47 protein-coding genes and 2 pseudogenes are annotated in these 56,464 nt (G+C 72.6%); 10 read left to right on the forward strand and 39 right to left on the reverse strand.

The window, feature by feature from the left end; all coding sequences use genetic code 11:
• Window positions 1–361: 361 nt before the first annotated feature.
• A complete protein-coding gene (locus tag ACZ66Z_RS33850; protein ID WP_469939565.1) occupies window positions 362–973 on the forward strand; it encodes a YceI family protein in 612 nt (203 codons plus the stop codon).
• Between the two features lie 130 nt (window positions 974–1,103).
• Here the strand turns inward: ACZ66Z_RS33850 and ACZ66Z_RS33855 are convergent, their stop codons facing one another.
• Entirely contained in the window at window positions 1,104–1,565 is a 462-nt protein-coding gene (locus ACZ66Z_RS33855) for a DUF4267 domain-containing protein (protein WP_469939566.1), read from the reverse strand.
• Between the two features lie 199 nt (window positions 1,566–1,764).
• Between ACZ66Z_RS33855 and dnaN the strand changes: the two genes are divergently transcribed.
• Window positions 1,765–2,868, forward strand: coding sequence for a DNA polymerase III subunit beta (dnaN, locus tag ACZ66Z_RS33860; RefSeq protein ID WP_469939567.1), 1,104 nt, complete (start codon window positions 1,765–1,767; stop codon window positions 2,866–2,868).
• A gap of 19 nt (window positions 2,869–2,887) precedes the next feature.
• Here dnaN and ACZ66Z_RS33865 read toward each other — a convergent pair whose 3' ends face one another.
• The 7 genes and pseudogenes from ACZ66Z_RS33865 to ureA form a co-directional block, all read right to left on the reverse strand.
• Window positions 2,888–4,255: a hypothetical protein gene (locus tag ACZ66Z_RS33865; RefSeq protein ID WP_469939568.1), complete on the reverse strand. Its 1,368-nt coding sequence runs from the start codon at window positions 4,253–4,255 to the stop codon at window positions 2,888–2,890.
• 43 nt (window positions 4,256–4,298) lie between these two features.
• Window positions 4,299–5,915 (reverse strand): citramalate synthase, encoded by a 1,617-nt coding sequence (gene cimA, locus ACZ66Z_RS33870; RefSeq protein ID WP_469939569.1) that lies wholly within the window; start codon window positions 5,913–5,915, stop codon window positions 4,299–4,301.
• Window positions 5,916–6,197: 282 nt separating this feature from the next.
• Window positions 6,198–7,511 (reverse strand): MFS transporter, encoded by a 1,314-nt coding sequence (locus ACZ66Z_RS33875; RefSeq protein ID WP_469939571.1) that lies wholly within the window; start codon window positions 7,509–7,511, stop codon window positions 6,198–6,200.
• 66 nt (window positions 7,512–7,577) lie between these two features.
• A complete protein-coding gene (locus ACZ66Z_RS33880; RefSeq protein ID WP_469939629.1) occupies window positions 7,578–8,132 on the reverse strand; it encodes a TetR/AcrR family transcriptional regulator in 555 nt (184 codons plus the stop codon).
• Window positions 8,133–8,231: 99 nt separating this feature from the next.
• Complete coding sequence (locus ACZ66Z_RS33885) at window positions 8,232–8,669, reverse strand: hypothetical protein (protein ID WP_469939572.1); 438 nt, start codon at window positions 8,667–8,669, stop codon at window positions 8,232–8,234.
• Window positions 8,670–8,711: 42 nt separating this feature from the next.
• Window positions 8,712–10,049 carry an agmatine deiminase family protein gene (locus ACZ66Z_RS33890; protein ID WP_469939630.1) on the reverse strand — a complete coding sequence of 446 codons (1,338 nt, stop codon included), beginning with the start codon at window positions 10,047–10,049 and terminating at the stop codon, window positions 8,712–8,714.
• A gap of 40 nt (window positions 10,050–10,089) precedes the next feature.
• A pseudogene (gene ureA / locus ACZ66Z_RS33895) lies at window positions 10,090–10,395 on the reverse strand (urease subunit gamma); the annotation flags it as partial.
• Between the two features lie 149 nt (window positions 10,396–10,544).
• Between ureA and ACZ66Z_RS33900 the strand changes: the two are divergent.
• On the forward strand, window positions 10,545–11,966 hold the full coding sequence (locus ACZ66Z_RS33900) for a cytosine permease (RefSeq protein WP_469939574.1): 1,422 nt from the start codon (window positions 10,545–10,547) through the stop codon (window positions 11,964–11,966).
• 17 nt (window positions 11,967–11,983) lie between these two features.
• Here ACZ66Z_RS33900 and ACZ66Z_RS33905 read toward each other — a convergent pair whose 3' ends face one another.
• From ACZ66Z_RS33905 to ACZ66Z_RS33920, 4 genes and pseudogenes are all read right to left on the reverse strand, one after another.
• The gene (locus ACZ66Z_RS33905) at window positions 11,984–13,093 is read right to left on the reverse strand and encodes a branched-chain amino acid aminotransferase (RefSeq protein WP_469939576.1); all 1,110 of its coding nucleotides are present in this window, start codon (window positions 13,091–13,093) and stop codon (window positions 11,984–11,986) included.
• A 254-nt stretch (window positions 13,094–13,347) separates the two neighbouring features.
• A complete protein-coding gene (locus tag ACZ66Z_RS33910) occupies window positions 13,348–14,388 on the reverse strand; it encodes a 3-isopropylmalate dehydrogenase (protein ID WP_469939577.1) in 1,041 nt (346 codons plus the stop codon).
• Window positions 14,389–14,467: 79 nt separating this feature from the next.
• On the reverse strand, window positions 14,468–14,599 hold the full coding sequence (locus ACZ66Z_RS33915) for a hypothetical protein (RefSeq protein ID WP_256341282.1): 132 nt from the start codon (window positions 14,597–14,599) through the stop codon (window positions 14,468–14,470).
• Between the two features lie 230 nt (window positions 14,600–14,829).
• A pseudogene (locus ACZ66Z_RS33920) lies at window positions 14,830–15,368 on the reverse strand (type 2 periplasmic-binding domain-containing protein); the annotation flags it as partial.
• A gap of 104 nt (window positions 15,369–15,472) precedes the next feature.
• Here ACZ66Z_RS33920 and ACZ66Z_RS33925 point away from each other — a divergent pair.
• Complete coding sequence (locus ACZ66Z_RS33925; RefSeq protein WP_469939578.1) at window positions 15,473–15,814, forward strand: PadR family transcriptional regulator; 342 nt, start codon at window positions 15,473–15,475, stop codon at window positions 15,812–15,814.
• Window positions 15,811–16,560, forward strand: coding sequence for a hypothetical protein (locus tag ACZ66Z_RS33930; RefSeq protein WP_469939579.1), 750 nt, complete (start codon window positions 15,811–15,813; stop codon window positions 16,558–16,560). The genes ACZ66Z_RS33925 and ACZ66Z_RS33930 overlap by 4 nt, the downstream gene beginning before the upstream one ends.
• A 7-nt stretch (window positions 16,561–16,567) precedes the next feature.
• Here the strand turns inward: ACZ66Z_RS33930 and ACZ66Z_RS33935 are convergent, their stop codons facing one another.
• The gene (locus ACZ66Z_RS33935; protein WP_469939581.1) at window positions 16,568–17,104 is read right to left on the reverse strand and encodes a GNAT family N-acetyltransferase; all 537 of its coding nucleotides are present in this window, start codon (window positions 17,102–17,104) and stop codon (window positions 16,568–16,570) included.
• Window positions 17,105–17,213: 109 nt separating this feature from the next.
• Here ACZ66Z_RS33935 and ACZ66Z_RS33940 point away from each other — a divergent pair, with 109 nt between their 5' ends.
• Entirely contained in the window at window positions 17,214–18,101 is an 888-nt protein-coding gene (locus ACZ66Z_RS33940) for an alpha/beta fold hydrolase (protein WP_469939582.1), read from the forward strand.
• On the opposite strand, the gene ACZ66Z_RS33945 is transcribed toward ACZ66Z_RS33940, so the two are convergent.
• The 3 genes from ACZ66Z_RS33945 to ACZ66Z_RS33955 form a co-directional block, all read right to left on the reverse strand.
• Window positions 18,091–18,327, reverse strand: a complete 237-nt coding sequence (locus ACZ66Z_RS33945; protein ID WP_469939584.1) for a hypothetical protein — start codon at window positions 18,325–18,327, stop codon at window positions 18,091–18,093. The two genes, ACZ66Z_RS33940 and ACZ66Z_RS33945, sit on opposite strands and share 11 nt — an antisense overlap.
• A 123-nt stretch (window positions 18,328–18,450) precedes the next feature.
• Window positions 18,451–20,091, reverse strand: a complete 1,641-nt coding sequence (gene pruA / locus ACZ66Z_RS33950) for an L-glutamate gamma-semialdehyde dehydrogenase (protein ID WP_469939585.1) — start codon at window positions 20,089–20,091, stop codon at window positions 18,451–18,453.
• A 30-nt stretch (window positions 20,092–20,121) separates the two neighbouring features.
• Window positions 20,122–21,048, reverse strand: a complete 927-nt coding sequence (locus ACZ66Z_RS33955; protein WP_469939587.1) for a proline dehydrogenase family protein — start codon at window positions 21,046–21,048, stop codon at window positions 20,122–20,124.
• A 183-nt stretch (window positions 21,049–21,231) separates the two neighbouring features.
• On the opposite strand from ACZ66Z_RS33955, the gene ACZ66Z_RS33960 reads away from it, so the two are divergent.
• The gene (locus ACZ66Z_RS33960; protein WP_469939588.1) at window positions 21,232–22,344 is read left to right on the forward strand and encodes a PucR family transcriptional regulator; all 1,113 of its coding nucleotides are present in this window, start codon (window positions 21,232–21,234) and stop codon (window positions 22,342–22,344) included.
• Between the two features lie 39 nt (window positions 22,345–22,383).
• Here ACZ66Z_RS33960 and ACZ66Z_RS33965 read toward each other — a convergent pair whose 3' ends face one another.
• From ACZ66Z_RS33965 to ACZ66Z_RS33995, 7 genes are all read right to left on the reverse strand, one after another.
• The gene (locus ACZ66Z_RS33965; RefSeq protein WP_469939589.1) at window positions 22,384–22,962 is read right to left on the reverse strand and encodes a TetR/AcrR family transcriptional regulator; all 579 of its coding nucleotides are present in this window, start codon (window positions 22,960–22,962) and stop codon (window positions 22,384–22,386) included.
• 94 nt (window positions 22,963–23,056) lie between these two features.
• Window positions 23,057–24,646 carry a phosphoglycerate dehydrogenase gene (gene serA / locus ACZ66Z_RS33970; RefSeq protein ID WP_469939591.1) on the reverse strand — a complete coding sequence of 530 codons (1,590 nt, stop codon included), beginning with the start codon at window positions 24,644–24,646 and terminating at the stop codon, window positions 23,057–23,059.
• A gap of 237 nt (window positions 24,647–24,883) precedes the next feature.
• Entirely contained in the window at window positions 24,884–25,885 is a 1,002-nt protein-coding gene (gene ilvC, locus ACZ66Z_RS33975) for a ketol-acid reductoisomerase (protein WP_383797005.1), read from the reverse strand.
• Window positions 25,886–26,001: 116 nt separating this feature from the next.
• Window positions 26,002–26,529, reverse strand: coding sequence for an acetolactate synthase small subunit (ilvN, locus tag ACZ66Z_RS33980; protein WP_030222540.1), 528 nt, complete (start codon window positions 26,527–26,529; stop codon window positions 26,002–26,004).
• A gap of 31 nt (window positions 26,530–26,560) precedes the next feature.
• Window positions 26,561–28,411 carry an acetolactate synthase large subunit gene (locus ACZ66Z_RS33985; RefSeq protein WP_469939593.1) on the reverse strand — a complete coding sequence of 617 codons (1,851 nt, stop codon included), beginning with the start codon at window positions 28,409–28,411 and terminating at the stop codon, window positions 26,561–26,563.
• A 228-nt stretch (window positions 28,412–28,639) separates the two neighbouring features.
• The gene (locus ACZ66Z_RS33990; protein WP_469939595.1) at window positions 28,640–31,468 is read right to left on the reverse strand and encodes a putative bifunctional diguanylate cyclase/phosphodiesterase; all 2,829 of its coding nucleotides are present in this window, start codon (window positions 31,466–31,468) and stop codon (window positions 28,640–28,642) included.
• 458 nt (window positions 31,469–31,926) lie between these two features.
• Complete coding sequence (locus tag ACZ66Z_RS33995; RefSeq protein WP_469939597.1) at window positions 31,927–32,922, reverse strand: 2-hydroxyacid dehydrogenase; 996 nt, start codon at window positions 32,920–32,922, stop codon at window positions 31,927–31,929.
• A gap of 75 nt (window positions 32,923–32,997) precedes the next feature.
• Between ACZ66Z_RS33995 and ACZ66Z_RS34000 the strand changes: the two genes are divergently transcribed.
• The 3 genes from ACZ66Z_RS34000 to ACZ66Z_RS34010 all read left to right on the forward strand — a co-directional run bounded on the left by ACZ66Z_RS34000 (window position 32,998) and on the right by ACZ66Z_RS34010 (window position 35,613).
• Window positions 32,998–33,993: an aldo/keto reductase gene (locus ACZ66Z_RS34000; protein WP_469939598.1), complete on the forward strand. Its 996-nt coding sequence runs from the start codon at window positions 32,998–33,000 to the stop codon at window positions 33,991–33,993.
• A gap of 158 nt (window positions 33,994–34,151) precedes the next feature.
• Window positions 34,152–35,276 carry a PQQ-dependent sugar dehydrogenase gene (locus ACZ66Z_RS34005; RefSeq protein ID WP_469939600.1) on the forward strand — a complete coding sequence of 375 codons (1,125 nt, stop codon included), beginning with the start codon at window positions 34,152–34,154 and terminating at the stop codon, window positions 35,274–35,276.
• A 13-nt stretch (window positions 35,277–35,289) separates the two neighbouring features.
• Window positions 35,290–35,613: a DUF6191 domain-containing protein gene (locus tag ACZ66Z_RS34010; RefSeq protein WP_469939632.1), complete on the forward strand. Its 324-nt coding sequence runs from the start codon at window positions 35,290–35,292 to the stop codon at window positions 35,611–35,613.
• Here ACZ66Z_RS34010 and ACZ66Z_RS34015 read toward each other — a convergent pair.
• The 16 genes from ACZ66Z_RS34015 to ACZ66Z_RS34090 form a co-directional block, all read right to left on the reverse strand.
• On the reverse strand, window positions 35,497–38,553 hold the full coding sequence (locus tag ACZ66Z_RS34015; RefSeq protein ID WP_469939602.1) for a helix-turn-helix transcriptional regulator: 3,057 nt from the start codon (window positions 38,551–38,553) through the stop codon (window positions 35,497–35,499). The genes ACZ66Z_RS34010 and ACZ66Z_RS34015 overlap by 117 nt on opposite strands.
• Before the next feature lie 7 nt (window positions 38,554–38,560).
• Complete coding sequence (locus tag ACZ66Z_RS34020) at window positions 38,561–38,758, reverse strand: hypothetical protein (RefSeq protein ID WP_469939603.1); 198 nt, start codon at window positions 38,756–38,758, stop codon at window positions 38,561–38,563.
• A 181-nt stretch (window positions 38,759–38,939) separates the two neighbouring features.
• On the reverse strand, window positions 38,940–39,524 hold the full coding sequence (locus ACZ66Z_RS34025) for a hypothetical protein (protein ID WP_469939605.1): 585 nt from the start codon (window positions 39,522–39,524) through the stop codon (window positions 38,940–38,942).
• 35 nt (window positions 39,525–39,559) lie between these two features.
• Entirely contained in the window at window positions 39,560–40,117 is a 558-nt protein-coding gene (locus ACZ66Z_RS34030; RefSeq protein ID WP_469939607.1) for a GNAT family N-acetyltransferase, read from the reverse strand.
• Window positions 40,095–42,335 (reverse strand): MMPL family transporter, encoded by a 2,241-nt coding sequence (locus ACZ66Z_RS34035; protein ID WP_469939608.1) that lies wholly within the window; start codon window positions 42,333–42,335, stop codon window positions 40,095–40,097. Before ACZ66Z_RS34035 ends, ACZ66Z_RS34030 begins: the two co-directional genes overlap by 23 nt.
• Window positions 42,336–42,469: 134 nt before the next feature.
• The gene (locus tag ACZ66Z_RS34040; RefSeq protein ID WP_469939609.1) at window positions 42,470–44,557 is read right to left on the reverse strand and encodes a phosphocholine-specific phospholipase C; all 2,088 of its coding nucleotides are present in this window, start codon (window positions 44,555–44,557) and stop codon (window positions 42,470–42,472) included.
• Between the two features lie 212 nt (window positions 44,558–44,769).
• Window positions 44,770–45,708 (reverse strand): hypothetical protein, encoded by a 939-nt coding sequence (locus ACZ66Z_RS34045; protein ID WP_469939611.1) that lies wholly within the window; start codon window positions 45,706–45,708, stop codon window positions 44,770–44,772.
• A 203-nt stretch (window positions 45,709–45,911) separates the two neighbouring features.
• A complete protein-coding gene (gene gatB / locus ACZ66Z_RS34050; RefSeq protein WP_469939613.1) occupies window positions 45,912–47,423 on the reverse strand; it encodes an Asp-tRNA(Asn)/Glu-tRNA(Gln) amidotransferase subunit GatB in 1,512 nt (503 codons plus the stop codon).
• Window positions 47,424–47,439: 16 nt separating this feature from the next.
• Window positions 47,440–47,673: a hypothetical protein gene (locus ACZ66Z_RS34055; protein WP_086827418.1), complete on the reverse strand. Its 234-nt coding sequence runs from the start codon at window positions 47,671–47,673 to the stop codon at window positions 47,440–47,442.
• Window positions 47,674–47,678: 5 nt separating this feature from the next.
• Entirely contained in the window at window positions 47,679–49,178 is a 1,500-nt protein-coding gene (gene gatA / locus ACZ66Z_RS34060) for an Asp-tRNA(Asn)/Glu-tRNA(Gln) amidotransferase subunit GatA (RefSeq protein ID WP_469939615.1), read from the reverse strand.
• Between the two features lie 6 nt (window positions 49,179–49,184).
• The gene (gene gatC, locus ACZ66Z_RS34065) at window positions 49,185–49,481 is read right to left on the reverse strand and encodes an Asp-tRNA(Asn)/Glu-tRNA(Gln) amidotransferase subunit GatC (RefSeq protein WP_015036350.1); all 297 of its coding nucleotides are present in this window, start codon (window positions 49,479–49,481) and stop codon (window positions 49,185–49,187) included.
• A gap of 95 nt (window positions 49,482–49,576) precedes the next feature.
• Window positions 49,577–51,691 carry a putative bifunctional diguanylate cyclase/phosphodiesterase gene (locus ACZ66Z_RS34070; RefSeq protein ID WP_469939617.1) on the reverse strand — a complete coding sequence of 705 codons (2,115 nt, stop codon included), beginning with the start codon at window positions 51,689–51,691 and terminating at the stop codon, window positions 49,577–49,579.
• 315 nt (window positions 51,692–52,006) lie between these two features.
• On the reverse strand, window positions 52,007–54,184 hold the full coding sequence (ligA, locus tag ACZ66Z_RS34075) for an NAD-dependent DNA ligase LigA (RefSeq protein WP_469939619.1): 2,178 nt from the start codon (window positions 54,182–54,184) through the stop codon (window positions 52,007–52,009).
• 15 nt (window positions 54,185–54,199) lie between these two features.
• Complete coding sequence (locus tag ACZ66Z_RS34080) at window positions 54,200–55,198, reverse strand: methionine synthase (RefSeq protein WP_469939621.1); 999 nt, start codon at window positions 55,196–55,198, stop codon at window positions 54,200–54,202.
• 2 nt (window positions 55,199–55,200) lie between these two features.
• Window positions 55,201–55,899, reverse strand: a complete 699-nt coding sequence (locus ACZ66Z_RS34085) for an SDR family oxidoreductase (RefSeq protein WP_469939623.1) — start codon at window positions 55,897–55,899, stop codon at window positions 55,201–55,203.
• A gap of 7 nt (window positions 55,900–55,906) precedes the next feature.
• On the reverse strand, window positions 55,907–56,446 hold the full coding sequence (locus ACZ66Z_RS34090) for an LOG family protein (protein ID WP_469939625.1): 540 nt from the start codon (window positions 56,444–56,446) through the stop codon (window positions 55,907–55,909).
• Window positions 56,447–56,464: the final 18 nt, after the last annotated feature.

Consider the following 56,464-nt stretch of genomic DNA (forward strand, 5'->3'; position numbering starts at 1 on the left):
AACATCGAGGTCGCGGTGGCGTGGCTGATCTTGGTGACGGCGTGGGCCTCGCCGGCGGCGGTGAGGACGCCGACGCCGGGGGCGAAGAGGGCGCCCAGGACGAGGGCGACTGCGGTGAGGACGGAGCGGATCTTCACGGGGGTTCCTCCTGCGGGTGACCGTGACGACGGGGGACGGCTGTGCAGGTGGTGCTCGTCGCGCAGGGAGATGGTGCCGCAGTTCTACGCGCGTCCGCCAGAGGGCGTCGGCGTCGGTCCGACGCCGTCCGGATGAACGGCCCCCCTAGATGTTGAATGTTGAACGGAATAGGGCTACAGTCATTCTCGTTGAAGGTTCAACAAACACCGACAAGGAGCACGCCATGGGTCTCTTCGGCCGCAGGAACAACGAGTCCACCACCGCCACCGCCACCCTCCCCGTGGACCCCGCCCTCGCCGCCCTGACCGGCGACTACACCATCGACCCGGCGCACAGCAGCATCGGCTTCACCGTCCGTCACGCGATGGTCACCAACGTCCGCGGCACCTTCGCCGAACACGAGGGCGCGCTGAAGCTCGACGGCTCGAACCCGGCCGCCTCCACCGCCTCGATCGACGTCAGGATCGCCTCGATCGACACCGGCATCGGCGACCGTGACGGCCACCTGCGCAGCGGTGACTTCTTCGACGCCGAGCAGTTCCCGCTGATGTCCTTCCGCTCCACGGAGGCGGCGCAGCTGGGCGGCGACAAGTACCGGGTCACCGGCGACCTGACCATCAAGGACGTCACCAAGCCGCTCTCCATCGACCTGGAGTTCAACGGCACCGCGACGGACGTCTACGGCAACGAGCGCGTCGGCTTCGAGGGCTCCGCCGAGATCCTGCGCTCCGAGTGGGGCCTGACCTGGAACGCGGCCCTGGAGACCGGCGGCGTCATGGTCAGCGACAAGGTCAAGCTGAACTTCGACATCTCCGCGATCAAGAACGCCGCCTGATCCTTCCGCCGGCCTGCGGAATTCCCTCCGAGGGCCCCGGTGGTCCTTCCGCCACCCCTCGGCGACACGAGCGCGCCCGCCCTCCGCAGCAGCGGAAGGCGGGCGCTCGGCGTTTCCGGGGCCCCGCCCGTCAGACGGAAGAGCGGTCCAGCGGGCGATTCCCTTCCCGCGCGGCCGCGTTCGGCACGATCCCGCCCCTGGCCCCGCCCTCGGTCGAGGTCGCGAAGAGGAGTCCGCCGGTGAGGAGGACGACGGCGCCGGTGGCGGCGTGGATGCCGAGCGCCGCCGCGTACGAACCCCCGTGGGCGAGGACGGCGAGGGCGTCCCCGAAGGGGACGATCGCGAGGAGCAGCATGACCCAGGCCAGCGGGCGGCGCCTGCCGAGCACGAGGAGGGTGAGCACGATCGCGCCGTTGGCGAGGTCGCGGACGCCCTTGACCGCGAAGTATCCGGCGGCGTCGCCCTCGGGCCAGGAGGGGATGCCGAAGCCGGCGGCCGCGGTCTCGGGGGCGAACAGGAAGTTGACGCCGAACCAGAGGCAGGCGAGACCGCCCAGGACGGACAGGACGGTGGCGACGCGGTGCGCGTTCATGGTTCCCCCACGAGGATCTAGCGCTGCTAGGACTGATGACAAAGCTAGCCCTAGCGTAGCCCTTTTGTCTAGCGCCGCTAGAATCCATGGGCTTCCCGGGCGTCGGCACCCGGGTTCCGGCCCGAGTCGGAGCCGGCCGAAGGGCATCCGAACCCGCTGGTCGACACCGCTGTCAGTGGCGGCCGCTAGCGTCGTCGGCATGGAACTCCGCATCGACAGCGCCGTGTTGACCGACGCCGTGGCCCGGGCCGCGCGCGTCCTGCCGACCCGCTCCCCCCTGCCCGTCCTCGGCGGTCTGCTCCTGGAGGCGGCGGACGGCCGGTTGCGCGTCTCGGGCCTGGACCACGAGGCCTCGGCCCGCGTCGAGGTCGAGGCCGACACGGTCGTCGAGGGCCGGGCCCTGGTCCTCGGCCGGCGCCTGCTCGACATCTGCAAGGTGCTCCCCCGGGGCGGCACCGGGCTCGCCGTGGAGGGCGCCCGCCTCTCGGTGACCACGGGCGACGCCCGCTTCGGCCTCTCCCTGCTGCCGCTCGACGACCACCCCGCCGCGCCCCCGCTGCCCGAGGTGCGCGGCCTGGTGGACGGGGACGCCTTCGCGGCGGCGGTCGGCCAGGTCGCCGTGGCCGCGGGCCGGGACGACTCGCTGCCCGTCCTGACCGGGATACGGCTGGCCCTGGACGGCTCCACGATGACGCTGGCCGCCACCGACCGCTACCGGTACGCGGTCCGCACCCTGGAGTGGAAGCCGGAGGCCGGTGCCGACGCGGAGGACGCGGACGTGGTCGTCCCGGCCCGCCGCCTCACCGAGACCGCCCGCTCCCTCGTGGGCGCGGGCCCCGTCCGCCTCGCCCTCGACTCCGGCTCCCTCGGCTTCGAGAGCGCCGGCACCCGCACCACCACCCGTCTGCTCGACGGCCGGCTCCCCCGCCACGACAAGCTCTTCGCCCTCGGCGAGCACGCCCTCGCGGTCACCGAGCGGGCCCCGCTGGCCGAGGCCGTCAAGCGGGTCGCGGTCGTCGCGGAGGGCGACAGCCCGGTCCAACTGGCCTTCTCCCCCACCGCCCTCCACCTCCAGGCGGGCTACGAGGACGACGTGGCCTCCCAGCGGCTCCCCGCCACCCTCACGGGCTCGGACTCCCTGACGGTCGCCTTCAACCCGAACTACCTCCTGGACGCGCTGAACTCCCTGGACGCCCCGGAGGTCCGCTTCCACCTCCTGGGCCCGGGGCAGCGCGCCCTGCTCACCGACGGCCCGGAGGAGACCCACCGCCACCTCCTGATGTCGGTGAAGCCACTGGTCTAGAGGCCGTCCGGAGGAGCCGCTAGAACCCGCCGCCCCCGTCGAAGCCGCCGCCTCCGCCGTCGAAGCCGCCACCCCCGCCGAAGTCGCCGCCGCCGCCGAAGTCGCCCGATCCGAAGTCGCCGGGGTCGAAGTCGGCACCGGAGAAGTCGCCGCCCTGGAAGTCCTGGAAGTCGGCGCCGCCGTACTCGGCGGCGTAGGCGGGGGTGGCGAGCACGGAGCCGAGCAGGGTGCCCACGAGGAGGCCGGGGAGCATGCCGCCGCCGAAGTAGCCGCCGGCCCAGGGGCCGTAGGCGGGGCCCGCCTCCCAGTAGGGGCGACGGCCGGTGTCGGTGTCGACGGTGCGGGCCACGGGGTCGAGGCCGTCGTCGAGGCGGGCCGCGTCGGCCGCGCAGACCGGGACCTGGCGCGGGGCGCCGCCGGGCGGGGTCCAGGTCCGGTCCCCGGCGGCGGGGCCGTGGCGGGGGTCGAAGAAGCACGGGGGCCGGCGCTCGGGGAGCGGGCGGGACTCGCGGCGGGCGGCCAGGACGGCGAGGGAGAAGCGGCCCTCCTCCAGCGCCTGGGTGACGCCGCGGACGTCGTGCGGGCGGGCGGCCGAGGCCATGAGGGACTTGGCCCGGTCGTACGAGTCGAGGGCGCGCTCGTAGTCGCCGCGCATGGCGTCGTCGGCGCCGCGCTCGGCGGGGTGGAAGTCGAGGCGTTCGAGTTCCTCTCCGAAGGCGGTGATGTCCTCGTCGACGACGACCCGGAGCCGGTCGAGGGCGGCACGCTCCTCGGCCTCCTTGCGGAGCCGGTTGCGGCGCACGACGGCGTAGGCGCCCGCGCCGCCCGCGACGACGACCGCGCCGAGGACGGCGAGCCCGGCGACGGGGACGCCGGATTCCTTGCCCACGGCGCCCCAGGAGGCGGGGGCGGAGCCGCGCAGGGTGGGCAGGGCCTGGTCGACGAAGTCGTTGAGCTCGGTGGCCGCGTCCACGCCCGGCTGGCGCACGGAGGTGACGAGGTTCCGCACGGCCTGCCGGGACATCACCGACCGGTCGGCGCCCGCGTCGAAGCCGGTGCCGAGGCGCACGGCGTAGAGGCCGGTGATCCCGGTCTGGGTCCGCAGGTTCCGCAGCAGCTGCTCCGGCGGGAACTGTGCGTTCGCGGGGAGGACCGCCACGAACAGCGGTTTGTCCGCGTCCTTGATCTTCTGCGCCAGGGCCTTCGCGTCGGCCGTGGAGAGCTGGCCCGCGGCGCCGGGGTCGACGTACACCGGGCCCTGCTTCAGGGCGGCGGCCGCGTCGGGGACGCCCGTGGCCCTGGCGCCCGCGGTGGGCGCCAGGACCAGAAGCAGGAGCAGCATCAGCCCGCCGACGGCCGACCATGTGGATATCGCCCTGGTCCTCATGGTTCGACGCTACCCGAACCAGACCGAACCAGACATAGCGGGATTACTCGGCGGGGTCGATCCCGGCCCGCAGCAGCCCGTACGTGAAGGCGTCCTCCAGGGCCTGCCAGGACGCGGCGATGACGTTCTCGCCGACGCCGACCGTGGACCACTCGTTGTTGCCGTCGCTGGTGGTGACGAGGACCCGGGTCGTGGACTCGGTGCCGTGGCGGCCCTCCAGGATGCGGACCTTGTAGTCGACCAGCTCGAACTTGGCGAGCGGCGGGTAGATCCGGTCCAGGGCCACCCGGATCGCCCGGTCGAGGGCGTTGACCGGACCGTTGCCCTCGGCCGTGGCGACGATCCGCTCGCCCTTGGCCCAGAGCTTCACGGTCGCCTCGTTGGCGTGCGTGCCGTCGGGGCGGTCCTCGACGATCGCGCGCCAGGACTCCGTACGGAAGTAGCGGCGGGCCCGACCCTCGGCCTCCTCCCGGAGCAGCAGCTCGAAGGAGGCGTCGGCGGCCTCGTACGTGTAGCCCTTGAGCTCGCGCTCCTTGACGCGCTCGACGACGCGGGCGACGAGCGCGCGGTCGCCGCCCAGGTCGACGCCGAGCTCCTTGCCCTTGAGCTCGATGGAGGCGCGGCCGGCCATGTCGGAGACGAGCATCCGCATGGTGTTGCCGACCAGTTCGGGGTCGATGTGCTGGTAGAGGTCGGGGTCCACCTTGATCGCGGAGGCGTGCAGTCCTGCCTTGTGGGCGAAGGCGGAGACGCCGACGTACGGCTGGTGGGTGGAGGGCGTGAGGTTGACGACCTCGGCGATGGCGTGCGAGATCCGGGTCATCTCGGCGAGCGCGCCCTCGGGGAGGACCTTCTTGCCGTACTTGAGCTCCAGGGCCGCGACGACGGGGAAGAGGTTGGCGTTGCCGACCCGCTCGCCGTAGCCGTTGGCGGTGCACTGGACGTGGGTGGCGCCCGCGTCGACGGCGGCGAGGGTGTTGGCGACGGCGCAGCCGGTGTCGTCCTGGGCGTGGATGCCGAGGCGGGCTCCGGTGTCGGCGAGGACGGTGGCGACGACGGCCTGGATCTGGGCGGGGAGCATGCCTCCGTTGGTGTCGCAGAGGATGACGACGTCGGCGCCGGCCTCGTGCGCGGCGCGGACGACGGCCTTGGCGTAGTCCGGGTTGGCCTTGTAGCCGTCGAAGAAGTGCTCGCAGTCGACGAAGACCCGGCGGCCCTGGGCGGTCAGGTGGGAGACGGTGTCGCGGACCATCTCCAGGTTCTCGTCGAGGGTGGTGCGCAGGGCGAGCTCGACGTGCCGGTCGTGCGACTTGGCGACCAGGGTGACCACCGGAGCGCCGGAGTCGAGGAGCGCCTTGACCTGCGGGTCCTCGGCCGCGTCGCCCCCCGCCCTGCGGGTGGCGCCGAAGGCGACGAGCTGGGCGTTCTTGAACGCGATCTCCTGCCGGGCGCGGGCGAAGAACTCCGTGTCCCGCGGGTTGGCGCCGGGCCAGCCGCCCTCGATGAAGCCCACGCCGAACTCGTCGAGGTGCCGGGCGATGGTCAGCTTGTCCGCGACGGTGAGGTTGATGCCTTCACGCTGCGCCCCGTCGCGCAGTGTCGTGTCGAAGACATGGAAACTGTCGTCGAGGCGCGATCCCTCGGCGTTCTCCGTGGTCATGGCTGTGATGGCTCCTGTCGGATGTGGCTCCGGAAGGTATGGATCCACTTGCCCCCATTCTCACGCGTCGTCCGCTTCCGGCATGGGTGGGGCCGGAAAACGAAAAAACCCCTCGCGGGTGCGAGAGGTCTGCGCGCGGGTCTGGGGCACGGTGTCCACTGCCGCGGGGGTCGTGCCGCGGTTCAGTGGCCACTGCGGACCGGCGCGCCGCTGCCGATAATCATCGTGGTAGCAAGCACGCCGGAAGTCTGGCACAGGTCCGGTGTCAGCGGGACGGGGGTCTCACGATACGGGCAGTTGATCCCGTGACCGCCCGGGCGGGGCGGCGCCCACCCGGCCGAGGTCGATGTCCCGGGTCTCCCGCATCGTGAGGTAGACGACCAGGGAGACGGCCGCGCAGCCCGCGACGTACCAGGAGAAGCCCGACTCGACGCCGGCGTCCTTGAACCAGAGCGCGACGTACTCGGCGGTGCCGCCGAAGAGGGCGTTGGCGACGGCGTACGGCAGGGCGACGCCGAGGGCGCGGATGCCGGTCGGGAAGAGCTCGGCCTTCACGCAGGCGTTGATGGAGGTGTAGCCGGTGACGACGACGAGCGCGAGGAGGGAGAGCCCGAGGGCCGGCCAGAAGGAGCCGGCGTGCTTGAGCATCGTCAGGATCGGGACGGTGAGGAGGGTGGAGCCGAGCGCGAAGGTGACGAGGAGCGGGCGGCGTCCGATCCGGTCGGAGAGCCGGCCGGCGAGCGGCTGGAGGCCGGCGAAGACGATCAGGGCGCAGAAGGAGACCAGGGTGGCGGTCTGCTTGGGCAGCCCGGCGGAGTTGGACAGGTACTTGGTGAGGTAGGTGGTGTACGTGTAGTAGGCCACGGTCCCGCCCATGGTGAGCGCGATGACGAGGAAGGCCTCGCGCTTGTGCGCCCAGAGGGCCTTGAGGGTGCCGCGATCGGCCTGCTGGGCGGTGCCGGCCTCCTCGTACACCTCGGTCTCCAGCATGGTCCGCCGCAGGTAGAAGACGACGGCCGCGCCGAGGGCGCCGACGACGAACGGGATGCGCCAGCCCCAGCCGGACAGGGCGTCGGCGGACAGGGTGTGCTGGAGGACGAGCAGCAGGCCGAGGCCGAGGATCTGACCGGCGGTCATCGACACGTACTGGAAGCTGGAGGCGAAGCCGCGGTGCCGCGGATCGGAGGCCTCGGTGAGGTAGGTGGCGCTGGCCGCGTACTCGCCGCCGACGGAGAGGCCCTGGAGGAGGCGGGCGACGAGGAGGACGGCGGCGCCGCCGTACCCGGCGACCGAGTACGTCGGCGCGATCGCGATCAGTACGGCGGAGGCGGACATCAGCGTCACGGTGAGGGTGAGCGCCGCCTTGCGGCCCTTGCGGTCACCGACCCGGCCGAGGAGCCAGCCGCCGACGGGGCGCATGAAGAAGCCGACGGCGAAGATGCCGGCGGTGTTCATGAGCTTGGCGGTGTCGTTGCCGTCGGGGAAGAAGGCCCCCGCGAAGTAGGTGGCGAAGCTCGCGTACACGAACCAGTCGAACCACTCGACCATGTTGCCGGCGGAGCCGACCCAGATCTTCTTCCAGTGCTCTCGTCCCATGGGCAGGAACCGTGCCGGAGATCGCGCCGGGTCAACAAGGCTGTAGCGCACAACGATCGGGTGTACTTACGTGCGTTGTGGTCGCACGATCAGGTCCTGCTCGATGAACTCCCTTACGTGAGCGAGGACCTGTTCCCGACCCGTGCCGGGGATGCCGACGGCGACGTGCACGCTGAAGCCGTCGAGCAGGGCCCGCATCCGGGTGGCGAAGCGGTCCGGGTCGACCGCCCGGAACTCGCCCCGCGAGACGCCCTCGGCGAGGATCGCGACCAGGTCCCGGTGCCAGGCCCCCTCGATGGCGGCCTGCCGGGCGCGGGCGTCGTCGTCGGCGTTCTGCGACCGGTTCCAGACCTCCAGCCAGAGGGTCCAGTGCGGGTCGCGGGGCCCGTCGGGCACGTACACGTCGACGTACCCGTCGAGCCGGTCGCGCGCCTTCCCCGGCCGGGACAGCAGCGCACTGCGCTCGGCCCCGAGCCGCCCCTCGCTCCACTCCAGGGTCCGCAGGAGCAGCTCGTCCTTGGTGCGGAAGTAGTAGAGGAGGTGCCCGCTGCTCATCCCCACCTGCCGCCCGAGCCCGGCCATGGTGAGCCCGTCGAGTCCGCGCTCGGCGATGGTGTCCATGGCCGCGGCGAGCACGTCCTCGCGGGGCGGCGCGGCCTGGTTGCGCCGGCGGGGGTGGGGGGAGGGGGTGGGGTCGCTGCTCTGACTCACTCGTACGTTCTACAGGATGCGGCCGTCGGGCCCGCGCCCGAAGGCGTGCAGCATGACGTCGGCGAGGTCGGCACCGGGCACGGTGGCGCGCAGTTCGGCGAGGACGGGCGGGAGGTGCTCGTCGGCGATCACGCCGAGGTGCTCCTGCCGCAGGCCGCGGATCACCTCGACGATCTCCGGCCGCAGGGTCGTCCAGCCGCGGGAGGTGCGGATCTCGGCCTCGACCCGGTCCATGAACCAGCGCATGACGGTGTACGGGACGTCGTGGTCGCCCTCGCCGGCGGCGAAGCACACCGTCGGCTCCCGCCCGGGGTCCTCGTCGGGGACGATCGCCAGGACGAGCGCGCGCCGCCCGCCGACGCGGTCCAGCTCCAGGTACCAGGCGTCGTCGGGGACGGAGTACAGGGTCGTGAGGGCGTAGTCGCCGTCGGGGTGGGGTATCGGCATGGCCGCACGCTCTCATCGGGCATGCGGCCACCACCAGCGGTTTTATCGGACGGCGGGCTGCTGCTGCGTGATGCAGTGGATGCCGCCGCCGCCCGCGAAGATCGTGCGGGCGTCGACCAGGACGACCTCGCGCTCCGGGAAGAGGCGGCGGAAGATCTCGGCCGCGAGTTCGTCGTGGGGGTCGTCGAAGGCGCAGAGGACGACGCCGCCGTTGCACAGGTAGTGGTTGATGTACGAGTAGTCGACCCAGTCGCCCTCCTCGTCCTTGAGGACGGTCGGGGCCGGGACCTCGATGACCTCCAGGGGGCGGCCCTGGGCGTCGGTCCGGCCGCGCAGGATGTTCACGTACATCCGGGAGCGCTCGTAGTCGGGGTGGGCCGGGTCCTGCTGGCTGTGGACGAGGACCGTGCCGGGGCGGGCGAAGGCCGCGACGATGTCGACGTGGCCCTGGGTGCCGTAGAGGCCGTAGTCGCCGGTGAGGCCGTGGGGGAGCCAGATCGCCTTCGTCGTGCCGAGCTTGGCGTGGATCTCCTGCTCGACCTGCTCGCGCGTCCACTCGGGGTTGCGGCCGGAGCCGAGCTGCACGGTGTCGGTGAGCAGGACGGTGCCCTCGCCGTCGACGTGGATCGCGCCGCCCTCGTTCACCAGCGGAGACGACAGTACGGGGACTCCCGCCACGTCGGCGACATGGCGGGCGATCTTGGAGTCGTGCTCCCAGCGGGCCCAGTCCTGGGCGCCCCAGCCGTTGAACACCCAGTCCACGGCCGCGAGTTCGGTGCCGTTCGTGACGAAGGTCGGGCCGATGTCCCGCATCCAGGCGTCGTCGAGCTCGCGCTCGACCAGGTCGATCTCCGGGCCGAGGAGGGCCGCGGCCGACTCCGCGTCCCCGGGCGCGACGACCACCGTCACCGGCTCGAAGCGGCGGACGGCGCGGGCCACCGACGCCCAGGCGGTGCGGGCCTCGGCGAGCTCGTCCTCGTTGGTGAAGGTGGGGTTGGGGCTGGGCCAGGCCATCCAGGTCCGCTCGTGGGGGGTCCATTCGGCGGGCATGCGGTACGAGTTCATGAATCGGGTCCTAGAGGAAGTGGAGGCGGTTGGGGGAGACGGATGCGGCCGCCACAGCACGATGTCGGCCGTCTTCCCGACCTCGATCGAGCCGATCTCGCGGGCGGGGCCGTGGGCGATCGCCGGGTTGACGGTGAGCTCGGTCGTGGAGCGCAGCACGCGCGCGTTGTCGTCGTGCGCGCCGTCGCCCTCCGTGGGTCCGGGCTCGGCCTTCGTCTTCCCGGCCATGGCGAAGGTCCGGCGTACGGTCTCGCCGGCCCTTCCCGTCCCCTGCGCGTCGGAGGAGGTGATCCCGATCGCGCCGAGGTCGTGCAGGACGTCCTCCGCGCCCGCCGCCGAAGGCGAGGCGCGGGTCGCCCCCGCCCATCGGGTCGGTGACGACCGCGAGCCGGGAGCCGTCGTCGAAGACGGCTTCGACGTGGACCTCGGTGACCACGTCGGCGACGCCGGGCGGGACGTCTTCGGGGCCGAGGACGGAGCGGGCCGCCCCGATCGCCCCGGCGGGTCGCTTGCCGTCGCGGACCGCCTCGCAGACGGCGTCCACGACGAGCGCGGTCGCCTCGGGCACGTTGAGCCGCGGGCCCCGGGCCCGGCGCGCGCGGGCGGGCTCGGCGGCACCGAAGAGGAGCAGCCGGTCGCGCTCCGTGGGAGACCGTCTCACGCCCCACACACCTCCTGCAATCGCGACGCGTTTGAGCGACACTCTAAATGCTGAGACGCGCGCTTCCAAGCATTGACGCCATCGACAGCTGTAGGTCACATTGAGCGCCGCTCTAAAACTTCCCCCGCCCGCCCCCGCAGGGAGTGCTCATGCCGATAGAACAGCGCGGAGTCGACACCATCCCCGAGGCCGAACGCACCAGCGGCCCCCGCGACCTCGTCTCGATCCTGCTCGGATCCAACCTCTGTCTGGGGGTGATCGTCTTCGGCTGGCTGCCGGTCTCCTTCGGGCTCGGCTTCTGGGCCTCGGTGACCTCCGTCGTCACCGGCACCCTCGTCGGCGTGGCGGTCACCGCTCCCCTCGCGCTCGTGTCCCTCCGCACCGCGACCAACCTCTCCACCTCCTCCGGCGCCTTCTTCGGCGTCCGCGGCCGGCTGGTCGGCTCCGTGGTCGGACTGCTGCTCTCGCTGGGCTACACCGCGCTGACCCTCTGGATCGGCGGCGACGTGATGGTGGGCACGCTCGCCCGCCTCGTCGGCCTGCCGACCGGCGGCGCCGTCCACGCCCTCGTCTACGCGTTCCTCGCCGCCTGCACGGTGGTCGGCGCGGTGTACGGCTACCGGCTGCTGCTCCGGCTGAGCAAGGCGCTCGCCGTCGGCATGACGGTGCTCCTCGCCATCGGCCTGGCCGCCTACGCCGGGGACTTCACCACGGCCGCGGTCCCGGACACCCCGTACCTGCTCGGCTCCTTCTGGCCGACCTGGCTGCTCTCGGCCGTGGCCGCGGGACTCAGCGGCCCGGTCGCCTTCATCACCCTGCTCGGCGACTACACCCGGTACGTCTCCCCCGAGCGGTACGGCGCGAAGACCGTGTGGCGGGCCACCTTCCTGGGCCTGACCGTGGGCCTGCTGGTCCCCCAGCTCTTCGGCACGTTCACCGCCCTGGCGGCGCGCGGCGGCCTGGACTACGCGGGACCGCTCGTCGACGCGTCCCCCGTCTGGTACCTCGTACCGCTGCTCGTCGCCGCCACCGCCGGCTCCGTCGGCAACGCCGGCCTGATGCTGTACTCGATGGGCCTCGACCTCGACGCGATCCTGCCGAAGGCCACGCGCGCGCGTGCCACCCTCGTGGTCGCGGCGGTGGCGACGGCCTTCGTCTTCGCCGGGCACTTCGCCTCGGACGCCCAGACGGCGATGACCTCGTTCGTGCTGCTGCTCACCGCGATCGGGACCCCGTGGGCGGTGATCACCCTGATCGGGCACGCGCGCTGCGGCGGGACGTACGACCCGGAGGCGCTCCAGGTCTTCAACCAGCGCTCGCGCGGCGGGATCTACTGGTTCTCGGCGGGCTGGCACCCGCGCGCCACCGTCTCCTGGGCGGTCGGCGCGGCGGTCGGCCTGGCCGCGGTGTCGACGCCGCTCTACGAGGGGCCGCTGCTCGCCCTCACGGGCGGGGTCGACTGCAGCTTCGTCTTCTCGGGGATCGTGGGCGGCGCGCTGTACGCCGTCCTGACGCCGAACAGGGCTTCCGGGACCGTGACGGCCCCGGAAGCCCTGGCGACGACGGAGTAGCGGCTAACCCCACCGGCTCACTTGCCGAGCTCGTGCATCCAGCCGTGCACGTCCTCGGCCTTGCCGGTCTGGATGGCGAGCAGCGCCTCGCGCAGCCTCATCGTGACCTCGCCGGGCTCGCCGCCCGACTGCTGCCACTCGCCCCGGGCGGACTTGACCAGGCCGACCGGGGTGATGACGGCGGCGGTGCCGCAGGCGAAGACCTCGGTGAGGGTGCCGTTCTCGGTGTCGGCCTGCCACTGGTCGATGGAGACGCGGGCCTCCTCGGACTCGTAGCCGAGGTCCTCGGCGACCTTGAGGAGCGAGTCGCGGGTGATGCCCGCGAGCAGCGAACCGGTGAGGGTCGGGGTGACGATCTTCGGCTTCCCGTCGGACTCGGCCCCGTACACGAAGTACAGGTTCATGCCGCCGAGTTCCTCGACCCACTTGTGCTCGACCGCGTCGAGGTAGCAGACCTGGTCGCAGCCCTTGGCCGCCGCCTCGGCCTGCGCGAGCAGGGAGGCCGCGTAGTTGCCGCCGGTCTTGGCGTCGCCGACGCCGCCGGGGACGGCGCGGACACGGTCCTCCGAGGCCCAGATGGAGACGGGCTTCACGCCGCCCGCGAAGTACGGGCCGGCCGGCGAGGCGATGACGACGAACAGGTACTCGTTGGCCGGGCGGACACCGAGGCCGACCTCGGTGGCGATCATGAACGGACGCAGGTAGAGCGAGTCCTCGCCGCCGTGCGCCGGAACCCAGGCCTCGTCGTGCCGCACGAGCACGTCGCACGCCTCGACGAAGGTCTCGACCGGCAGCTCGGGCATGCCGAGCCGGCGGGCGGAGGCCTGGAAGCGGCGGGCGTTGGCGTCGGGGCGGAAGGTGGCGACGGAGCCGTCGGGGCGGCGGTAGGCCTTCAGGCCCTCGAAGATCTCCTGCGCGTAGTGCAGGACGTTCGTGGCCGGGTCCAGGGAGAGCGGACCGTACGGCACGAGCTGGGCGTCGTGCCAGCCGCGGCCCTCGGTCCACCGGATGGTGACCATGTGGTCGGTGAAGTGGCGGCCGAATCCCGGCTGGGCCAGGATCGCCTCGCGCTCCGCGGCGGACAGCGGGCTGGAGGAGGGCTTGAGCTCGATCGTGGGCGTCGTCATGAGTGCGTGTCCTTCACCGGTTGTGATGGGGAGGACCGCGCGCACGCCGTCGTCGGGGACTGTCGTCCCCGACGAGCTGCGTCCGGGCATGCCCGTATGCCGCGGCCCCACGTTCGATTATCGCTCGGGGGGACCGGTGCGGAAAACGGGTGCGCGCGGTCCGGGGTTCGGGTGGGGCCCCGCGGCCGCGCAGGGGGCAGCCGCCGGGCGCTGGTGCGACCCGGCGGCTGCTGTGTGGTGTCAGTCGGCGCGGGTCAGCTCGCTACTCGCGCGGCGAGCGCGTCGCCGATCCCGTCCGTCGTGCGGACGGAGCCGCCGCGCTCGGTGAGGTCGGCCGCGACGGCCTCCTCGACCCGGGCGGCCTCGGTCTCGTAGCCGAGGTGGCGGAGCAGGAGGGCGACGGAGAGGACGGTGGCCGTGGGGTCGGCCTTGCCCTGGCCCGCGATGTCCGGCGCGGAGCCGTGGACCGGCTCGAACATGGACGGGAACTCGCCGCTCGGGTTGATGTTGCCCGAGGCGGCGACGCCGATGCCGCCGGAGACGGCCGCGGCGAGGTCGGTGATGATGTCGCCGAAGAGGTTGTCGGTGACGATCACGTCGAAGCGGGCCGGGTCGGTGACGAGGAAGATCGTCGCGGCGTCGACGTGCAGGTAGTCGGTGGTGACCTCGGGGTACTCCCGGGCCACCTTGTGGAAGGTGTCCGTCCAGAGGTGGCCGGCGAAGGTCAGCACGTTGTTCTTGTGGACCAGCGTCAGCTTCTTGCGCGGACGGGCCTGGGCGCGGGCGAAGGCGTCCCGGACCACGCGCTCGACGCCGAAGGCGGTGTTGACCGAGACCTCGGTGGCGACCTCGTGCGGGGTGCCCTTGCGGATGGTGCCGCCGTTGCCCGTGTACGGACCCTCGGTGCCCTCGCGGACCACGACGAAGTCGATCTCGGGCTGCCCGGCGAGCGGGGTGGCCACGCCGGGGAGCAGCTTCGAGGGGCGCAGGTTCACGTGGTGGTCGAAGGCGAAGCGGAGCTTCAGGAGGAAGCCGCGCTCCAGGACGCCGGACGGCACCGAGGGGTCGCCGATGGCGCCGAGCAGGATGGCGTCGTGCTTCTTGAGGGAGGCGAGATCGGCGTCGGTGAGGGTCTCACCGGTGGCGTGGTAGCGCTTGGCGCCGAAGTCGTACTCCTCGGTCTCCAGCTTCACGTCCTGGGGAAGGACGGCCGCGAGGACCTTGAGGCCCTGGGCCACGACCTCCTGGCCGATGCCGTCGCCGGGAATGACTGCGAGATTGATGCTGTGAGACATGTCGGCACCCTACTCTTCGTCCCATCGTCTGACACGTTCCGTCCGCCATGTGGACGAACGGACAGGCGTCGGGGTCGGCTCAGTGGCCGGTGGAGCCGCCGTTGTCACGGCGGTCGAGGGCGCGCTGGAGGGCGGCGGCGGCGTTCTGGCGGGCCTCGTCGCTGGGGCGGTTGGCGGAGTGGCGGACGCGGCGGGCGGTCTGAGCGGCCATGAGGGATCGACTCCTTGAGATCAGTGGTGATCCGGACGTGCGGAGATCAGTGGTGATCGAAGGCGCCGGAAGGGGCGGGGAGCGCCGCCGCAGGGGTTGCCTGCACGGGGCGTCGCGCTCTCGGCCGCCATTCGCTTGATGAAGCGAGACGTTCGGCTTCTACAAAGCTAGGGCAGGTCCCCTCATCTGTCTCCACAATTACTCGGACTTCCTACTATCTGAGACGGCGCTCAACGCTCCGTGGTCCGCAGCTCGCGGACGAGCGCGCGCACGGCGAGGGATTTCGCCTGCTCAGGAGTGGTGACACGGCCCATCGAGCGGGTCGGGCGGCCCGGACCGAGATCGGTGATCCCGACCGAGGGCGGTGCTCCGATCAGGGACAGTTCCGGCATCACGGCCATCCCGGTGCCGGTGCCCACCGGAGCCGGCACCGCTCCGTCGTCCTCGGCCTCCACGGTGGCCGCCGGCAGCCGCTCCCGGGCGTCCCGCCATTCCCGGGTGCACGAGGTGCGGTCCTCCGCCCGGCCGACCAACGGCAGCGTGCGCGGCGCCGGACGGCCGGCGGGGTGCACGGGCGCGTCCCCCTCCTCCCGGAGACGCCCCCGACGGGTCCGGGAGGCACCGACGAGGTGGTCCCGATCGCCGCGATGCCGATGTCGGCCCGCCCGTCGAGGACTTCGCCCGCGGTGCCGCGCCCCGCCTCCCGCACGATCCGCACCTCGGGCACGCCCTCCGGGTGACGGGCGGTCAGCCGTTCCGGGGCCCGGGGCCGGGCCTGCCCTCGCCCGCGCGGCGAGAACCTCGGGAAGACGCCGGTGACCTCGCAACCCTACCTAGATTGCATTCCTACCTAGGTAGTGGTGAGATGTGGTCATGGCCGCAGACCGCAGATCCAGCTGGCTCAAGGGAGTCCTCGACCTGCTCGTCCTCTCCTGCCTGACCGACGGGGAGAGCTACGGGTACGAGATCGCCAAGGCGCTCCACGGGGCGGGACTCGGCGAGATCAAGGGCGGGACGCTCTACCCCGTCCTGAACCGCCTGGAGGAGGCCGGTCTGGTGGAGGCCGAGTTCCGCGCCGCCGAACGCGGCCCGGGGCGACGCTACTACCGGCTCACGGCCCTCGGCCGCGAGCGGCTCGCGGCCGAGACCGGGGCGTGGCTGACCTTCCACAGCGCCGTACGGACCGTGCTCAGACCAGGGGGAACGACACCATGACCACCGACGCCTACTTCGCCGAGCTCTCCGGCTCGCTGCGCGCCGCCCGCGTACCGGACGAGCAGATCGCCGCGACCGTCGAGGACCTGCGGGCCCACCTCGCGGAGACGGGGACGGCCCCGGAGGAGGAGTTCGGCCCCGCCGTCGCGTTCGCCGCGCAGCTCGGCGGCCTCGCGCCGGCGCCCGGCGAGCCGGACGGGCGCGCGGAGTCCTGGACCTGGACGGCCGACCTCTTCAACGACCGCCGGATGCTGGCCGTCCACGGCGACCAGGGCTGGGAGGTGGAGTCGCTCGACGCGATCGGCCGGTTCGTCTGCCGCCGCACGCCCGGGTCGGCGCTGCGCTGGGAGTACCGCCGCGAGGTGATCGCCGGGCGCCGGCGGAGCCGTGTCCTCGACGACCTCACGCCGGAGGGCTGGGAGCTGTGCGGGGAGTGGCTGGTGTACGGCTACTTCAAGCGGCCGCGCGCGGCGACCGCGGGCCCGGCCGGCACCGTGGGGGCCCCGCCGGCCGTTCCGGGGCGGTGGCTGTTCCTGAGCCGCCGGGGCAAGGCCGTGCTCACGGTCTGGTGCGTCCTGGTCGCCGGCGCGATGGCGGCGTTCTTCGTCGGGGCCCTCGGCACCGGCGGGCTGGCGATCACGATCGCCCTCACGTCCATGTTCTCCGCCCTGTACACCTCCCACCTGGAGACCGCCACGGGACGCGTCCGCAAGGACGCCGCGTCCGGCACCGCCGACCGGACCTGACGGCACCTCACATCACGTCGCCGTCCCGCCAGTCGAAGACCAGCGGGGCGGCGGGGTCGGGCAGCGCCCGGCCGCCCGAGGGGCGCAGGAGGACGAAGCCCTCCTCCTCGGCGAGGCGGACGGTCCCCCCGGGCCCGAGCGCTTCGAGGCGCCCCTCCCAGACCTGCCAGCCGCGTGCGCGGTAGAGCGCGGCCCCCTCGTCGGAGGCTCCGAGCGCCCCGAAGGCGTACGCCCCGTCGATCACCCGCTCCAGTCCGGCCATCACCGCGCCGCCGAGTCCCCGCCGCCGGTGGTCCTCCCGCACGGCGACCCCTTCCACGTATCCGACGCGGTGCGAGCGCCCCCGGTGGAGCGCCCGGCGCTGCACGACGGCGCCGTGGGCGACGACGCCCCGCTCGTCCTCGATCCAGGCGTGGACGCCGCCGAGGGCGTGGTCCCAGTCGGCCTCGGAGAAGTCGCCCCCGAAGGCGGCGTCGAGCATCTCGCGCACGGAGCGGAGCCGGGCGGCGCCGAGTTCGTGGGTGGGAGCGATCCTCACGGTCATGCCTCACCCTCCCACACTCACCTAACCCCTCACACCCCATTGACAGGTTGGCCCTGCTCCTGATGGAGTCGTCTCGTAACCAGTGAACGATAAATGAGGGGTTAGAACGATGCCCGTGCTGCCGACCCACCACCGCACCGTCACCGTCCGGGGCCACGAGATCGCCTACCGCGAGGCCGGACCGGCCGACGCCCCCGTGCTGCTCCTGCTGCACGGCTTCCCCACCAGCTCGCACATGTTCCGCGACCTGATCCCGCTGCTCGCGCACGACTACCGCCTGATCGCCCCCGACCACCTGGGCTTCGGCCGCAGCGCCGCGCCCTCCGCCGCCGACTTCGACTACACCTTCGCCGAACTGGCCGCGCTCACCGCCGAGTTAACCGAGGTCCTCGGCCTGGACCGGTTCGCGCTCTACATCCAGGACTACGGCGCACCCATCGGTCTGCGCCTCGCCCTCGCCCACCCGGAGCGGATCACCGCGATCGTCACCCAGAACGGCAACGCCTACGAGGAGGGACTCGGCGCCGAGGCCTGGGCCCCCGTCCTCGCCCTGATCGAGGAGCGCACCCCCGAGACCGAGGAGCCGGTCCGCGCCATCCGCTCCCTGGACGGCATCCGGTGGCAGTACGAGACGGGCGTCCCCGCCGCGTACCGGGACCTGCTCAGCCCCGACGCCTGGCACCACGACGCGGCCCTGATGGCCCGCGAGGGCCAGGACGACATCCAGCTGGGCCTGATCGCCGACTACGGATCGAACTTCGCGCTCTACCCCGCCTTCCAGGAGTACTTCCGCACCTCCCGGGTCCCGCTCCTCGCCGTGTGGGGCGAGGGCGACCAGGTCTTCGTACCGGCGGGCGCCGAAGCCTTCCGCCGCGACCTGCCGGAGGCCGAGGTCCACCTCCTGCCCACGGGCCACTTCGCCCTGGAGACCCACGCGCCGCGGATCGCGGAGCTGATCGGCGACTTCCTCGGGCGGCACGCCCTCCTCAGGCCGTAGCCCTCTCCAGGTCGCGCGCGACCCGCTCCACCCAGGCGGTGAGCTCCTCCCGGGGGCGGGCCTCGCCTCCGCCCAGGGCCGCGGCCTGGGCGTCCGTGATCCGGTCGGGTCCCGACGCGGTCAGCAGCCCGTGCAGCTCCTTCATCAGGGACGTCATCCGCAGCGCGTCGCTGTGCTCGATCGCGTCGACCCCGTGCCCGGGGCCGAGTGTCGTCGAACCGGGCATGACCTGCCTCCTCACCGAGCCCCCTCCCAGCAGCGTAAGCCCCCCGCACGAGAACCGCCCCCGTCCTGGTTTGGGGGTCCAGGAGGGGGGCGGTGATCGAGGGGCCTCTGGGAGGCGGGGGCGTCAGCCCATGTGCGGGTAGCCGTACTCGGTCGGCGGGACCAGCGTCTCCTTGATGGCACGGGTCAGCGTCCAGCGCATCAGGTTCTGCGGGGCACCGGCCTTGTCGTTGGTGCCGGAGGCGCGGCCGCCGCCGAAGGGCTGCTGGCCGACGACGGCGCCGGTCGACTTGTCGTTGATGTAGAAGTTGCCCGCGGCGAAGCGGAGCTTCTCCATCGTGTACGCGGCGGCCGCGCGGTCGCCGGAGATGACCGAGCCGGTGAGGGCGTAGTCGGAGACCGACTCCATCTGGGTCAGCATCGCGTCGTACGCGTCGGCCGAGCTGTCGTCGTACACGTGGATCGCGAGGATCGGGCCGAAGTACTCGGCCTTGAAGACCTCGTTCTCCGGGTCGTCGCAGACGATGACGGTCGGGCGGACGAAGTAGCCCACCGAGTCGTCGTAGGTGCCACCGGCGATGATCGTGCAGCTCGGGTCGGCCGCGGCACGGTCGATGGCGGCCTTGTTCTTGGCGAACGAGCGCTCGTCGATGACGGCGCCGATGAAGTTCGACAGGTCGGTGACGTCACCCATGGCGATGCCGTCGACCTCGGCCGCGAACTCCTCCTTGAAGCCGTCGTTCCAGATCGACGCCGGGACGTAGGCGCGGGAGGACGCGGAGCACTTCTGGCCCTGGAACTCGAAGGAGCCACGGGTCAGCGCGGTCTTCAGGACGGCGCGGTCGGCGCTGGGGTGGGCGACGACGAAGTCCTTGCCGCCGGTCTCGCCGACGATCCGCGGGTACGAGCGGTACTTCTCGATGTTGTTGCCGACCGTCTTCCACAGGTGCTGGAAGGTCTTGGTCGAGCCGGTGAAGTGGATGCCGGCCAGGTCGCGGTGGTTCAGGGCCACCTCGGAGACGGCGATGCCGTCGCCGGTCACCAGGTTGATGACGCCCTTCGGCAGGCCGGCCTCCTCCAGGAGCTCCATGAGGAGCACGGCGGAGTGGGTCTGCGTCGGGGACGGCTTCCAGACCACCACGTTGCCCATGAGGGCGGGGGCGGTGGGCAGGTTGCCCGCGATGGCGGTGAAGTTGAAGGGCGTGATCGCGTAGACGAAGCCCTCCAGCGGGCGGTGGTCCAGACGGTTCCACACGCCCGGGGAGTTCGCCGGCGGCTGCTCGGCGAGGATCTGGCGGGCGTACGCCACGTTGAAGCGCCAGAAGTCGACGAGCTCGCACGGGGTGTCGATCTCGGCCTGCTGGGCGGTCTTGGACTGGCCGAGCATGGTCGACGCGGCCAGCGTCTCGCGCCACGGGCCGGCGAGCAGCTCGGCGGCGCGCAGGATGATCGCGGCGCGGTCGTCGAAGGACATCGCGCGCCAGGCCGGGGCGGCGGCCAGGGCCGCGTCGATGGCGTCCTGGGCGTCCTGCTCGGTGGCGCCGCGGAAGGTGCCGATGACGGCCTTGTGGTTGTGCGGCTGGACGACCTTGAACTCCTCGCCGCCACCGAGGCGCTTCACGCCGCCGATGGTCATCGGCAGCTCGCGCGGGTTCTCGGCCAGCTCCTTGAGCTTGGTCTCCAGGCGGAGTCGCTCGGGGGAACCGGGGGCGTAGCTGTGCACCGGCTCGTTGACCGGAGCGGGGACCTGGGTGACAGCGTCCATGAGTCTCGATACTCCTTGTGAGAGGTGGGCTCAGCCCTTGGTGAGGATGGAGCGGACGAAGAAGAGGAGGTTGGCCGGCTTCTCCGCGAGGCGGCGCATGAAGTAGCCGTACCAGTCGGTGCCGTACGCGGTGTAGACGCGCATGCGGTGGCCCTCGGCGGCGAGCCGGTTCTGCTCCTCGCTGCGGATGCCGTACAGCATCTGGAACTCGTACTCGTCCAGCTTGCGCCCGGCGCGGCGGGCCAGCTCCTGGCCGATGGAGATCAGGCGCGGGTCGTGCGAGCCGATCATCGGGTAGCCCTCGCCGTCCATCAGGATCTTCATGATCCGGACGTACGCCTTGTCGATCTCGGGCTTGTCCTGGACGGCGACGGAGGCGGGCTCCTTGTAGGCGCCCTTCACGATCCGGACGCGGGAGCCGTTCGCGGCGAGGCGGCGGGCGTCGTCCTCGGTGCGGAAGAGGTAGGCCTGGATGACGCACCCGGTCTGCGGGAAGTCCTTCCGCAGCTCCTCGTGGATGGCGAACATCGAGTCGAGGGTGGTGTGGTCCTCGGCGTCCAGGGTGACGGTGGTGCCGATCTCGGCGGCGGCCGCGACGACCGGGCGGACGTTCGCGAGGGCCAGCTCGTGCCCGTTCTCCAGGGACTGGCCGAACATCGACAGCTTCACCGACATCTCGGCGCGGGCGCCGAGGCCCAGCTCCTTGAGGCGGCCGATGAGCTCCAGGTAGGCGTCCCGGGCGGCGTACGACTGCTCGACGGTGGTGATGTCCTCGCCGACGACGTCGAGGGTGACCTCCAGGCCGCGGTCGCTCAGCTCGGAGACGATCGGCACGACGTCGTCGACCGTCTCGCCGGCGATGAAGCGGGCGACGACCTGCTTGGTCCCGGGGGCGGCCGAAACGAGACGGCGCATCTTGTCGCTGCGCGACGCGGCGAGGATCACGGGACCCAGCACGGGGACCTCCAGAAGGACGGGGTGACGAAGGGTGCCTTACCCGCTCTTTTGCAAAGAACCGGGAACAGCACGAAGAACCACCGTGAAACCTATGGACCGCTCCGATCGTCCGCCATCTACAGCTGTCACGCATCCGTGCACGGCATCTCATACATATGTCTGAGCGGGTGCGAGAATGGCGCCGTGAAGGGCGATTACCAAGACCTGGTGGACGAGATCTCCGCGCTGCTGGGCGCACCGGCGACGCTGGAGAACCGCGATTTCGGTCTGATCGCCTTCGGTGCCCACGACAGCGACGACGACAGCGCGATGGACCCCGTCCGGACGCGGTCGATCCTGACCCGGAAGTCGACCCCGGCGGTCCGCGCCTGGTTCGAGGGCTTCGGCATCACCCGGGCGACGGGCCCGGTCCGCATCCCGGCCGCTCCGGACGCCGGGGTGTTCCGGGACCGCCTCTGCCTGCCCGTACGCCATCGGGGGGTCGTCCTCGGGTACGTCTGGCTGCTGGACGCCGAGCCCGGTCCCACGCCCGCCCAGCTCACGGCCTCGATGGAGGTCGCCACCCGGATCGGCGCGCTCCTCGCCGACGAGGAGCGCGCGGACGCCGACCTCTCGCGCGAGTTCGCCGCGGCCCTGACCGCCGGACGCGGCTGGCAGAGCGACATGGCCGTCGCGGCGCTCAGGACGGCCCTGGGGCCCGGCGCGGACGGCCTGCACACCGTCGTCTGCGTGACCCCCTGGCAGGGCGAGGCCCCGTCGATCCGGGCGGTCCCCGGCGCGGCGGCGGTCGCCGTGCTCCCCGAGGGCGAGTCCCTCGCCGTCCTCGTGCGGCTGCGCACGGCCGAGGACCCCTCCCCCGCCCGCACGGCCGCCGACCGGCTGCGCGCCGGCGCCCCCGCCGGCATCGCCACCCCCCGCCGGGGCCTCGCGGAGCTCCCGGCGGCCTGGCGCGAAGCCAACACGGCGGCCCGCGCCGCCACGGCCCAACCGACGCTCGGCCCGGTCGCGGAGTGGGCCGGGATCGGCCCGTACCGCCTGCTGGCGGCGCTGTACCACCCGGAGGTCGACCCCGTCGTCGCACCGCTGATCACCCCCGCCCACGCCGAACTGGCCCGCACGGCCGAGGTGTTCCTCGACAACGCGGGCCAGGCGGGCCGCACGGCGGCGGCCCTGGGCATCCACCGCCAGACCCTCTACTACCGGCTGTCCCGGGTCGAACAGCTCACGGGCCTGGACCTGGACAACGGCGAGGACCGCCTCCTGCTGCACATGTCCCTGAAGTCCGCCCGGCTCTGAACGACGCGGCGGCCCGGCGCCGGGGCCGGCCCCGGGCCCCTACCGGCCCTCCATCAGGACCTTGAGCCCCTCGGTGAGGTCGTCGGCGCTGGGGGCCGTCTCCGGGTCGACCATCCACTGGATCATGACGCCGGTCGCCAGGGCCTGGAGCAGCAGTCCGGCCACCCGGGCCTTCTCCGGGTCCGCCTCCGGGTCGAGGCCGAGCATGCCCTCGGCGATGCCGAGCCGGCCCTCCCGCTGCGGCTCCTTGATCGCCTCGCGCAGCTTCTCGTCGTCGTCGAGGCGGGTGACGACCTCGGTCTGGAGCTTCCAGACCGGGCGGCTGGCCTCGGCGGCGCCGATGAGCTGCGCCCACATCGCGCGGAAGCGCTCGTACGGATCGGCCGGAGGGCGCTCGGCCTCCTGCGGCCCGTCCGGGACGGCGACCCGCTCGCCCCACTCCTCGGTGAGGCTCAGGAAGGCCTGCTGGAGCAGGGCGTCCTTGGAGCCGTAGTGGTAGCCGATGGAGGCGAGGTTGGTGCCCGAGGCGGCGACGACGTCGCGCGCGGTGGTGCGTCCGTACCCCTTCTCCAGGAGGCAGCGCTTGGCGCCTTCGAGGAGGTCTTCCTTGTGTCCCATGACAGCACTGTACCCGGCGGGTAGACATCCGTCTAAGACGTTCGTCTATCCACCGGGCACGGGGGCGTGCGCCAGAACGGGCACGGAGCGTGCGTCAGATCAGGTTGACCGAGCGGGCCGAGGTCGCGCCGATCTCCTCCGCGATCTCCGCGAGCACCGGCGCCGGCAGCGTGTCGTCGACGGTGAGCACGACGAGCGCCTCGCCGCCCTCCTCCGCGCGGGAGACCTGCATGCCGGCGATGTTCAGACCGGCCTCGCCGAGGATCCGGCCGACCGTGCCGACGACGCCCGGACGGTCCTCGTAGCGCAGCACGACCATGTGGTCCGCGAGCGCGAGGTCCACGTCGTAGTCGCCGACCGCGACGATCTTCTGCAGGTGCTTCGGACCCGCGAGCGTGCCGGAGACCGAGACCTCCTGGCCGTCGGAGAGCGTGCCGCGCACGGTGACCATGTTGCGGTGGTCGGGCGACTCGGAGCTGGTGGTCAGACGCACCTCGACACCGCGCTCCTGCGCGAACAGCGGGGCGTTGACGTACGACACGGTCTCGTCGACCACGTCCTCGAACACGCCCTTGAGCGCGGAGAGTTCGAGCACCTTCACGTCGTGCTGGGTGATCTCGCCGTAGACCTCGACGTCGAGACGCGCCGCGACCTCGCCCGCGAGCGCGGTGAAGATCCGGCCGAGCTTCTCGGCGAGCGGCAGACCCGGCTTCACGTCCTCCGCGATGACGCCGCCCTGGACGTTGACCGCGTCCGGGACCAGCTCGCCCGCGAGCGCCAGGCGCACCGACCTGGCGACCGCGATGCCGGCCTTCTCCTGGGCCTCGTCCGTGGAGGCGCCGAGGTGCGGGGTGCAGACGACCTGGTCGAGCTCGAAGAGCGGGGAGTCCGTGCAGGGCTCCTTCGCGTACACGTCGAGGCCCGCGCCGGCGACCCGGCCCTCCTTGATCGCCGAGTACAGCGCGGCCTCGTCCACGATCCCGCCGCGCGCGGCGTTGACGATGCGGACGGAGGGCTTGACCTTGTGCAGCGCCTCGTCGCCGATGAGACCGATGGTCTCCGGGGTCTTCGGCAGGTGGACGGTGATGAAGTCGGCGACCTCCAGGAGCTCGTCCAGGGCCAGCAGCTTCACCCCCATCTGGGCGGCGCGGGCCGGCTGCACGTAGGGGTCGTACGCGACGATCTTCATGCCGAAGGCGGACATGCGCTGGGCGACCAGGACGCCGATGCGGCCGAGGCCGACGACGCCGAGGGTCTTCTCGCTCAGCTCGACGCCCGTGTACTTCGAACGCTTCCACTCGCCGTTCTTGAGCGCGGTGTTGGCCTGCGGGATGTTGCGCGCGGTGGCGACGAGCAGGCCGCACGCGAGCTCGGCCGCGGTCACGATGTTCGACGTCGGGGCGTTCACGACCATCACGCCGGCCTTGGTGGCGGCGGAGACGTCGACGTTGTCCAGTCCGACGCCGGCGCGGGCGACGACCCGCAGCTTTCCGGCGGCGGCGATGGCCTCGGCGTCGACCTTGGTCGCGGAGCGGACCAGGATCGCGTCCACATCGGCGATGGCGGGGATCAGCTCGGCGCGGTCGGCGCCGTTGCAGTGCCGGATCTCGAAGTCCGGGCCCAGGGCGTCGACGGTGGCGGGCGACAGCTCTTCAGCGATGAGTACGACAGGTTTCGAGCTCACGTGAGTCCTCACAGGTCCAGTGCGGACGGCCGTCCCGACGGCCGCAGGCGGTGGAGGGGGCTTGCCGCGTGAAAGCGCACGACGCTGTGGGCCTGACGCGTATGTTGTTGAGCAGTCTAGTGCTGCCCGGGCGCCGTTCATGCGCCTCGTTGGAAGGATCACCCGTCCGTGGTTGGACGGGGTGTCCAACGATGTGGCGAGGGGCCGGACACGCCGTCCGGCCCCACCCCTGAAGGCTTACGCCTCCTCGTCGTTCACCCAGCTCATGAGCTTGCGCAGCTCCTTGCCGGTGGTCTCCAGGAGGTGGTTGGCGTCCTGGGTCTTGTACTCGTTGTACTTCTTCAGACCGCCGTGGTACTCGGCCATCCACTCCTTGGCGAAGGTGCCGTCCTGGATCTCCGCGAGGACCTTCTTCATCTCGGCCTTGGTGGCGTCGGTGATGATCCGCGGGCCGGTGACGTAGTCGCCCCACTCGGCGGTCTCGGAGACCGACCAGCGCATCTTCTCCAGGCCGCCCTCGTACATGAGGTCGACGATGAGCTTCAGCTCGTGCAGGCACTCGAAGTAGGCGATCTCCGGCTGGTAGCCGGCCTCGGTCAGGGTCTCGAAGCCCGCCTTGACCAGGGCCGCGGTGCCACCGCAGAGGACGGCCTGCTCACCGAACAGGTCGGTCTCGGTCTCCTCGGTGAAGGTCGTCTTGATGACGCCGGCGCGGGTGCCGCCGATGCCCTTGGCGTACGAGAGCGCCAGGTCGAAGGCCTTGCCGGTGGCGTCCTGCTCGACGGCCGCGATGCACGGGACGCCGCGGCCCTCCTCGTACTGACGGCGCACCAGGTGACCCGGGCCCTTCGGGGCGACCAGGGCGACGTCGATGCCCTCGGGCACCTTGATGAAGCCGTAGCGGACGTTCAGGCCGTGACCGAAGAAGAGCGCGTCGCCCTCCTTCAGGTGGTCCTTGATGGACTCCTCGTAGACCTGCGCCTGGATCGGGTCCGGGGTCAGGATCATGATGAGGTCGGCCTCTTCCGCCGCCTGGGCGACGGAGACGACCCGCAGGCCCTGCTCCTCGGCCTTGGCCTTGGACTTCGAGCCCTCCTGCAGACCGACGCGGACGTCGACACCGGAGTCACGGAGCGACAGCGCGTGGGCGTGGCCCTGGCTGCCGTAACCGATCACCGCGACCTTGCGGCCCTGGATGATGGACAGGTCGGCGTCGTCGTCGTAGAACAGCTCGGCCACTGGATTCTCCTTGATGTGCTGGTGTTGCGTCCCACCGTACGGCGGGGAGCGGGAGGAAGGTTTTCGGGTCTCGTCAGTCGGACCGCCGGACGGACCGGCGGTCGGCCTCCGACGACTCAGGCGCTGCGGTCGAGGGCCCGCAGGGACCGGTCCGTGATGGACCGGGCGCCACGCCCTATGGCGATCGTGCCGGACTGCACGAGCTCCTTGACGCCGAACTGCTCCAGCATCTTGAGCATGGCGTCGAGCTTGTCACTCGAACCGGTGGCCTCGATGGTGACCGCCTCGGGCGAGACGTCCACGGTCTTGGCGCGGAACAGCTGCACGATCTCGACGATCTGGGAACGGGTCTCGTTGTCGGCGCGGACCTTCACCAGGACGAGCTCGCGCTGGATCGCGGCGCTGGGCTCGAGTTCGACGATCTTCAGGACGTTGACCAGCTTGTTGAGCTGCTTGGTCACCTGCTCCAGGGGCAGGTCCTCGACGTTGACCACGATGGTGATGCGGGAGATGTCGGGGTGCTCGGTGACGCCCACGGCGAGCGAGTCGATGTTGAAGCCGCGGCGGGAGAACAGGGCGGCGATCCGGGCGAGGATGCCGGGCGTGTTCTCGACGAGAACGGAGAGCGTGTGCTTGGTGGACATGTCTGGGTCTCTTCCTTTTCGCTCTGCGCGCTCAGTCGTCTTCGCCGTCGCCGAAGTCGGGGCGGACGCCCCGCGCGGCCATGACCTCGTCGTTGGAGGTGCCGGCGGCGACCATCGGCCAGACCTGGGCGTCCTCGTGGACGATGAAGTCGATCACGACCGGGCGGTCGTTGATGGCATTGGCCTCGGCGATGACCTTGTCCAGGTCGGCCGGGTCCTCACAGCGCAGGGCGACACAGCCCATGGCCTCGGAGAGCTTGACGAAGTCGGGGACGCGGGTGCCCTTGTTCGCCTGGACGTCGTCCGGGCCGGAGTGCAGGACGGTGTTGGAGTAGCGCTGGTTGTAGAACAGCGTCTGCCACTGCCGGACCATGCCCAGGGCGCCGTTGTTGATGATGGCGACCTTGATCGGGATGTTGTTCAGGGCGCAGGTGGTGAGCTCCTGGTTGGTCATCTGGAAGCAGCCGTCGCCGTCGACCGCCCACACCGTGCGGTCCGGCATGCCGGCCTTGGCGCCCATCGCGGCGGGGACCGCGTATCCCATGGTCCCGGCGCCGCCGGAGTTCAGCCAGGTGGCGGGCTGCTCGTAGTCGATGAAGTGGGCGGCCCACATCTGGTGCTGGCCGACGCCCGCGGCGAAGATCGTGCCCTCCGGGGCGAGCCGGCCGATGCGCTGGATGACCTGCTGCGGCGAGAGGCTGCCGTCCTCCGGCAGGTCGTAGCCGAGCGGGTAGGTCTCGCGCCAGCGGCTCAGGTCGCTCCACCAGGCGGTGTAGTCGCCCTTGTTGCCCTCGCTGTGCTCGGCCTGGACGGCCTGGACCAGGTCGGCGATGACCTCGCGGGCGTCACCGACGATCGGGACGTCGGCGGCGCGGTTCTTGCCGATCTCGGCCGGGTCGATGTCCGCGTGGACGATCTTGGCGTACGGAGCGAAGCTGTCGAGCTTGCCGGTGACGCGGTCGTCGAAGCGGGCGCCGAGGGCGACGATCAGGTCGGCCTTCTGGAGCGCGGTGACGGCGGTGACGGCTCCGTGCATGCCGGGCATGCCGACGTGCAGCGGGTGACTGTCGGGGAAGGCGCCGAGCGCCATCAGGGTGGTGGTGACCGGGGCGCCGGTGAGCTCGGCGAGGATCTTCAGCTCGGCGGTGGCGCCGGCCTTGATGACGCCGCCGCCGACGTACAGGACGGGTCGCTTGGCGGCGCTGATCAGCTTGGCGGCCTCGCGGATCTGCTTGGCGTGCGGCTTGGTCACCGGGCGGTAGCCGGGCAGGTCGGTGTGCGGCGGCCAGCTGAAGGTGGTCTTCGCCTGCAGGGCGTCCTTGGCGATGTCGACCAGGACCGGGCCCGGGCGGCCGGTGGAGGCGATGTGGAAGGCCTCGGCGATCGTCCGCGGGATGTCCTCGGCCTTGGTGACGAGGAAGTTGTGCTTGGTGATCGGCATCGTGATGCCGCAGATGTCCGCCTCCTGGAAGGCGTCCGTGCCGATCGCCTTCGAGGCGACCTGGCCGGTGATCGCGACGAGCGGGACCGAGTCCATGTGGGCGTCGGCGATCGGGGTGACCAGGTTGGTCGCGCCGGGGCCGGAGGTCGCCATGCAGACGCCGACCTTGCCGGTGGCCTGGGCGTAACCGGTGGCGGCGTGGCCCGCCCCCTGCTCGTGGCGGACGAGGATGTGACGCACCCGCTGCGAGTCCATCATCGGGTCGTAGGCGGGGAGGATCGCGCCGCCGGGGATGCCGAAGACGGTGTCGGCGCCCACTTCCTCGAGAGAACGGATGAGGGACTGCGCACCCGTGACGTGCTCGACGGTGGTGGCGGGCTGCGCGCCGTTACGGGGCCGCGGCTGCGGATGGTGCCCGTTGGCCTGCTCGGTCATCAGCATCTCTTCTCGAGGCAGAGGGTTTTTGCGAGGTGTTTTGCGGGGTTTTGCTGCGTTTTTGGGAGGAGCCGGTGCAACAAAAAACCCCTCGTGCCGTGAGGCAAGCGAGGGGAGCGCGTCGGGTGCGTTCTCGGCGGGACCTGCGGGGGTCCTGCCTCAGCCGACGCGCTTTCCAAGTACGAGAATTCGGGTGCGCATGGCACTGACCCTCCCTCTCCGCCCTCGCCACTGTCAAGTGGGTGGGACAGGCGTCTCAGTATGTGGTCCGATCGGGGGACGGTTTCCGACGGGGACGGGGACCGCTCCGGGCAGCGGGTACTCGTCCCGCACGAGGGCCCTGCGCAGGCGGTACTCGTCGAGCGGGCCCGAGAAGGCCATGCCCTGGGCGTGGGTGCAACCCATCGCGCGCAGGGCGACGACCTGCTCCGGGACGTCGACGCCCTCGGCCACGGTCTGCATGCCGAGCTCGTCGGCGATGCGCAGCACCCCGCGCGTGATCTTGCGGAGCCGGGCCGACTCGACCACGCCTTCGACGAGGCCCCGGTCCAGCTTCAGTAGGTCCACGGGGAGCCTGCGCAGGGCGTTGATCGCCACGTGTCCGCTGCCGAAGCCGTCGAGCGCGATCCGCACCCCGAGCCGGCGCAACGCGATCAGGCGCTGTTCCAGCTCGTCGAGCGAGGTCCGGGGGCCGCTGTCGGCGAGCTCGACGATCAGCGAGCCGGACGGCAGGCCGTGCCGGGTGAGCAGGGACTCGACCGAGCCGAGCGGCAGCGAGCGGTCCAGGAGCCGCCGGGCGGAGAGCCGGATGGAGACGGGCGTACGGTGGCCGATTCCCGCCCGCTCGGCGGCCTGCTCCACGGCCTCCTCCAGGAGCCAGCGGCCGAGCTCGGCGGTGCGCTCGCCGTCGTCGGTGACGCGGAGGTACTCGGCCGTGGTGAAGAGGATGCCCTGGCTGGAGCGCCAGCGCGGCTGGGCGCTGACGGCGGAGATCCGGCCGGTGGCGAGGTCGACGACCGGCTGGTGGAGCAGGGCGAACTCGCCGTCGTGGAGGGCGGTGCGCAGCCGGGCGGCCAGCTCGGTCCGCCGGACCACCTCGGCCTGCATCTGCGGGGCGTAGAGCTCGACGCGGTCCTTGCCCGCGGCCTTGGCCCGGTACATGGCCAGGTCGGCGTTGCGCAGCAGGTCGCCGGCCTCGACGCCGGGCTCGGCGAAGGCGACGCCGATGGAGGCGGCGACCCGCACCTCGTTGCCCCCGTCGAGGCGGTAGGGCTGGGAGAGGGTGAGCCGGAGCCGGTCGGCGATCTCCTGGACCTGGTGGCGGCGGGCCGTCCGGTCGCGGCCGCCGTCGCCGAGGATGAGGGCGGCGAACTCGTCGCCGCCGAGCCGGGCGGCGGTGTCCCCGGCCCGTACGGAGTCGTGGAGGCGGCGGGCGGCCTGGACGAGGAGGTCGTCCCCCGCCTGGTGGCCGAGGCGGTCGTTGACCGCCTTGAAGCCGTCGAGGTCGATGAAGAGCACGGCGGTGCCGTGGTCGGAGGAGCGGCGGCCGCCGAGCGCCTGCCGGACCCGGCGGGTGAACAGCGCCCGGTTGGGCAGGTCGGTGAGCGGGTCGTGCTCGGCGTTGTGCTGCAACTGGGCCTGGAGGCGGACGCGTTCGGTGACGTCCCGGCTGTTGAAGATCAGGCCGCCCTGGTGCCGGTTGACGGTCGACTCGACGTTGAGCCAGTCGCCGCGGCCCGAGCGGAAGCGGCACTCGATCCGGGTGGTGGGCTCCTCGGCCGGCGAGACGGCCAGGAAGCGCCGCACCTCGTGGACGACGGCGCCGAGGTCCTCGGGGTGGATGAGGGAGGCCAGTTCGGAGCCGATGAGCTCGTCGGCGTCGCGTCCGTACACACCGGAGGCCGCCGGGCTGACGTAGCGGAGCGTCCCGGTGGGCGCGGCGATCATGATGACGTCGCTGGAGCCCTGCACGAGCGACCTGAAGTGGTTCTCCTTCTGGGCCAGTTCGTGGGTGAGGGCGATGTTGTCGAGGAGCATGATGCCCTGTCGCACGACGAGGGCGAGGACGACCGCGCAGCCGGTGAGGACGACGACGCGGTCGACCCGGCGCCCCTCGACGACGTTGTAGAGGATGCCGAGGGTGCAGACCGCCGCGGCGAGGTACGGGGTGAGGGCGGCGAGCGAGCCGGCGAGCGGGCGGCTGTGGAGCCACGGGCCGCGCGCGGTGGCCGCGCCGTCCGGCGGGCGGCGCACGCCCCAGGGCGCGTAGGCGAGCAGCAGCGAGCCGGCGAACCATCCGGCGTCGAGGAGCTGGCCGGAGGCGTAGCTCTCGCGGAGCAGCGGCGAGGTGAACAGGGCGTCGCACAGCACGGTCAGGGCGAGCGCGGCGATCGCGGTGTTCGTCGCGGAGCGGTTCGCCTGGGAGCGCCGGAAGTGCAGGACGAGGACCATGCTGACGAGCACGATGTCGAGCAGGGGGTACGCGAGCGACAGCGCGACCTGGGCGACGGACTCGCCCTCGATGTGCGCGGTGCGGGCGAGGGCGAGGCTCCAGGAGAGCGTGAGCAGGGAGCCGCCGATGAGCCAGGCGTCGAGCCCCAGGCACACCCAGCCGGCCCGGGTGACGGGCTTCTTGGCGAGGACGAGGAGACCCACGATGGCGGGCGGCGCGAAGAGCAGGAAGAAGAGGTCGGCGGCGGAGGAGTCCGGCACGTCGGTGCGGAGCACCACCTCGTACCAGCCCCACACGGCGTTTCCCGCGGCCGCCATGAAGGAGGAGAAGGCGAAGAGCAGCCAGGCAGGGCGGGCGCCGTCGTGGTGCGCGCGCCCGTAGAGGAAGCAGGAGACGGCGGCGGCGAAAGCGGCGGCGCTGAGTCCGAAGTCCCCCATGAAGAGCGCCAGTCCGGGGGAGCCCCAGCCGAGGGTGGCGCCGGTGGTGTAGCCCGCGCAGACGAGTCCGAGGGTGATCTGTGCGGCGGCCCCGCCGAGGCGGGGGCGCTCGGGGTCCGGATGGCCGGAGCCGCCGGCGGGGCGGCGCGTGAGGACCGCCCCGGGCGCGCTCACCGGATCCTCCGGTGCCGCGCCGCCGCACCCGGCCGCGTCGTGCGGGCGCGCCGCCGGTTCATCGGCACCCCCGGGGGCGTGCCCGTCGTGGTCGTGGACGCCGTGGTCGTGGGCGTCGCGGTCGCGCGGGTCCCGCCCGGTGTCCCGCGGCGCGGCGGCGCGTGGCCCCCGGCGCGGCGGCGCCTGGCCCGGCACCGAGGAGGCGAGGCCTCCGGCGAGGCGTGGAAGGTCTGCCGTCGGCGGCGTCGCCGCGTCGGATCGTCGGTCCTCCGGCCGTGCTTCACCCGTCGCCCCCCTCGGAATCTGATGACCCGTCACTTCGCTCCCCAGCGTCAGCCCGTTCTCGACGCAGTCCCCCGCCACGGGACGATACACCAGGACCGTCACTCAGGGACAGGGTCGCAGTACTCTGCGTGACGGCCGGGAGGCTCGTGCACGGCGCGTGTCGGGGGCGCACGTCACCCGCCCGGCCGAACGCCCCCTCCCGGCCAGCCGGTGGTGAGGAGGACGTTGGCCAGTTCCTCGCCCGCCGCGAACCTCCGCAGCTGTCCCGCGATCAGCCGCTTCGCCCTCGGCATGAAGGCCGAAGTGGAACCCCCCACATGGGGACTGATCAGGACACCGGGAGCGTGCCACAAAGGGTGCCCGGCCGGCAGCGGTTCGGGGTCGGTGACGTCGAGCGCCGCCGTTAGCCTGCCGCTCTCGACCTCCTTGAGCAGCGCGTTCGTGTCCACGACCGGGCCCCGGGCGACGTTCACGAGGAGCGCCCCGTCCTTCATCCGGCCCAGGAACCCGGCGTCGGCGAGACGCGTGGTCGCGGGCGTGAGCGGAGTCGAGAGCACGACCACGTCCGCCTCCGGCAGCAGCGCCGGCAGGTCCGTCAGGGCGTGCACCGGGCCGCGCTCTGTGGTGCGCGCGGAGCGTGCGACGCGCGCCACCCGCGCGCACTCGAAGGGCGCGAGCCGGTCCTCGATGGCGGCGCCGATCGATCCGTACCCGACGATCAGGACGGACTTGTCGGCGAGCGCCGGGTAGAAGCCCGCGCGCCACTCCTCGGCGTCCTGGCCGCGCACGAATCCCGGGATGCCCCGCAGCGAGGCGAGGACCAGGGCGAGCGTCAGCTCGGCGGTGCTGGCCTCGTGGACGCCCTTCGCGTTGCAGAGGGCGACCCCGGGCCGCAGCGAGTCGATGCCCGGGGTGACATGGTCGATGCCGGCGGACAGGGTCTGCACGACCCGGAGGGAGGTCATCCCGGCCAGCGGCCGGACGGCGATCTCCGAGCCCTTCATGTACGGGACGACGTAGAACACGCAGCGCGCCGGGTCGGCGGGGAACTCGGGACCGCCGTCCCAGAAGCGGTAGTTCAGGCCCGAACCGTCCGGCGACGGGAGCCCCTCGATCTCGTCCGCCGGAAGGGGAAGCCACACGTCAGCGGTCGTGTCTTCGAATCTCATGACCGGGAGGCTATGCGAAGAATCCGGCGCGCCATTGGTTACTTTGGGGGACGGCACAGGGAGGGGTACCGGCAGGTGGAGCGCAGGACTATCGGGGCGACGGCGCTCGACGTGGGTGCGATCGGCCTGGGGTGCATGCCGATGAACTGGGCGTACAGCCGTTCGGAACAGCGGGGGGACCGCTCGCTGCGGACCGTGCACGCGGCGCTCGACGCCGGGGTGAGCCTGCTCGACACCGCCGACATGTACGGCCCGTTCACCAACGAGCTCCTCGTGGGGCGGGCGTTGAAGGAGCGGCGCTCCGAGGCCTTCGTCTCGACGAAGTGCGGACTGCTCGTCGGCGACCAGCACGTGGTCGCCAACGGCAGGCCGGGGTACGTGCGCCGGGCCTGCGACGCCTCGCTGCGACGGCTCCAGACCGATGTGATCGACCTCTACCAGCTGCACCGGGCGGACCCCGAGGTGCCGGTCGAGGAGACCTGGGGCGCCATGGCCGAGCTGGTGTCGGCGGGCAAGGTGCGGGCCCTCGGCCTCTGCGCCGTGGGGGCGCGGGCGGTCCGGCGCGGAGCCGATCTGCACGAGGGAACGATCCGCCAACTGGAGCGGATCCAGCAGGTCTTCCCGGTCGCGGCGGTGGAGGCGGAGCTGTCGGTGTGGTCGCAGGAGGCACTGGTGCGGCTCCTGCCCTGGTGCGCGGCGCGCGGGGTCGGCCTCCTGGCGGCGATGCCGCTGGGAAACGGCTTCCTGACCGGGACGCTGACCCCGGGCGGCGGCTTCGAGCCGGACGACCCGCGGGCCCGGCACCCCCGGTTCACGGCCGAGATGATGGCGGCGAACCAGCCCATCGTGGCGGGGCTGCGCCGGGTGGCCGCGCGGCACGGCGCCGAGGTCACCCCGGCGCAGGTGGCGCTCGCGTGGGTGCTGGGCCTCGACCGGCACGTCGTGCCGGTGCCGGGGGCGAAGCGGGAGCGGTGGGTGGTGGAGAACGCCCGGGCGGCCGCGCTGCGGCTGACGGCGCGGGACCTGGCGGAGATCGCGGCGCTGCCCGCCCCGCGCGGCTCCTGGGACTGACCGACCGAGGGGCGCGCTCCCGGGACCGGAGGGCGCTCCCGGGACCGGAGGGCGCGGAGTCCCCGGGAGGGCGGACCCGGCGATCGGGCACCCGAGCGGGGCGGGCGGTGTATCAAGGGAGGTGGGACACCGCTCGACTCGTCGAAGGGGGACCGGCCATGCGCCGTCCTGTCGTGCAGAAGGCCCTGTGGGGCGCCGCCGTGCTCGTGCTGGTGACCGGCTGCTCCTCGGGAGGCACCGGGCAGGGCCCGCGCACGGCCCCGCCGGCCTCCGCCTCCTCGTCGGCCGCCGCCTCCCCCTCGCCGTCCGCCGCCGGCCGGGTGGCCGTGGCGGGCACGCTCACCGAGGGACTGAAGTCGCCCTGGGGGCTCGCGGCGCTGCCCGGCGGGGACCTGCTCGTCTCCTCGCGGGACGAGCGGACGATCACCCGGGTCGACGGACGGACCGGCGCGAAGACCCCGCTCGGCGAGGTGCCCGGGGTGGTGCCGGGCGGTGAGGGCGGGCTCCTGGGGCTCGCGGTCCGGGACGGCTGGGTGTACGCGTACCTGACGGCCGCTTCGGACAACCGCGTCGTGCGCATGCGGTACGGAGGCGGGGCGGGCGACCGGCTCGGCCCGCCGGAGCCGGTGCTCACCGGCATCCCGAAGGGGCAGGTGCACAACGGCGGGCGGATCGCGTTCGGGCCGGACGGGATGCTGTACGCGGGGACGGGCGAGACGGGCCGGACCGGCCTGGCCCAGGACCGGTCGTCGCCGGGCGGGAAGATCCTGCGGATGACGCCGGAGGGCCGGCCGGCGCCGGGCAATCCCTTCCCCGGCTCGGTGGTCTACTCGTACGGCCACCGGAACGTGCAGGGTCTCGCCTGGGATCCGGAGGGCCGGCTGTGGGCGGCCGAGTTCGGGCAGAACACCTGGGACGAGCTGAACCTGGTGCGGCCGGGGCGGAACTACGGCTGGCCGGTGGTCGAGGGGCGGGCCGGCCGGGCCGGGTTCGTGGACCCGGTGGCCCAGTGGCCGACCTCGGAGGCGTCCCCGAGCGGGATCGCGTACGCGCGGGGCGCGATCTGGATGGCCGGGCTCAGGGGCGAGCGGCTGTGGCGGATCCCGCTCTCCGGGGCGGAACGATCCGGGGAGCCCGAGGCGTTCCTGAGGGGAGAGCACGGGCGCCTGCGGACGGTCCTCGCGGCGGGCGGCGACCGGCTCTGGCTGGTGACCAGCGAGACCGACACCCGGGGGACGCCCGGGCCCGGGGACGACCGGATCCTCCGCCTGGAGGTGAGGTGAGGAGGCGGTGACCGTGTTCAGCGGACTGGACGAGTTCTTCGCGCCCGCGCGCAGGCACACCGAGGAGGAGCGCCGCAGGGAGGCCCTGACCAGGGAGGACCCGGGGGACGCGGACCCCGGGCGCGGGCCGGTGGACCTGGCCTCGGGCCGGGTGACGATACGGCTCCCCCGCCCGCCGGAGGTCTCCGGCGCGGCGGGGGGCGCGGCTTCCGGTGCCGGGTCAGAGGGGCGCGTCGAGGAGGTGCAGGCGGTGGGCGAGGGCGGCGGCCTCGCCGCGGCCGGCGACGCCGAGCTTGGCGAGGATGTTGGAGACGTGGACGCTGGCCGTCTTCGGTGAGATGAACAGCTCCTCGGCGATCTGGCGGTTGGTGCGGCCGGCCGCGACCAGTCGCAGCACGTCCTGCTCCCGGGGCGTCAGCCCGAAGCCGTCGTCCCCGGGCTCCGCCGGGGCCGTGGCCCGTTCCTCCGGAGCGAGGGAGAGGCGGGCGCGGGCGGCGAGGAGTTCCACGTCCTCGCGCAGCGGCCGGGCGCCGAGGCGGACGGCGGTGGCGTGGGCCTCGCGGAGCAGGGCCGCGGCCTCCTCGCGCCGGCCGCCCTCGGCGAGCAGGGCGTCGGCGAGGCGCCGGCGGGCGCGGGCCAGCTCGTAGGGGCGCCCGAGGGGCTCGTGGGCGGCGACGACCTCGGCCCAGCGGGCGGCGGTCTCGCGGCCCTCGGCGCGGGCGAGCTCCTCGGAGACCTGCCGGGACCAGGCCTGCCAGACCGGCACCGGGGCGGCGAGCCCGCGGGCGCAGCGGCGGACCAGGGCGAGCGCCTCGGCGCGGCCCTCCTCGGCGGCGGGCAGCCCCCGGCTGTCGGCCTCGGCGGTGACGGCGGTGAGGACGAGCGGCCAGCCGTAGCGGTGGGTGCCGGGCGGGAAGCCGGTCTCCGCGATGACGGCGAGCTGCTCCCGTACGTCCGCGAGGCGTCCCTCGGCGGCCGCGACGGCGATCGCGACCTGGGCCATGGGCAGGGTGTACTGCGGGATCGGGTCACGGGTGCCGTAGCGGGTGCGGGCCTCGGCGAGGTGCTCGGCGGCCCTGGCCGGTTCGCCGCGGAAGACGGCGAGGTGGGCGAGCTGGAGCAGGGCCGTGCCGCCCGGCTTGGTGCTGCTCGCGCCGGAGCGGAGCAGCAGCTCGGCCTCCTCCTTGCTCCGGTCCCACTCGCCGAGCGAGAGGAGCGACTCGGCGAGGTTGGCGCGGATCCAGCCCGCGCTGTCGACGAGTCCGCGGGAGCGGGCCAGTTCGATGCCGGCCACGGCGGTCTCCACGGCCTCGGCGGAGCGGCCGAGGGCCTCCAGGGAGGAGGAGAGGTTGATGTGGGCGCGGGTGGCCTCGTGGAACTGGCCGAGGGCGACGGTCCGTTCGCGTGCCTCGCGCATCGTGGCGAGGCCGCCCTCGGCGTCCCCGGCCGACACGAGGATGGTGCCGAGGGTGATCCGGGCGTTCAGCTCGATCGGCTCGGCCTTGACGAACCGCGCGTACTCGACGGCGCGTTCGGCGGCGGCGAGCGCCTCGGGGCCGGGGTTGCGGAGCATGCCCCAGCCGGCCGCGCCGACCAGGACGGTGGCGTGGACGGCGGACGGCGGGAGGCCCTTGACCAGTTCCTGGGCGCGGGCGATCTCCGGCCAGCCGTCGCCCCGGCCGAGGTTGGACTGGAGGCGGGCCATCTCCGTCCAGAACCAGGCGGCGCGCAGGGGGTCGTCGTCGACGTCGTCGAGGATCCGGAGCGCCGTCCGGCAGATCTTCACGGCCCGCTCCCGCTCTCCGCTGAGCCGGGCGGCGACGGCGGCCTCGGCGAGCAGGTCGAGGTAGCGCAGCGAGGTGGCCTCGGGGTCGCAGCCGCAGGCGGGGTACGCGTCGGCGTAGTCGATGGGGCGCAGGGACTCGCGCGTCCCGGCGGGCACCTCGTCCCACAGCTCCATGGCCCGCTCCAGGAGGCTGAGCTGCTCGGCGTACGCGTGGCGCTTCCGGGTCTCCGCGGAGGCCCGGAGGACGACGGGCAGCGCCTTCTCCGGGGCGTGCGCGTGGTACCAGTACGTGGCGAGCCGGGTGGTCCGCTCGTGCGGGCGGACGAGTCCGGGGTCGGCCTCCAGGGCCTCGGCGTAGCGCCGGTTGAGGCGGGAGCGCTCACCGGGCAGCAGGTCGTCGCTGACGGCCTCGCGGACGAGGGAGTGGCGGAAGCGGTAGCCGTCGCCGTCGGGGACGGCGAGCAGGATGTTGGCGCCGACGGCGGCCCGCAGCGCCTCGATCAGTTCGTCCTCGGGAAGCCGGGCGACGGCGGCGAGCAGTCCGTACTCGACGGTGGAGCCGCCCTCGGCGACGATCCTGGCGACGCGCTGGGCGGCTTCGGGGAGCGTCTCGACCCGGACGAGCAGGAGGTCGCGCAGGGAGTCGCTGAGCTGGCCGACGGCGCAGCCGGCCTCGTGGGAGACGACGAGCTCCTCGACGAAGAAGGCGTTGCCGTCGGAGCGTTCGAAGACCTCTTCGACGAGTCCGGGGTCGGGTTCGGCGGCGAGGATGCCGGTGAGCTGGCGGTGCACCTCGGTGCGGGTGAAGCGGGAGAGCTCGATGCGGCGGATGGTGCGGAGCCGGTCGAGTTCGGCGAGGAGGGGGCGCAGCGGGTGGCGGCGGTGGATGTCGTCGGCTCGGTAGCTGGCGACGACCACGATCCGGCCGCGGCGCAGGGTGCGCAGGAGGTAGGTGAGCAGGTGCCGGGTGGAGGCGTCGGCCCAGTGCAGGTCCTCCAGGACGAGCACGACCGTGCGGTCGGCGGCGAGCCGTTCCAGGAGGCGCACGGTCAGTTCGAAGAGCCGGGCGGTGGAGTCCTCGTCGGAGGGCTCGTGGCCGCCGGGGTCGCCCAGTTCGGGCAGCAGGCGGGCGAGTTCGCCCTCGTGGCCGTCGGCGGCGGCGGCGAGTTCGTCGGGGAGGCGGCGGCGGAGCGTGCGCAGGGCGGCGGCGAAGGGCGCGAAGGGCAGTCCGTCGGCGCCGAGTTCGACGCAACCGCCGAGCGCCGTGACGGCGCCCCGGTCCCGGGCCGTGTCGAGGAACTCCTCGATGAGCCGGGTCTTGCCGACGCCCGCCTCGCCGCCGACGAGCAGGGCCTGGGGCTCTCCCGCGGTCGCGCGGGAGAGCGCCTCGGTGAGGGCGGTGAGTTCGCCGGCGCGGCCGACGAAGACGGGGCTGACTGACCTGGTCTCCACGGCGCCGAGCATCGCACAGGCTTCCTTGCCGTCGCTCATACGGGGGTCACGCGGCCCGGACGAAGCGACCGCGACCGCCGTCGCTCACCTGACCCTCCGTGTCGTGGCCCCCGATCCGGTGGCCGAAGAGGCGCAGGCCCCGGCGGGCACCGGCGGCCACGGCGGCCTCGTGGCCGAGTCGCTGGGCGGCGGCCTCGCGGATGAGCTCGGCGTGGTTCATGCGCTGGAGTTCGTACTCGAACATCGGGTGCTCCCGGGTCTCTCGGTTTCGGTGTCGCTCGTTCGCGATGCCTCTACTTTCGTTTCCCAGGGGGTGCCGCCACATCGGGCGAGTGCCGCATGTTCGGGGTGCGGGGGTCCTTAGGAGGGTCCCAGGGGGGCCTTAGGAGGGTCCCAGGGGGGCCTTAGGCGGCGCCCCCGGGGGCTCAGGAACCGGTGGTCGGGAGGCTCAGGAACAGGTCGAAGTAGGTGCCGATCGACAGGAGCAGCCCGAGGCCGCCCAGGACGGCGCCCGCGACGGCGACGGCGCGGACCCGTGCGGGGCGCCGGGGCAGGGTGAGCACGAGGACGGCGACGATCAGCGCGAGGAGGGCGAAGACGCCGTTCACCAGCGCGGTGCTGTGCCAGGCGTCGCCGTAGATCTCGTTGATCTGCTGAGCCGGGGTGCCGCCGCCGGAGGTCTTGATCTGCCCGATGAGCGTCTCGCGCTCGGCGACGACCTTGCCGGTCCAGGTGCCGGTGAGGGCGACGGCGGCGAGGACGGCGGAGACCACGGCCGCGGCACCGGCGCCGACGCCGGTGGCCTCCGGGGAGGCCGCCTCCTCGTCGTCCGGCTCGTCGCCGTCCCGCCCCTCGTCGTCCCGCCCCTCGCCGTCCCGCTCGCCGAGCGGGTCGGGGGCGTCGCCCTCGGCGACCGCGGGATCGGCCCCGGCGTCCCCGGCACCCGCCACTGTCTCCTCGGTCCCGTCGGGCTCGGTCGCCGCGGTCTTCCCGGTCGTCTTGGTGTCCATGCGGCGCACGCTAGGGGGCCGACATGAGAGGGGGCTTAAGACGCCCTCGCCGCGCGCCACTCGGGGGCGAGGACGGCCCAGACCTCCGTGTCCGTGCGGGAGCCGCGGTACAGGTAGTTCTCCCGCAGCACGCCCTCCCTCGTCATGCCGAGGCGGCGGGCGACGGCGATGCTCGGGAGGTTCTTCGTGGAGGCGAGCCATTCGACGCGGTGGATGCCGCGCTCCTCGATCGCCCAGTCGATGATGACCCGGCAGGCCCGGGTGACCAGGCCCTTCCCGGCGGCGGAGGGCTCCAGCCAGCAGCCCGCCTCGGCGGTCCCGTTCGCGGCGTCGAAGGTCCGGAAGAGGACGCCGCCGACGAGGGTGCCCCCGCTCCGGATGCCGTAGAGGCGCCCGGTGTCGTTCGCGGCCTTCTCGGCGTACGAGGTGAGGTAGGCCCGGGCGGAGTCGAGGTCCGCGACGACGTCGGGGAGGCCGATGTGCTGCCCGACGAACTCCCGGCCCCGGTCCATGTGGGCGAGGAACTCCTGGGCCTGCCAGGGCTCCAGGGGGCCGAGTTCGGCGCCGTCGTCACCCAGCGATGTCGCGAACATCGTCGTTCCTCTCCTCCGCGGCCGGAGCCGTCACGCGTTGTACGGGGATCTTCGCACGCGTGTCGGCGGCCTCGCGGCACTCGGGGGGTTCGATGCTGATCCGGGGCAGCAGCCGGTCGAGCCGCTTCGGCAGCCACCAGTTCGCGCCGCCGAGCAGGTGCATGAGGGCGGGGACGAGGAGGGTGCGCAGGACGAAGGCGTCGAGGGCGACGGCCGCCGCGAGCGCGATGCCGAACATCGCGATGACCCGGTCGCCGGAGAGGACGAAGGCCAGGAAGACGGAGATCATGATGACGGCGGCGGAGTTGATCACGCGGCTGGTCTCGGCGAGGCCGACCCGCACCGCCCGCCGGTTGTCGCCGGTCTCCAGCCACTCCTCGTACATCCGGCTGACCAGGAAGACCTGGTAGTCCATGGAGAGCCCGAAGAGGACCGAGACCATGATCACGGGGAGGAAGGGCTCGATCGGTCCGGCGCTGCCGAGGCCGAGCAGCTCGGTCCCCCAGCCCCACTGGAAGATCGCGACGACGATGCCGAAGGCGCCGGCGACGGCGGCGACGTTCATGACGGCGGCCTTGAGCGGGATGCCGAGGGACCGGAAGGCGAGCAGGAGCAGCAGGCAGCCGAGCGCGATGACCACGCCGACGAAGAGCGGCAGCTTGCCGACGATGATCTCGGCGAAGTCGTCGTACGAGGCGGTGACGCCGCCCACGTGCACGTCGAGGGAGGTGCCCGCCCCGGCGGTCGGGAGGACGTCGTCGCGGAGCCGGTCGACGAGCTCGCTGGTCGCCTTGGACTGCGGCGAGGAGTCGGGGACCACGGTGAGGACGGCGGTGTCGCCCGCGCTGTTGTACGTGACCGGGGAGGCGGAGGCGACGCCCTTGGTGGCGGTGAGCACGGCCGGCAGCCGGTCGAGGGCGACCCGGTCGTCGGCGCCGTCGAGGCCGGCGACGAGGGTGAGGGGTCCGTTGACGCCCGGCCCGAAGCCGTCGGCGAGCAGGTCGTACGCCTTGCGGGTGGTGGCGGTGGCCGGGCCGTTGCCCTGGTCGGAGGTGCCGAGGTGGAGCGAGAGGGTCGGCAGCGCCAGGACGCCCATGACGAGGACGGCGACCGCGCCGAGGAGCTTGGGGTGGCGCTCGACGAAGGCGGACCAGCGGGCGGCGAAGCCGGTGGGCAGCTCGGGCTGCGGGCCGCGCTCGGCGAGCGTCCGGCGTTCGCGCCGGGACAGCGCCCGCGTGCCGATGAACGAGAGCAGCGCGGGCAGCAGGGTGACGGAGGCGGCGACCGTGAGGAGCACGGTGAGCGAGGCGGCGATGGCGACGCCGTTGAGGAAGCCGAGCCGCAGGATGAGCATGCCGAGCAGGGCGATGCAGACGGTGGCTCCGGCGAAGACGACGGCGCGGCCGGTGGTGGCGACGGCGGTCTCGGCGGCCTCGGTGACGGAGAGGCCGCGTTTGAGGCCCCTGCGGTGCCGGGTGACGATGAAGAGGGCGTAGTCGATGCCGACGCCGAGGCCGACGAGCATGCCGAGCATGGGGGCGAAGTCGGCGACGGTCATCAGATGGCCGAGGAGCACGATCCCGGAGTACGCGATGCCGACGCTGACGAGCGCGGTCGCTATCGGGAGCGCGGAGGCGGCGAGCGAGCCGAAGGCGAGGAAGAGGACGACGGCCGCGACGGCGACGCCGACGATCTCGGCGACGTGTCCGCCGGGGGCCTCGGTGAGGGCGACGGCGCTGCCGCCGAGCTCGACCTGGAGGTCGTCGGTCGCGGCGGCTCCGGCGGTGTCGACGAGGGCCCGGGCCTGGGCCTCGGGGATGTCGTCGGACTGCGCGTCGAAGACGACGGTGGCGTAGGCGGTGTGTCCGTCCTCGCTGATCTGTCCCGGGTTGTCGTCGTACGGGTCGGTGACGGCGGCGATGCCGGGGAGGTCGGCGACCTCGTCGAGCATCCCGGTCACGCGCTCCTCGACGGCGTCGGCGCGGACGCTGCCGCGTTCGGTGTGCCAGACGATGGTGTCGCTGTCGCCGCCGAGGCCGTGGAAGCCCCGGTCGAGGAGGGCGGTGGCCCGGCCGGACTCGGTGCCGGGGGCCTCGTAGTCGTTGGAGTACGCGCTGCCCGCGAGGGTCGCGCCGGCGGCGGTGCCGCCGAGGGCGAGGAGCCAGAGGAGAACGACGACGAGACGGTGCCGAAGGCACCACCGTGCGATTGCGGCCAAAGGACGTGCTCCTGACTGGATCTGTGCTCGCGCCCACTGTCGCAGTCAAACGTGATCGTTTGTCCTTTTCGTGGCGATCCTCACAGGATGCGGCACGGGGCCGGGGACCTCGGCCCCCGGCCCCGGCGGGGGGCTCAGCCGGAGACGCTCGGGCGGCCGTTCTCGATGTGGCCCATGAGCCGGCGGCGGAAGCCGCCGGGCGTGGTCACCTCCAGGTCGTACCAGCCGTGCGCGTCGGCGGCCGAGTGCACGACCGTACGGGTCTTCCCGGGCTTCACGGTGACGGTGCGGGTCCAGCCGGCGAGGTCGCGCTCGTCCCCGTACCCGAGCGGCCGGACGGTGAAGGCGAGCGGGGCGGAGCCGGTGTTCCGCACGGTGAGGTGGAGGTCGCGCTCGTGGTGGTCGATCCGGGTCGCGAGCTCGGCGCCGCCCGCCGCGGGGCCCTCGAACTCGCGCCGGAAGCCGTTGGGGCCGGTGATCGTGAAGCGGTAGTGATCACCCGGAACGGGGACGGTCCACTCCCCCTCCCCCCTGACGTCCCGGTGCTGCGGGACGGCGAACTCGCCCGCGTACGGGTAGAGCGCGAGGTGCGCGCTCGCCCTGCCCCGGTTGCTGAGCGCGACCGTCACGGAGCCGGAGCCGGAGCCGGAGCGGGTTGCGGAGCCGGTCGTCGCGAAGGCGTCCGGCTGGTACGGCAGCGGGCGGGCGGGCCGGACGCCGGGCTCCTGGACGGGCATCTTCTGCACGGCCGGGGGCTGGGGCCGCCAGCGGCCGGTGAAGGGCGGGATCGGGCCCGGCTGCTCGACGGGCGGCTGCCGGCGGGCCCTCTTGAAGTCGAAGGCGGAGGTGAGGTCGCCGGTGACGGTCCGGCGCCAGGGGGTGACCTGGGGCTCCGCGACTCCGGTCAGCTTCTCCAGGAAGCGGATCACGGAGGTGTGGTCGAAGGTCTCGGAGCAGACGTAGCCACCGACCGACCAGGGGGAGACGACGAGCAGCGGGACGCGGATGCCGAGGCCGGTGGGCAGGCCCTTCCAGCGCTCGTCCGTGTCGTCGGCGGGCGGGACCGGCGGCGGGACGTGGTCGAAGAAGCCGTCGTTCTCGTCGTAGTTGATCAGGACGACGGTGTGGCGCCAGACGTCCGGGTGCGCGCCGAGGGCGTCGAGCACCTTGTAGACGAGGGTCGCCGAGGCGACCGGCGAGGAGGCGCCGGGGTGCTCGGAGTCGATCGCGGAGGGGACGAGGTAGGAGACCTCGGGGAGGGTGCCGGCGGCGACGTCGGCGCGGAAGGCGTCGGCGAGGGTGCCGCTCTCGACGCGGCGGAGTCCGCGCTCGAAGAGGGAGCGCTCGGCGGCGGTGAGGGTGGCGACGCCCTCCTCCAGGAGTCCGAGCAGCCTGGTCCGCTCGGCGGGGTCCTCCGTGTCGCGGACGGCGGCGTAGAAGGACTCCATGAAGGTGTGCCCGCCGGTGCCGGCGAGCGCCTTGCGGGCGATCGTCTTGAAGGTGGTGAAGAACTCGATGTTGTTGTCGGTGAAGTTCTCCCACTCGGTGTACGTCTTCCAGCTCCGCCCGGCGGCTTCGAGCCGCTCGGCGTAGGTGGGCCAGCCGTAGCCGGGGTGGGTGTCCTCGGCGTAGGCGGCGTTGGTGACGGCCCGGCTGCCGTCGGCCTCGAAGCCGGTCCAGCCGGACCAGAGGTGGTTGCGGTTGGGGCTCGTCGAGCTGTGGATGGACGAGTGGTACGCGTCGCAGATGGTGAAGGTGTCGGCGAGCTCGTAGTGGAGCGGGATGTCCTGCCGGTCGTAGTACGCCATGGTGGCGGCGGTCTTGGCCGAGACCCAGCCGTCCATCCAGCCGCCGCGCCAGGCCTTGCCGCCACCGCCCCAGGAGTGGTCGAGGTCGCCGATGTACTGCAGGTCCTTCTGCTGGGTCTCGGCGGCGCCGCGGATCGGGAAGGGCAGCACGGTCCGGCCGAGTGCGGCCGGCTGCTCGAAGACCGGCCTGCCCGAGGGCAGTTCGATGGCATTGCGGTCACCGAATCCGCGAACGCCGCGGAGGGTGCCGAAGTAGTGGTCGAAGGAACGGTTCTCCTGCATCAGGATCACCACGTGCCGGATCGCCGCCATCCCACCGGCCGGAGGCTCCGCGGCCATCGCCGCCTGCAGCGACGGCGGCAGCAGCGAGCCCGTCGCGGCGACGCCGAAGGCACCTCCGCCGAGAGCGAGCATCCTTCTGCGGGAAATCTCCGGGGACAAGACCGACCTCCAGTCGACGGCCCATGGTTCGCCTTCGAGCCATGGGGTGGTTCGCCGGGGACGGTAGTGAGACGGGATGACCACGAGGAGGCCCGACGGGGGCGCGAGGGTGAACGTCCATGAGAACGAGACGGGAATCCAAGCGGTTTCCGGCCACGCACGCCCGCCGCCGCGCCCCTCGGGCGTCAGGTCCCGCTCGGGGTGACGCAGTGGCCGGGGCCGCTCGGGAGGACCCGCTCCTCGTCGTAGAGGTCCGCCAGGGAGATCTGGGCTCCCTCGGCCGCCCGGGCCGCCTTCCACCGCCCCTCGGCCAGGAGCGGGTGCAGGAAGCCGTCCTTCGGCGCCGAGCAGTCGTGGTTGGCGACCTCGCTCGCGTAGGCGCCCAGGACGAGCTTCCCGCCCCTCGACGTCAACGTCATCTGGCGCCGCACGGAGACCCGGGCCGCCTCGGGGAGGCCCGGGAGCACCTCGTGGGCCACTCCGGCCGTCACCAGCGGATGGACGAAGGTGTAGTCGACGTGCACCACCACCTCCCCCGCCGGTGAGACCTCGTAGGTCATCGCGCCCCGCGTCCTGACGCCGCTCTCGTGCGGGTACACCTCTTCGGGGTCGAAGCGGGTGACCATGTCCTTCCGTACGGCGCCGTCGGCTCCGCGCGGATCGAGCAGGGCGAGCGCCGCGGGCTCGGCGCCGGCCGGGGCGTCGTCCTCCGGGAAGTTGGTCTCGACGAGCAGGGTCTTCACGTCCTCGAGGACGGCGGTGATCTCCTGCGCGGTGAGTCCGCCGGACGGCACGGGCACGGGGACGTAGATCCCGTCGGCCCCGACCCCCCAGTCGGCCGCGGGCGAGTTCCGGAACGGCATGTCCGCCGAGTACGGCCATTCCAGGGGCCAGATCTCCTCGTTGACCGTCCGCGCGCCGAACGGCTCGTACGGCGGCCGCTCCCCCTCCGTCACATCGGCCAGCCAGAACCCGAACCCACCGAGCAGCAGCACACCGGCACCGGCCGCGAGGGCGGCCCTGCGGCGCCGTGCCGTCCTGTCGCGCCGCAGCGCCTCCTCACGTCCCGGATCGTTCGCCTGCTCGCGCAGCCGGGTGACGTAGTCCTCGGGTTCCAGCGACATTTCCCGTTCCCTCCCCCGCCCCGCCGGGTTCGGCGGAGCGGAGCGGAGCCTCTCACATCGATGCGCCGGGCGTCATCGTGGATTTCCCCTGCCGGCCCCTGCGGCAGACCGGCGACGGTCGTCGCGCGTGCCTGCGCGAAGGGCGGCGCCCCGGGTCGTGAAACCCGGGGCGCCGCCCTCGTACGCGTACGAGAAGAACGGGGTCAGCCCTCGCTGACGCCCAGCCTCTCCAGGATCAGGTCCTTGACCTTCGCCGCGTCGGCCTGGCCGCGGGTGGCCTTCATGACCGCGCCGACCAGGGCGCCGACCGCCGCGACCTTGCCGCCGCGGATCTTGTCGGCGATGGCGGCGTTGCCCGCGATGGCCTCGTCGACCGCCGTGCCGAGCGCGCCGTCGTCGGAGACGACCTTCAGACCGCGCTTCTCGACGACCTCGTCCGGGGTGCCCTCGCCGGCGAGGACGCCCTCGATGACCTGACGGGCCAGCTTGTCGTTGAGGTCGCCGGCCGCGACCAGGGCGGAGACCCGGGCCACGTCGGACGGGGTGATGGGCAGCTCCTCCAGGGAGACGCCCTTCTCGTTGGCGTTGCGGGCGAGTTCGCCCATCCACCACTTGCGGGCCGAGGCCGCGTCCGCGCCCGCCTCGGTCGTGGCGACGATCGCGTCGACCGCGCCGGCGTTGAGGATGGCCTGCATCTCCACCTCGGAGACGCCCCACTCCTCGCGGAGCCGGTTGCGGCGCACGCGCGGCAGCTCGGGCAGGCCCTTCCGCAGCTCCTCGACCCACTCGCGGGCCGGGGCGACGGGGACGAGGTCGGGCTCCGGGAAGTACCGGTAGTCCTCGGCGTTGTCCTTGATGCGGCCGGAGGTGGTGCTGCCGTCGTCCTCGTGGAAGTGACGGGTCTCCTGCACGATCGTCCCGCCGGAGGCGAGGACGGCCGCGTGCCGCTGGATCTCGAAGCGCGCCGCGCGCTCCACCGAACGGAGCGAGTTGACGTTCTTCGTCTCCGAGCGGGTGCCGAACGCCTTGGTGCCGTTGCGGCGCAGCGACAGGTTGACGTCGCAGCGCATCTGGCCCTTGTCCATGCGCGCCTCGGAGACGCCCAGGGCGCGGATCAGCTCGCGCAGCTCGGCGACGTACGCCTTGGCGACCTCGGGGGCCCGCTCGCCCGCGCCCTCGATCGGCTTGGTGACGATCTCGATGAGCGGGATGCCGGCCCGGTTGTAGTCGAGCAGCGAGTGGGAGGCGCCGTGGATGCGGCCGGTCGCGCCACCGATGTGGGTGGACTTGCCGGTGTCCTCCTCCATGTGGGCGCGCTCGATCTCCACGCGGAAGACCTCGCCGTCCTCCAGCTGGACGTCCAGGTAGCCGTTGAAGGCGATCGGCTCGTCGTACTGGGAGGTCTGGAAGTTCTTCGGCATGTCCGGATAGAAGTAGTTCTTCCGGGCGAAGCGGCACCACTCGGCGATCTCGCAGTTCAGCGCGAGGCCGATCTTGATCGCGGACTCGACGCCGATCGCGTTGACCACCGGCAGGGAGCCGGGCAGGCCGAGGCAGGTCGGGCAGGTCTGCGAGTTGGGCTCCGCGCCCAGCTCGGTCGAGCAGCCGCAGAACATCTTCGTCTTGGTGCCGAGCTCGACATGGACCTCCAGGCCCATGACGGGGTCGTACTCGGCGAGCGCCGCTTCGTACGACAGCAGTTCAGTGACGGTCACGGTGAGACTTTCCCTCTCAGCCCAGCAGGACGTCGTCGTCGCCCAGGCGCTTCAGCTCCCGGTAGAGGATCGCCAGGCCGGTAACGATGGCGGCGGCGGACACGGCGGAGTCGATCAGCCGCAGCATGTCGTGGTCGTTGCGGGCAAGCTTGGCCTGCTTCGCGACGCTGACCGCGCCGAACGCGGTCGTCGCCAGCGAGACGTAGAGGCCGGTCTTGGACTTCTTGAAGTTCTTGGCCTTCTTTGCCATGGCACTCACAGCGACGGAGCCTCCTCGAGCAGCGGGTGTCCCCACTTTTCCACGAAGGCGGCCTCGACGGCGGCACCGACCTTGTAGAGCCGGTCGTCCTTCATGGCGGGGGCGATGATCTGCAGGCCGACGGGCAGGCCGTCCTCGGGCGCCAGGCCGCAGGGCAGCGACATGGCGGCGTTGCCGGCCAGGTTGGTCGGGATGGTGCACAGGTCCGCGAGGTACATCGCCATCGGGTCGTCGGCGCGCTCGCCGATCGGGAAGGCGGTGGTGGGGGTCGTCGGGGAGACGATGACGTCCACCTCCTCGAAGGCCTTCTCGAACTCGCGGGTGATGAGGGTGCGGACCTTCTGCGCCGAACCGTAGTACGCGTCGTAGTAGCCGGAGCTCAGGGCGTACGTACCGAGGATGACGCGGCGCTTGACCTCGTCGCCGAAGCCGGCCTCACGGGTGAGGGCGGTGACGTCCTCGGCGGACCGCGTGCCGTCGTCGCCGACCCGCAGGCCGTAGCGCATGGCGTCGAAGCGGGCCAGGTTCGAGGAGCACTCGGACGGCGCGATCAGGTAGTACGCCGAAAGGGCGAGGTCGAAGGTCGGGCAGTCCAGCTCGACGATCTCGGCGCCCAGCGACTTCAGCAGCTCGACGGACTCGTCGAAGCGCTGCACGACGCCGGCCTGGTAGCCCTCGCCGCGGAACTGCTTGACGACGCCGACGCGCATGCCGGCGACCGAGCCGTTCCGGGCGGCCTCGACGACCGGCGGGACCGGGGCGTCGATGGAGGTCGAGTCGAGCGGGTCGTGCCCGGCGATCGCCTCGTGCAGGAGGGCCGCGTCCAGGACCGTGCGGGCGCAGGGGCCGCCCTGGTCCAGGGAGGACGAGAAGGCCACCATGCCGAAGCGGGAGACGCCGCCGTAGGTCGGCTTGACGCCGACGGTGCCGGTGACGGCGGCGGGCTGGCGGATGGAGCCGCCGGTGTCCGTGCCGATGGCGAGCGGGGCCTCGTACGCGGCGAGGGCGGCCGAGGAGCCGCCGCCGGAACCGCCGGGGATCCGGGTCAGGTCCCAGGGGTTGCCGGTCGGGCCGTAGGCGCTGTTCTCCGTGGAGGAGCCCATCGCGAACTCGTCCATGTTGGTCTTGCCGAGGATGACGACGTCGGCGGCCTTGAGGTTCTTGACCAGGGTCGCGTCGTACGGCGGGATCCAGCCCTCCAGGATCTTCGAGCCCACGGTGGTCGGCATGCCGACGGTGGTGAAGATGTCCTTGAGCGCGAGCGGCACACCGGCGAGCGGGCCGAGCTTCTCGCCCCGGGCGCGCTTCTCGTCGACGGCACGGGCCTGGGCGAGGGCGCCCTCGCGGTCGACGTGCAGGAAGGCGTGGACCTTCTCGTCGACGGCCTCGATGCGGGCGAGGTGGGCCTCGGTGACCTCGACGGCGGTCAGCTCGCCGGCGGCGATCTTCCCGGCGATCTCGGCCGCGGTGAGCTTGATGATGGTGTTGTCCGTCATGACTTCTTAGTCCTCCCCCAGGATCTGCGGCACCTTGAAACGCTGCTGCTCCTGGGCCGGGGCGCCGGAGAGCGCCTGCTCGGGGGTGAGCGACGGACGAACCTCGTCCGCGCGCATGACATTGGTCAGCGGCAGCGGGTGGGAGGTCGGCGGTACGTCTTGGTCGGCGACCTCGGAGACGCGGGCGACCGCGCCGATGATGTCGTCGAGCTGACCGGCGAAGTGGTCGAGTTCTTCGCCCTTCAGCTCCAGACGCGCCAGCCGTGCGAGGTGGGCGACCTCCTCGCGCGTGATGCCAGGCATGCGGATCCTCACGGGATGAGTCTGATGGTGTTGGCCCAATCCTATGGGGCCGGTGCCGCTGCCCGTGAAACGGTTTGCCCCCGGAGGGGGCGGGGTCACTGCACGACCTGGCCCGAGGGGTGGTCCAGGTCGACCTGGGCGGCGATGTCGGCGGGGCGGCGCCAGCCGTGCTCGCCGCGGGCCAGGAGCCAGGCGGTGGCCTCCTCGGGCGGCATCGCGGCGGCGACCAGCCAGCCCTGGACGGCGTCGCAGCCCAGGTCGCGCAGGCGCTCCCAGGTCTCGTCGTCCTCGACGCCCTCGGCGACGACGAGGAGGCCGAGCGAGTGGGCGAGGTCGACGGTGCAGCGGACGATCTCGGCGTCCTCGGTGTCGACGGCGAGCCGGGCCACGAAGGAGCGGTCGATCTTCAGTTCGCTGACGGGCAGCCGGCGGAGGTGGACGAGGGAGGAGTAGCCGGTGCCGAAGTCGTCCAGGGACATCTTGACGCCGTGGCCGGTGAGGCCGTTCAGCGTGTCGGCGGCCCGCTGGGGGTCCTCCAGGAGCACGTGCTCCGTTATCTCCAGCTGGAGGGCGCCGGCCGGGACGCCGTGGCGGGCGAGGCGGGCGGCGACGGCTCCGGCGAAGCCGGGGGTGTGGACGTCGCGCGGCGAGACGTTGACGGCGACCGGGACGTCGAGGCCCTGGGCGCGCCAGCGGGCGACCTGGGCCAGCGCGGTCTCCAGGACGTACTCGGTGAGGTGCGGCATCAGGCCGGAGGACTCGGCGATGGCGATGAACTCGTCCGGCGGGACCTTTCCGCGCTCGGGGTGGACCCAGCGGACGAGCGCCTCCAGGCCGGCGACCTGGCCGTCGAAGCGGACCTTGGGCTGGTAGTGGAGTTCGACCTCGGCGGCGTCGAGGGCGCGGCGGAGGTCGCCGAGGAGGCCGAGCCGGTCGGGGGTGTTGGAGTCGCGCTTGGACTCGTAGACCTCGACGCCGGTGCGGTCGCGCTTGGCCTGGTACATGGCGACGTCGGCGCGGCGCAGCAGGCCCTCGGCGTCGAGGGCGTGGTCGGGGAAGACCGCGACGCCGGCGCTGGCCTCCAGGACGAGGGTGAGCCCGTCGAGGTCGAGCGGCGAGGAGAGCTCGGCGACGAGGTGGCGGGCGACGCGCTGAGCGCTGGTGGTGGAGTCGGCGGTGGGCAGCAGGACGGCGAACTCGTCGCCGCCGAGCCGGGCGGCCTCGGCGCCGCGGGGCAGGGCGAGGCGGAGCCGCTCGGCGATCTGGAGGAGCAGCCGGTCGCCGGCGAGGTGTCCGAGGGTGTCGTTGACCGAGCGGAAGCGGTCGAGGTCGATCAGGACGAGGGCGGCCCGGACCCCTTCGCCCTCGGCCTCCTCCAGCGCGGTCCAGGCCCGCTCCAGGAGCCACTGGCGGTTGGGGAGTCCGGTGAGCGGGTCGCGGAGCTGTTCCTCGGCGCGGGCGCGGGCGATCCAGAGGGTGGAGTCGAGGGCGATGAGGGGGACGGCGAAGAGCGGCAGGAGGACCGGCCGGGTGGCGGCGACGACGCAGATGAGGGGGGCGATGCCGAGGAGGGCGAGGGCGACGAGGCCCTGCCGGAGGAGGGCGGAGCGGGCGATGGTGGGCAGCCCGCGGCCCTGGGGGGCGAGCGTGTACCACAGGAGGAGGCGGGTGACCACGAGGTAGGCGCCGGCGGCGAGGACGGCTTCCGGGAGGTCCCCGATCGTCCAGTCGAGGGGCTGCCAGGGCCGCTCGACGGTCGGTACGTCTCCGAAGAGGGCGAGGACGAGGGCCGCGGCGCCGACGCCGAGGACGTCGGCGGCGCCGTGCAGCAGGCCCTGGCGCCAGCGGTGCCGGCGGGCGGCGCCGACCAGGGTGACGACGGTCAGCGAGACGAGTCCGGCGGGCACCCAGCCGTAGAGCAGGAGGACGGCGAGGGTGAGGGCGGCGCCGGAGCCGGTGCCGCCCCACCACCTGTCCCGGCCGAGGGCGACCAGGTGGCCGACGATGAGGCCGGTGAGGACGGCGAGGGACCAGCCGACGACGCCGGCGGGGAAGAGTCCGTGGCCGGAGCTCAGGGCTCGCTGGAGCCCTGCGGCGAGCACGACGGCGGCGGTGCCCGTCACGGCTGCGGGCAGCCGGGAGGGGAAGCCCGGCGGGACCACACGGCCGTGCGGCCGTGGGACCGGGGCGGCGCTCTCGGTCGGTTCCATTCCCGTCCCTCTCACAGGCGGCGGTGCCGTCGGTGTGCGATGGGCCGCGGTGAGGCGGCCGTCCGTCGTCCGGCCGTGCGTCGTCCGGCGTGCGGCCGCCGTCGGGCGGCCGCTCCCGGTACCACGGGCCGATGTCCTGACGCCGTGGCCGACAGAGCCCTCGTGCGGGCGTGCAGGACTGGACGCACGGTCACCACAGTAGGCCGCCGAGGGCTCGTACGGGCAGCGCTCTCCCTCTCTTGCCCGAATGCGACCTGGCCACCCCTCACCATCTGGTATGCGCCGAACGGGTGAGTCTGCGCGGCCCGCGCGGCGCTACTCGGCGACGGGCACCGCGGCCTCCCGCGCCGCATCGGGCCCCTGTTCGAGCAGGACGGAGAAGCCCGCCTCGTCCAGAACCGGAACCTTCAGCTGCATCGCCTTGTCGTACTTCGAACCAGGGTTTTCACCCACGACCACGAAGCCGGTCTTCTTCGAAACGGAACCGGTCACCTTCGCTCCGAGCCGCTGGAGCGACTCTTTTGCGCCATCCCTGGTGAACTTCTCCAGGGTGCCGGTCACCACGACCGTCAGCCCCTCCAGGGGGCGCGGCCCCTCGTCCTCTCCGGCCCCCTCGTCCTCCAGGGTGACCCCGGCGGCGCGCCACTTGCGCACGATCTCGCGGTGCCACTCCTCCGAGAACCACTGCTTCACGGCGGCCGCGATGATCCCGCCGACCCCGTCGACGGCCGCCAGCTCCTCCTCGCTCGCCTGCTCGATCCGCTCCAGGGAGCGGAACTCACGGGCCAGCGCCTCGGCCGCGACCGGCCCCACGTGCCGGATGGAGAGGCCGTTGATGAAGCGGGCGAGCGGCCGCGTCCTGGCCTCCTCGATGTTCTTCAGCATGGCGAGGGCGTTCTTCTTCGGCTCGCCCTTCTGGTTGGCGAAGACCGTGACGATCTTCTCCTCGCCGGTCTTCGGGTCCCGCTTGGGCAGTCCGCTGCTCGGATCGAGGACGTACGCCCGGATGGGCAGCAGCTGCTCGATGGTGAGGTCGAAGAGGTCGCCCTCGTCCACGAGCGGCGGCTCGGCCTCCAGGGGGCGGGTCAGCGCCGCCGCGGCCACCATGCCGAAGTTCTCGATGTCCAGGCACTGCCGCCCGGCGAGGAAGAAGACCCGCTCGCGCAACTGGGCGGGGCACGTGCGGGCGTTCGGGCAGCGGAGGTCGATGTCGCCCTCCTTCATCGGCTTCAGCGGCGTCCCGCACTCCGGGCACTCGGCGGGCATCACGAACTCCCGCTCGGTGCCGTCCCGCAGGTCGGCGACCGGCCCGAGGATCTCCGGGATCACGTCGCCGGCCTTGCGCAGCACGACGGTGTCGCCGATGAGGACGCCCTTGGCCTTCACCACCTCCTGGTTGTGGAGGGTGGCGAACTCCACCTCGGAGCCGGCCACGGTCACCGGCTCGACCTGGGCGTACGGGGTGACCCGGCCGGTGCGGCCGACGCCGACCTTGATGTCGACCAGCTTGGTGTTGACCTCCTCCGGCGCGTACTTCCAGGCGATCGCCCAGCGCGGGGCGCGCGCGGTGGAGCCCAGCCGTCCCTGGAGCGGGATCTCGTCGAGCTTGACGACGACGCCGTCGATCTCGTGCTCGACGGAGTGCCGGTTCTCCCCGAAGTGCGCGATGAACTCCCGCACCTCGGCGAGCGAGTCGACCACCTTGTTGTGCCGGGCGGTGGGCAGGCCCCACTCGCGGAGCAGCGCGTACGCCTCCGAGAGCCGGGAGATCTCGAAGCCCTCGCGGGCGCCGATGCCGTGCACCACCATGTGGAGCGGGCGGGAGGCGGTGACCTTCGGGTCCTTCTGCCGGAGCGAGCCGGCGGCCGCGTTGCGCGGATTGGCGAAGGGCTTGTCACCGGCCTCCACCAGACGGGCGTTGAGCCCCTCGAAGGCCTCCATCGGGAAGTAGACCTCGCCGCGGATCTCGACGAGCTCCGGGACGCGGTCGCCGCGCAGCCGCTCCGGGACGTCGGCGATCGTCCGGACGTTGGGCGTGATGTCCTCGCCGGTGCGGCCGTCGCCACGGGTCGCGGCACGGGTCAACCGCCCGTGTTCGTAGGTGAGGTTGACCGCCAGGCCGTCGACCTTCAGCTCGCACAGGTAGTGGAAGTCGGGGGTGCCGACGTCCCGCGCGACCCGCTCCGCCCAGGTGGCCAGCTCCTCGTCGTCGAAGGCGTTGTCCAGGGAGAGCATGCGCTCCCGGTGCTCGACGGCGGTGAACTCGGTCGCGTACTGCCCGGCGACCTTCTGGGTCGGCGAGTCCGGCGTCCGCAGCTCCGGATGCTCCTCCTCCAGCGCCTCCAGCGTGCGCAGCAACCGGTCGAACTCGCCGTCGCTGATGACCGGCTGGTCCTTCACGTAGTACCGGAAGCGGTGCTCCTCGATCTGCTCGGCCAGCTCGGCGTGCTTCTCCCGTGCCTCGGCGGGCAGGGCCCCCTGTTCGACTGCCACCGTTTCGTCCTCCCGTTACTCAGGGTTGTCCGCGAGCGACCGTGCCGCTCTGACGCAGTGGGCGAGCGCCGCCCGGGCGTGGGCGGGCGACGCGCCCGCGAGCCCGCACGAGGGCGTGACCACGACGGACTCCGCCAGAGTCCCCGGATTCAGCCCCAGCCTGCGCCACAGCGTCCTGACACCCATGACGCTACCGCCCGGGTCCGACAATGCCGTGTCGGTGGACGGCACCACACCGGCCAAGAGCTTCGTCCCGCCCTCCACGGCCTCGCCGATCGCCTCCTCGTCACGTTCGGTGAGGAGCGAGAAATCGAACGAGATGCCCGCCGCTCCGGCGCGCCGCAGCAGTGCGAACGGCACGTCCGGCGCGCACGAGTGGACGACGACCGGGCCGTCGTGGACGGCCGCCACGTCCCGCAGGGCGCTCTCCACGACCTGCCGGTCGACGGCCCGGTGGGTGCGGTAGCCGCTGGCGGTACGGATCTGCCCGCGCAGCACGGCGGTGAGCGAGGGCTCGTCGAGCTGGAGGACCGGCCGGGCCCCCGGGACGCGCTTGCGCAGCTCCGCGAGGTGCGCGCGGAGCCCCTCGGCGAGCGAGCCGGCCAGGTCGCGGCAGGCGCCGGCGTCACCGAGCGCGGCCTCGCCGCCGCGCAGCTCCAGGGCCGCGGCGAGCGTCCACGGGCCCACGGCCTGGACCTTGAGCGGCCCCTCGTACCCCTGGGTGAACTCCTCCAGGGCGTCCAGGTCCTCGCCGAGCCAGGAACGGGCCCGCTTGGTGTCCCGGCCCGGCCGGTCGCTGATCCGCCAGCCGCTCGGCTCCACGTGCCCGTACAGGTCGACGAGCATCCCGATCGTCCGGCCGATCATGTCGGCGCCGGGGCCGCGCGCGGGCAGCTCCGCGAGGAACGGGAAGTCCTCGAAGGATCCGGTGACCGTCTTCGCCGCCTCGCGCGCGTCGCCGCCGGGCAGGGACCCGACACCGGTGGCGGGCCCCCAGAGCTTGCTGTCGTCCACGTCTACCGCCCCGGGCGCACGGTCAGGTCGTTGATCTCCGCGTCGCGCGGCAGATCGATCGCGGTGACGATCGCCGTGGCGACGGACTCGGGATCGATCCACTTCGACGGGTCGTACTCCCTGCCCTCCTGCTGGTGGACCTTCGCCTGCATGGGGCTGGCGGTCCGGCCCGGGTAGACCGAGGTCACCCGCACCCCGTTGGCGTGCTCCTCGTGGCGCAGGGAGTCCGCGAGGGCCTTCAGACCGTGCTTGGACGCGGCGTACGCGCCCCACTCGGCGTGCGCGTTGAGCCCGGCGCCCGAGTTCACGAAGACGACGTGGCCCTGGGAGACCCGCAGCTGCGGCAGGAAGTGACGGGTCAGCTCGGCCGGGGCGACCAGGTTGACGTTCAGCTGGTGGTGCCAGGTCTTCGGGGTCAGCTCCCCGACCGGCCCGAGGTCGACGACGCCCGCGACGTGCAGCAGGCCGTCCACCCGGTCGGGCAGGCTCTGGTGCGAGAAGGCCCAGGACAGCCGGTCCGGGTCGGCCAGGTCCCCGACGAGCGTCCGGGCCCCGGGGAACTGCGCGGCGAGCTCCTTGGCCCGCCCCGCGTCGCGCGCGTGGAGCACGAGCTCGTCCCCGCGCGCGTGAAGCCGCCGCGCGACGGCCGCGCCGATGCCGGAACCCGCTCCGGTGATCACATGTGTAGCCATGGGAGCCATGCTCCCATCAGCGGGACCCGATCCCGGCCTCCAGGTACGCGAGGGCCGCCCGGCCGTCGTCCGCGAAGAAGGCGAGTTCGGTGAGGGGGCGGGGGAGGAAGCCCTCGTCCTCCATGCGGCGGAACTGGGCCTTCAGGCCGTCGTAGAAGCCGGCCGTGTTGAGGAGGACGACCGGCTTGGCGTGCTTGCCGTGCTTCTTCAGCTCCAGGATCTCGGTGGCCTCGTCGAGGGTTCCCGTGCCGCCGACCATGACCACGATCGCGTCGGACTTGGCGAGGAGCAGGGCCTTGCGCTCGGCCAGGTCCCCCGCGATGACCATCTGGTCGGCGTTCGGGCGGGCCTTGTGGGCGAGGAAGTCGACGGAGACGCCGACGAGCCGGCCGCCCGCCTCCTGGACCCCGTCCGCGACGACCTTCATCAGGCCGGTGTCGGAGCCGCCCCAGACGAGGGTGTGGCCGGACGTGCCGAGGAGCGCGGCGAAGTCGCGGGCCGGGGCGGTGTACCGCTCGTCGAGGTCGGCGGCGGAGAGGAAGACGCAGATGTTCATGGGCTCCACCGTAAGGCG

This window comes from Streptomyces sp. NPDC107498 (assembly GCF_055582805.1).

Excerpts from the sequence above, each read along its gene's own strand:
- ACZ66Z_RS33880 (WP_469939629.1), bottom strand. The coding sequence starts at position 8,132 with ATGGACACCATCGCCGAGCGCGGACTCGACGGGCTCACCATGGCCGGG.
- ACZ66Z_RS33855 (WP_469939566.1), bottom strand. The coding sequence starts at position 1,565 with ATGAACGCGCACCGCGTCGCCACCGTCCTGTCCGTCCTGGGCGGTCTC.
- ACZ66Z_RS34070 (WP_469939617.1), bottom strand. The coding sequence starts at position 51,691 with ATGGAACCGACCGAGAGCGCCGCCCCGGTCCCACGGCCGCACGGCCGT.
- ACZ66Z_RS33900 (WP_469939574.1), top strand. The coding sequence starts at position 10,545 with ATGCCGATAGAACAGCGCGGAGTCGACACCATCCCCGAGGCCGAACGC.
- ACZ66Z_RS34015 (WP_469939602.1), bottom strand. The coding sequence starts at position 38,553 with ATGAGCGACGGCAAGGAAGCCTGTGCGATGCTCGGCGCCGTGGAGACC.
- pruA (WP_469939585.1), bottom strand. The coding sequence starts at position 20,091 with ATGGACGCTGTCACCCAGGTCCCCGCTCCGGTCAACGAGCCGGTGCAC.
- ACZ66Z_RS34045 (WP_469939611.1), bottom strand. The coding sequence starts at position 45,708 with ATGTCGCTGGAACCCGAGGACTACGTCACCCGGCTGCGCGAGCAGGCG.
- ACZ66Z_RS33935 (WP_469939581.1), bottom strand. The coding sequence starts at position 17,104 with ATGACCGTGAGGATCGCTCCCACCCACGAACTCGGCGCCGCCCGGCTC.
- ACZ66Z_RS34085 (WP_469939623.1), bottom strand. The coding sequence starts at position 55,899 with ATGGCTCCCATGGCTACACATGTGATCACCGGAGCGGGTTCCGGCATC.
- ACZ66Z_RS33965 (WP_469939589.1), bottom strand. The coding sequence starts at position 22,962 with ATGGGACACAAGGAAGACCTCCTCGAAGGCGCCAAGCGCTGCCTCCTG.
- ACZ66Z_RS33885 (WP_469939572.1), bottom strand. The coding sequence starts at position 8,669 with ATGCCGATACCCCACCCCGACGGCGACTACGCCCTCACGACCCTGTAC.
- gatC (WP_015036350.1), bottom strand. The coding sequence starts at position 49,481 with ATGCCTGGCATCACGCGCGAGGAGGTCGCCCACCTCGCACGGCTGGCG.
- ACZ66Z_RS34020 (WP_469939603.1), bottom strand. The coding sequence starts at position 38,758 with ATGTTCGAGTACGAACTCCAGCGCATGAACCACGCCGAGCTCATCCGC.
- ACZ66Z_RS33905 (WP_469939576.1), bottom strand. The coding sequence starts at position 13,093 with ATGACGACGCCCACGATCGAGCTCAAGCCCTCCTCCAGCCCGCTGTCC.
- ACZ66Z_RS34040 (WP_469939609.1), bottom strand. The coding sequence starts at position 44,557 with ATGCTCGCTCTCGGCGGAGGTGCCTTCGGCGTCGCCGCGACGGGCTCG.
- ACZ66Z_RS33930 (WP_469939579.1), top strand. The coding sequence starts at position 15,811 with ATGACCACCGACGCCTACTTCGCCGAGCTCTCCGGCTCGCTGCGCGCC.
- ACZ66Z_RS33925 (WP_469939578.1), top strand. The coding sequence starts at position 15,473 with ATGGCCGCAGACCGCAGATCCAGCTGGCTCAAGGGAGTCCTCGACCTG.
- ACZ66Z_RS33865 (WP_469939568.1), bottom strand. The coding sequence starts at position 4,255 with ATGAGGACCAGGGCGATATCCACATGGTCGGCCGTCGGCGGGCTGATG.
- ACZ66Z_RS33945 (WP_469939584.1), bottom strand. The coding sequence starts at position 18,327 with ATGCCCGGTTCGACGACACTCGGCCCCGGGCACGGGGTCGACGCGATC.
- cimA (WP_469939569.1), bottom strand. The coding sequence starts at position 5,915 with ATGACCACGGAGAACGCCGAGGGATCGCGCCTCGACGACAGTTTCCAT.
- ACZ66Z_RS33985 (WP_469939593.1), bottom strand. The coding sequence starts at position 28,411 with ATGCTGATGACCGAGCAGGCCAACGGGCACCATCCGCAGCCGCGGCCC.
- ACZ66Z_RS33850 (WP_469939565.1), top strand. The coding sequence starts at position 362 with ATGGGTCTCTTCGGCCGCAGGAACAACGAGTCCACCACCGCCACCGCC.
- ilvN (WP_030222540.1), bottom strand. The coding sequence starts at position 26,529 with ATGTCCACCAAGCACACGCTCTCCGTTCTCGTCGAGAACACGCCCGGC.
- ACZ66Z_RS33995 (WP_469939597.1), bottom strand. The coding sequence starts at position 32,922 with ATGAGATTCGAAGACACGACCGCTGACGTGTGGCTTCCCCTTCCGGCG.
- ACZ66Z_RS33910 (WP_469939577.1), bottom strand. The coding sequence starts at position 14,388 with ATGTCTCACAGCATCAATCTCGCAGTCATTCCCGGCGACGGCATCGGC.
- dnaN (WP_469939567.1), top strand. The coding sequence starts at position 1,765 with ATGGAACTCCGCATCGACAGCGCCGTGTTGACCGACGCCGTGGCCCGG.
- gatA (WP_469939615.1), bottom strand. The coding sequence starts at position 49,178 with ATGACGGACAACACCATCATCAAGCTCACCGCGGCCGAGATCGCCGGG.
- ACZ66Z_RS33915 (WP_256341282.1), bottom strand. The coding sequence starts at position 14,599 with ATGGCCGCTCAGACCGCCCGCCGCGTCCGCCACTCCGCCAACCGCCCC.
- ACZ66Z_RS33940 (WP_469939582.1), top strand. The coding sequence starts at position 17,214 with ATGCCCGTGCTGCCGACCCACCACCGCACCGTCACCGTCCGGGGCCAC.
- ACZ66Z_RS34025 (WP_469939605.1), bottom strand. The coding sequence starts at position 39,524 with ATGGACACCAAGACGACCGGGAAGACCGCGGCGACCGAGCCCGACGGG.
- ACZ66Z_RS34030 (WP_469939607.1), bottom strand. The coding sequence starts at position 40,117 with ATGTTCGCGACATCGCTGGGTGACGACGGCGCCGAACTCGGCCCCCTG.
- ACZ66Z_RS33875 (WP_469939571.1), bottom strand. The coding sequence starts at position 7,511 with ATGGGACGAGAGCACTGGAAGAAGATCTGGGTCGGCTCCGCCGGCAAC.
- ACZ66Z_RS34005 (WP_469939600.1), top strand. The coding sequence starts at position 34,152 with ATGCGCCGTCCTGTCGTGCAGAAGGCCCTGTGGGGCGCCGCCGTGCTC.
- ACZ66Z_RS34090 (WP_469939625.1), bottom strand. The coding sequence starts at position 56,446 with ATGAACATCTGCGTCTTCCTCTCCGCCGCCGACCTCGACGAGCGGTAC.
- ACZ66Z_RS34055 (WP_086827418.1), bottom strand. The coding sequence starts at position 47,673 with ATGGCAAAGAAGGCCAAGAACTTCAAGAAGTCCAAGACCGGCCTCTAC.